Genomic DNA, 57,464 nt, shown 5'->3' on the forward strand with positions numbered 1-57,464 from the left:
TTGCATCTTCTCGCCTTCCTCCAGCATCGGACGCGCATCCTTGACCATCTGCGCATCGAGGGTGTCCGGCACCTCGTTGCGCTTGGCGATCGAGCAAAAGCGCGTATGCGGCCCTGGATCGACCTGCGTGAGGATCGGATTGAGATCGAGATCGTCGAGATCTTCCCGGCCTCGGCTCACCTGCTTCAGAAGATCGGTGCGACCGACGGCTTCCTCGATCGAGCGGAGGCCGAGGGAGGCAAGGACCTCCCGCGTCTCCTCGGCGATGAAGCTCATCAGGTTGACGACTTTCTCCGCGTTGCCGGTGAATTTCTGCCGGAGATCATCACGCTGCGTGCACACGCCGACCGGACAGGTGTTGGAGTGGCATTGGCGAACCATGATGCAACCCATCGCGACGAGCGAAAGGGTGCCGATCCCGTATTCCTCGGCGCCGAGCAGCGCGGCGATGACGATGTCACGACCGGTCTTCAGGCCGCCATCGGTTCGCAGGACCACGCGGTGGCGCAACCGGTTGAGGGTGAGGACCTGATTGGCTTCGGTCAGGCCCAGTTCCCAAGACGTGCCTGCAAACTTGATCGACGTTTGCGGCGAGGCTCCGGTGCCGCCGACATGCCCGGAGATAAGGATCGTGTCCGCCTTCGCCTTGGCGACGCCGGCCGCGATCGTGCCGATACCGCTCTCCGACACCAGTTTGACGCAGACCCTGGCGTCAGGATTGATCTGCTTCAGGTCATAGATGAGCTGAGCCAGATCCTCGATGGAGTAGATATCGTGATGCGGCGGCGGGCTGATCAGGGTGACGCCCTTTGTCGCGTGTCGCAGGCGTGCGATCTCGACTGTCACCTTGAAGCCGGGCAGTTGTCCGCCCTCGCCCGGTTTTGCACCCTGCGCGACCTTGATCTCGATCTCGCGGGCGGCATTCAGATACTCCGCCGTTACCCCGAATCGACCTGATGCCACCTGCTTGATCGGCGAATTCGCGTTGTCGCCGTTAGGCCGCGGCGTGAAGCGCTCCTTGCCCTCGCCGCCCTCGCCGCTATCGGCCTTGGCGCCGATCCGGTTCATAGCGATAGTCAAAGTCTCATGCGCCTCGGGCGACAATGCGCCGAGCGACATCCCGGGTGTCACGAAGCGCTTGCGGATCTCGGTGATGCTCTCGACTTCGTCCAGCGGCACCGGCGCGCGCTCGCGCCTAAAGTCGAGCAGATCGCGGATCGAAATCGGCTCCTGCGCGTAGACGAGTTCCGCGTACCGTTTATAGGCCTGATAGCTGTCGCCGGCCACGGCCTCTTGCAGCTGGTGGATCAGCCTCGCCTCGTAGGCATGAACCTCGCCGCCACGACGATAGCGGTAGAAGCCGCCAATCGCCAAAGGCGGCTCCACCTCGCCGAAGGCGACTTTGTGATTGGCGAGCATCATGTTGCGAATGCCGGTCAGGCCGATTCCGGAGATGCGCGTCGTCAACCCCGGAAAATATTCGCGACAAAGTGAGCGAGACAGGCCGACGGCCTCGAAATTGCAGCCGCCGCGATAGGAACTCAAAATCGAGATTCCCATTTTCGACATGATCTTCAACAGGCCGGCATTGAAGGCCTCGACGAAGCGCTGCAGGCATTCTTCGAGCGTAAAGCCAGGAAAGAGACCTCTCTTGTGCCGGTCGGCGATCGCTGCCTCAGCGAGGTAAGGATTGAGCGCTGTCGTGCCGACGCCGATCAGAACGGCGGCGTAGTGGACATCCAGGCACTCGCCACTCCGCACCGTTATGGAACTGAAGCTGCGCAGACCGCGTCGCACCAGGTGGCTATGCACGGCACTGGCAGCCAGAATCATCGGCATCGGCGCACGCGCGCCAGAGACCGCCTCATCGCTCAGGACGAGATCGCGGCAACCCGCGCGCACGGCCTCTTCCGCTTCCTGACGGATGCGTTCCAGCGCCTCGCCCAGTGAAGCATTGTCGCTGGCCTGGAAGGTGCAGTCGATCGTCCGGATGTCATCGCCGAAATACTCGACAAGGGCCGTCATCTCCGTGCTCGTCAGCACGGGGCTTTCGAGTTCCAGGATCCGCGTCTGGCTCGGATCCTCGGACGCGATATTGCCGAGATTGCCGATGCGCGTCTTGATGCTCATGACCCGCCATTCCCGCAGCGGATCGATAGGCGGGTTGGTCACCTGGCTGAACTGCTGCCGGAAGAAATGGTGAAGACCGCGATACTTCGATGAGAGAACCGCCAGCGGCGTGTCGTCTCCCATCGAGCCCAGGGGCTCCTTACCTTCCATCACCATGGGATGGAGGATGAGCTCCAAGTCCTCGACCGTCAGCCCATACAGCCTCTGGCGGCGCTTGAGTTCGCCCCGTTCCATCTGCGAGATGGTCGGCGTCCGGTCGGCCGAGAGATCGCTCAGACGCGTGATGTTCTCGATCCATTTGGAGTATGGCTTGAGCCCCGCCAGATAGTCTTTCAGCTCGTGGTCGCTGTAGAACTTGCCCTCGTGCAGGTCGACGGCGATCGACTCGCCAGGTCCGACCCGGCCCTTTTCCGCAATCTCGCTTTCATCCAGGGGGACCATGCCGGTCTCGGAACCGACGACCAGCAGACCGTCCGTGGTACGAGAATAGCGCAAGGGCCGCAGACCATTACGATCCAGGCCGGCGACAACCCAGCGCGAATCCGCGGCACATAGCGCTGCTGGTCCGTCCCACGGTTCCATGACGCAATTGCAGTAGTTGAATAGGTCCCGATGAGCATCGGGCATGGCGATCTTGTTCGACCATGCGGGCGGAACCAGCAGGGTCTTGACCAGCGGCAGCTTCCGCCCGGCCTGGATCAGAACCTCGACGACCGCATCCAGGGCCGAGCTGTCCGAACTGCCCGGCCGGATGACCGGCTTCACGTCCTCGTTATGCTCGCCGAAGGCCTCGGCGAACATGCGTGTCTCGTGGCTCGTCATCCAATTGACGTTGCCCCTGAGCGTGTTGATCTCGCCATTGTGGGCGAGCACGCGGAAAGGCTGGGCCAAGCGCCAGGAAGGCAGGGTGTTGGTGGAGTAGCGCTGATGGAACACGGCAAAGGACGAGACGAAACGCTCGTCCAGGAGGTCAGGATAGAATGCCGAGAGCGACTCCGCGAGGAACAGTCCCTTATAGATGACTGAGCGGCACGAGAGCGAGCAGATGTAGAATTCGGTGATGTTCTCGGCAAGCGCCAGATGCTCGACACGGCGGCGAATGATGTAGAGATCGCGCTCGAACGCTTCCTCGTCTTTGCCGGCGGGGTTGCCGATCAGGATCTGCTCGATTTCCGGCCGCGTCGCCTGGGCCTTTTCGCCAAGGACGCTCGTGTCGACGGGAACCTGGCGCCAGCCGCGGATCGAATAGCCAAAATGCAGCAGCTCGCTCTCCACGAGCGCCCGGCAGGTCTCCTGCTGAGAGAAACTGTTGCGAGGAAGGAACACCATCCCAACGGCGATCCGGTCGCCAGCACCAAGCGGGCCCTTGATCTGGTCACGGAAAAAATCCTGCGCGATCTGGATATGGATGCCCGCCCCGTCGCCCGTCTTACCGTCGGCGTCCACGGCACCCCTGTGCCAGACCGCCTTGAGGGCTTGAATGCCCTTTAAGACGACCTCGCGCCTGGGCTTGCCATCAATCGCCACCACGCAGCCGACACCGCAGGCATCGCGCTCCAGCTCCAGGTCATCCATCCCAGTGGCGTGGAGATGTGCCAGGTTGCGGCCGTAGGCTTCGACGAATTCCCGACCACTCTCGCTCTTCGTCATCGTCATCTCCTCAGGAAGCAAGAGCCATCGGCACATCATCGACCGCTTCAACGCGGCCCTCGAGATAACGATGGATCGCCGCGGCTGCGTCACGACCATCCCGCACGCCCCACACCACCAGCGAGGCGCCGCGGACGATATCGCCGCCGGCAAATACCCCGGGCAGGCTCGTCATCATGGTGGTCCAATCGATCGTCAGGGTGCCCCAGCGCGTGACTTTGAGCGCATCCTCGCCGAACATTGCCGGAAGATCCTCGGGATCGAAGCCCAGCGCCTTGATGACGAGGTCGGCCGCATGACGTTCGTTCGAACCAGGCACAACCTCCGGCATCTGCCGTCCCGTGGAATCGGGCGCGCCCAGGCGCATGCGGTGCGCGCGCACGGCCTCGACCCGGCCTTCGCCTAGAAAAGCTTCTGGTGCGGAGAGCCAGACGAACTCGACGCCTTCCTCCTCGGCGTTCTTCACCTCCCGCATCGAGCCCGGCATATTGGCTTTGTCGCGCCTGTAAAGGCACTTAACGGACTTGGCTCCCTGGCGGATCGAGGTCCGCACGCAATCCATGGCCGTGTCGCCACCGCCGATGACGACGACATGCTTGCCCGCCGCGTTCAGCGTGCCATCCACGAAGGATGGGACGTCGTCGCCCATACCCATGCGATTGGATGCCGTCAGGAAATCGAGCGCCGCGACGACGCCCTTGAGGGCAGCCCCCGGCACCTGGATATCTCGGGCGCGGTAAACGCCCGTGGCAATGAAGACAGCGTCATACCGTTGGCGTAGTTCGGCAAAGCTCGGGCCGTTCTCCCCGATGCCGGCATTCAAATGAAAACGGATGCCCGATTGTCTGAAGTACTCGTTCCGCCGCTCGACGATGTCCTTCTCGAGCTTGAAGCCCGGGATGCCATACATCAAAAGGCCGCCCGCGCGATCGTAACGATCATAGACGTCCACTGCGTAGCCAAGCTTGCGCAGTTGTTCCGCAGCCGCCAGTCCAGCAGGCCCCGCACCGATCACCGCCACAGACGCACTACGCTCCCGGACTGGCTTCACGGGCTTGACCCAGCCGCGCTCAAACGCAGTATCCGTGATGTATTTCTCGACCGATCCGATCGTAACCGTGCCGTGCCCGGCCTGCTCGATGACACAGTTCCCTTCGCACAGCCTGTCCTGGGGACAGATGCGGCCACAGATCTCGGGCAGGTTATTCGTTGCCGAACTCAACTCGTAGGCTTCTTCAAGCCGGTCTTCGGCCGTCAGCTTGAGCCAGTCGGGAATGTTGTTGTGGACGGGGCAGTGCACTTGGCAGAATGGCACACCGCATTGCTCGCACCGGGATGCCTGCTGTCCCGCCCGCTCGGACGAGAACTGCCCGTAAATCTCTTTGAAATCGTCCCTGCGTTCGGCCACGGTTCGCTTGTCGGGCATTCGTTGCTCGATAGAGACGAATTGCATCATCTTCGACGCCATGAACCCTCCACGCAGACACGTAGCGAGGCCCCTGCTGAACAAGGGCCTTCTTCAGCGCTACAAACTGGAAGGTTTATAGAACCCGGCGAAAAGCGACGTCCACCTTCGAATTGCCCGAACGTTCAGCATTGGGACTAAAAAATGAACCGAGGAGAAAAGAAAAAGGATTCCCGGCGAGTTAGTCGTAATATCGTCCCGTTTTGATACTAGATTGCCGAGTGACGGAAATGCTTGGCTCTTGGCGCTAGATATGCCGGGACGATGGCTTCCAGGGGCGTCGGCGCTAGCCCTAGATCGCTCAAGCCAGCCGCACCATCGGCCACGACATTATCCAGGCGCAACAGCAAGAGTTGATCGCGGGTGAATGGTGGCTCCGGAAGTAACTCGAAGAGGCGCGCCTCGATCTCGGCAATGCTCCAAGGCAGATTGAGGAGCAACCGACGCCTGCCCAAAAGCCTGAGCAGATATTCGAGAAGCTCCTTGAACGTGTAGATGTTCGGGCCACCCAACTCATAGACTTGGCCGTCGACAGCATGGCCGTCGAGTGCCTTGACGATCGCGTCGGCAACATCGCCGACATAGACGGGCTGGAAACGCATCGTCCCCCCGCCGATGAGAGGCAGAGCCGGGGCAAACCGCGTCATTCTGGCGAATTTATTAAGAAACTGGTCCTCAGGTCCAAACAGAATGGACGGGCGGAGGATGACGACCTCGGGACCCGACTGCAACGCACTGGCTTCGCCCTCGGCCTTGGTCCGCGCATAGCGCGAACGTGACGCCGCGTCCGCGCCGATCGCTGACATCTGCACGAAGCGCGTGGCCCCGCCGGCACGCGCCGCCGCCCCGATCACACCGGGAAGCCTTGCCTGGAGGCGTTCGAAATCACCGTGCAGGATGCCGATGAGGTTGACCACAAAATCCGCGCCCTCCACGGCGCGCGCGATCGAAGCCTCGCTCAAGGAGGTCGGCATCGCGACGATCTGACCGACCTCACCCAACGGACGCAATTGGTAAGTCGTGCCCACATCGCGCGCGGGAACCCGGATCGTAGCCCCGCGCGCGGCCAAGCGACGGATTAGATGTCGTCCGATGAACCCCGACCCACCAAAAACTGTGACGACCTTACCGCGCATCACGCATCTCCCGCGATCATTTCGAACCCCGCCGTCACGAGACCGCGTGGCGCGGGCTAATCTAGAGCGTTGCGAGCGACAAAGGAACTGGCGACGCCCCGTTGACGCCGCGTCGCGAAGACCCTACACACCGGACGCCGTTGGCCCAGGTGGCGGAATTGGTAGACGCACCAGCTTCAGGTGCTGGCGCTCGCAAGGGCGTGGAGGTTCGAGTCCTCTCCTGGGCACCAATACTGACGGCGAGGTCTGATTTCCCTCCATGCTGCTACCTGGCTGGAGGCCGACCTTAAAAGCCATCATGCGGGACGAAGAATGGTCTACAGGCTGCATGAAGGCGACATCCCCGGCGATCTGTCGCTGGGCCAGGTCATCGCCGTCGACACCGAGACGATGGGCCTATCCACCAGCCGGGACCGACTTTGCCTCGTCCAATTGAGCGACGGCAACGGCCAAGCCCACTTGGTCCGCTTCCCGGCCGGCGGGGGCTACGAAGCACCGAACCTCAAGGCACTGCTGGCGGACCCGGGACGGCTAAAGCTTTTTCATTTTGCCCGCTTTGACCTTGCCGCCATCAAAGCTTATCTCGGCATCGACGCTGCGCCCGTCTATTGCACCAAGATCGCTTCGCGCCTCGTTCGGACCTATACCGACCGACACGGACTGAAGGAACTTTGCCGCGAGCTCCTGGGTGTCGACGTGTCCAAACAAGAACAAAGCTCTGACTGGGGCTCCGCGGATCTCTCCGACTCGCAACTCCGGTATGCCGCTGCAGATGTCCTCTATCTTCATCGCCTGCGCGAGCGCCTCGATATAATGTTGGCGCGTGAAGGCCGCGCTGATTTGGCGCAGCGCTGCTTCGAATTCCTTCCCACGCGAGCTGCCCTCGACCTTTCAGGTTGGGCGGAAACAGACATTTTCGCCCATTCGTAGAAATTTCGCGCCGGCGCGATGCTTCTACGCACAGCGGCCGACCGCAAATTACGTGCCAATCCCAAGCGTCGATTGACGATTGTACGGTCCCCACTCATACTCTTGCTATCGGACGCGCAGAGGGGCGCGGGCTGCCCTTGCAATGGTCGCTAAGAGGGGCCAGCACGCAGAGGAAATCAGGGATCGAGGATGACGGCTGATCGGATCGCCGATCTGCAGAGCGCGCACGCGAAGCAGACGCAGCGGGAGCTGGACTGGCTCGAAAGCGGACAACGCGTTATCGAAGCGGAAGCCCAGGCGTTGCTCCTAATGGGCCGCTCGCTTGGGCGCGACTTCACGGCTGCCGTCGACCTTCTCCAGGGCATCAAGGGGCGCGTGGTTGTCACCGGCATGGGCAAAAGTGGCCATGTCGGCCGGAAGATCGCGGCGACGCTTGCATCGACGGGCACGCCCGCCATGTTCGTTCACCCCGCCGAGGCCAGTCATGGCGATCTCGGCATGATCACGAATGCTGATGCAATTCTGGCACTCTCTAATTCTGGCGAAACAGCTGAACTCCGCAATTTGCTGCTTTACGCCAAACGTTTCGAGATACCGTTGGTTGCGATCGTCGGACGGCGTCAGAGCACGCTAGCTGAGGCGGCGTGGGTGACCTTGCCGCTACCACAGGTCAATGAAGCCTGCCCGCTGGGACTGGCTCCGACGACCTCGACCACGGCGACGCTTGCCCTCGGCGACGCTCTGGCGGTCGCGCTCCTGGAGAATCGCGGGTTCACAGCGCGCGACTTCGCGATCTTTCACCCTGGGGGTAAGCTTGGAAGCCAACTCGTCCGTGTGGAGGAGTTGATGCATCGCGGCGACGAAGTTCCGTTGGTAAGCCCCGACACGCTCATGCGCGAAGCGTTCTTCGTCATGACGGATAAGCGCATGGGTTGCGTCGGCGTGAGCGATGACGAGGGACGCCTTGTCGGAATCGTCACCGATGGCGATGTCCGGCGGCAGATGTCGAACGACATCCTGGATCAGCAGGTCGGCGCCTTGATGACCCGTGCGCCTGCTACTATCGATGCTCGGGCGCTTGCCGTCGAGGCGATGGCGATGATGAACAACGGCCCTCGCCCCAAGACCGTGCTTTTTGTGACCGACGGCAGGACAAAGAGCGACAGACCGGTCGGCATACTCCATCTCCACGACTGTTTGCGGGCAGGCATAGCTTAAGCATGAAAAGAGCCCTTTTCTCGCCACCTTGGCTGCCGATGCGAATTTCATGTGTAGAAGCAATTCCAACAAAGAAGGCGAGATCGATGCACTGGTCGAACAACGTTGCGAAGTTGACCTGCGGCACCGCTTTCATCGCCGTTGCAAGCTTGGGACTTGCCCCACTGGCGAAGGCGCAACTCGCCCAAGGCACGCAGTCGAAGGCGCCGATTGAGATCACCTCGGACCAGTTGACGGTCGATCAGGACAAGCAGATCGCGACCTTCACCGGCAACGTCGATGGCGTTCAGGGCGATGCCACGTTGAAAGCGGATGTCATGCGCGTCTATTACGTGCAGCAATCCGCTAACGGACAGGGCACCCAAGACAAGACCAACAATGGTGCTGCCACTTCCGGTTCGGCATCGGGGAATCAGAACATTCGCCGGATCGAAGCCGATGGTAATGTCATCATCTCTCAACCCGACCAGAACGCGACCGGCGACCACGGTGTCTACGAGGTACCGGAAGCCAAGGTCACGCTTATCGGCAACGTGGTGATTACCAATAAAGGCAATGTCGTCCGCGGCGGCAGGGCGGTCATGGACATGAATACGAACATCTCGACCGTCTATCCCGCCGAGACCGGCAAGACGCCTACCAGGACCCAGCGCGTTCGCGCTGTCTTCCAGAATGACAGCGCGAACGGAGCATCCTCCAACAAGCAGGGTAGCCAATGACGGCGACCGTCGTGGGCAACGATCAGGCCATCGACCGGCGCTGGCGCGCGTCACCCGGCGCCAAGGGGGAGCCTGCGGCACCCGGCGGCGTCGATCTCCCCTGCCTGAGGGTGGAGCATGTCAGCAAGCGTTATGGCGGGCGGATTGTCCTGCACGATGTCAGTGTCATGCTCCAGCGCGGCGAAGCCATCGGGCTTCTGGGTCCCAACGGTGCTGGCAAGACGACGACATTTTATATTGCCATGGGGCTGATCGCCGCTGATCGCGGCCGCGTCATGCTCGAAGGCGTCGATGTGACCCGGACCCCGATGCACCGGCGCGCACGCCTCGGGCTAGGCTACCTGCCTCAAGAAGCCTCCATCTTCCGCGGCATGAGCGTCGGCGACAATGTGCTAGCTGTCCTCGAATTGCACGAGCCGAACAGAACAGCCCGGTTTGACCGGCTGCGCGCGCTCCTCGATGAATTCGGGCTTAGCCATCTCATCCACGCACCTGCCCTGTCGCTCTCAGGCGGCGAACGGCGCCGGGTCGAGATTGCCAGGGCACTTGCCTCAAACCCACGCTACATTCTGCTCGATGAGCCGCTAGCCGGCATCGACCCCATCAACGTCGCCGAAATCCGCGATCTCGTGGCCCACCTCAAGGAGCGTGGCATCGGCGTCCTGATCACCGACCATAACGTACGCGATACGCTCGAGATCATTGATCGCGCCTACATCCTTCATGACGGCCGCGTGCTGAAGGAAGGCTCACCCTCTGACATCGTTGCAGATCCCATGGTTCGCCAAGTGTATCTCGGCGATCGCTTCACGCTTTAGAACGAGCATCCCACCCGATGGCGTTAGGGCTCCGTTTCGACGTTCGGCAAAGCCAAGGTTTGGTTCTGACGCCTCAACTCCAACAGGCGATCAAACTCCTTCAGCTTTCCAACATCGAGCTCTCCAACGTCGTCGATCGCGAATTGTCGGAAAATCCCTTTCTCGCGCGTCATGAGAGTGCACCGGAGCAACGTGCCACCCCGCCGGAGAGGGAGCCAAACCTTGACGGCATGGCTACCCTCAAGCCTGGACGCGACGGGGCTGATGACGGCTGGTCACAGCCGGCGACGGCCAGTGCTAGCGACTCACGCCTACGCCTTTCACGAAACGGTGGCCGCGGCTTTGAGGAGGGCGAGCCGGCATTCGATGCGCGACTGAGCAAGGCCAAGACGTTAGCTGATCACGTACGCGAGCAGATCAGTGGATTCCCCGCACCGGAAACCAGTCGGAAGATCGCCCATCTTCTCGTCGATTATCTCGACGAGGATGGCTATCTGCGCGATGCGGATCGAGATATCGCTGATCAGCTGCAGCTCAAAGAAGAGGGCATCAAGGCAGCACGTCTGATCATCCAAGGCTGCGATCCCCCCGGCATCGGTGCGATCGATCTTGCTGATTGCCTGGCAATCCAATTGCGCGACAGAAATCGCTTTGACCCCGCGATGGCTACGCTCGTCAACAACCTGCCGCTCGTCGCGCGGGCGGATTTCACGGCATTGCAGCGACTCTGTCAGGTTGATGCCGAAGATGTCCGCGACATGATCCTAGAACTCAAGCTTCTCGATCCCCGACCTGGCTCGTCGTTCGCGCCGCGCGCCGAGCCAATCGACGCCATTCCCGATATCGTTGTGATGCAAGGCCGACTTGGCCAATGGCGAATCGAGCTCAATGAATCGACGTTGCCCCGGGTCCTTGTAGATCGCCGGTACTATGCCGATCTATCGAACGTCACGACGTCGCGACGTGATCGTGAGTTCATGAGCGAGCGGTATCAGGCGGCAACCTGGCTCGCCAAGGCGCTCGATCAGCGAGCCAAGACATTGTTGAAGGTAGCAAGTGCGATATTTGAACGCCAATCAGCGTTCCTGGAGAGCGGAGCTCACCATCTAAGACCACTGGTGCTAAGAGACATCGCCGAGGCGACTGGGCTTCATGAGAGCACTGTCAGTCGGGCGACTGCCGACAAGTTTGCCTCAACACCAAGAGGTACATTCCCGCTACGCTACTTCTTTACAACGGCGATTGCCGGCACGAGTGGCGCGGAGATGCACAGCGCCGAGGCGATCAGGCAGCGCATCAAGCGGATGATCGAAGCCGAAGATCCGATCAACGTGCTCTCGGACGACCAAATCGTCGAATCTCTCAAGCAGGTCGGGGTGGCGATCGCGCGCAGGACGGTCGCGAAATATCGCGAATCTCTAGGCATCGCCTCCTCAGTACAACGCAGACGCAGCAAGGCCTTACAGGCATGATTTTTTCTAGATATGTTCTCATTGTCGTGACTGTCGGAACGACCATTTTGGCACTCCTCGACAGGGCGCGGAGCCAACGATGACACGACTGGAAGAACTGGTTACGTGCGACCGGATCGTCTGTGGCCTTGAGGCAAACAATAAGAGTGGATTGTTGCATGAAGTTGCGCATATCGCAGCCGAAAGAACCGGAATAGCGGCCGCCCGGATTGAGGACGCTTTGCTTGAACGAGAACGCCTTGGAACGACGGGGCTAGGCGGTGGGATCGCAATCCCTCATGCGCGCATTCCCGAACTGCCCGAGTTGACCGGTTTCTTCGTTCGTCTCAACCGGCCTATCGATTTCGACGCTGTAGACGCAGAGCCGGTCGACCTCATCTTCGTGCTGCTTGCTCCTGAAGAAGCAAGGGTCGATCATCTTAAAGCTCTGGCGCGTATCGCCCGCATTCTGCGGGACGGGCAGCTTTGCAACACGCTCAGATGCAGCGAGGACCGCGAGGCAGTGCATGGCCTGCTGACGAAAAAAGCGGACCCCATCAGCTCCACCCAACCGCGCGGCTGACATATGGCAGGCCCTTGAGCGCGACCGACGATGCCCAACCGCCTTCCACGTCAGTGATCAATGCCGCCGTCGCGGTCCAATGGCTGGGTAGCGGCATTCTTCTGTTGGGGCCGTCAGGGAGCGGCAAGTCCGATCTGGCTCTGCGAATAGTCGAGGGTGGCGGGAGGCTGATCGCAGATGACCTCGTTCGTCTCACTAAATGCGACGGACAGCTTCACGCCACGGCTGTGGCACTGCCCGGCCACATCGAGTTGCGCGGGCTAGGCATCTTCAAAGTGGCTCATCAGGCGAGCCATCCTCTTCATCTCTCGGTTCAGCTGCAGAGCAGGAAACAAGGAAGCAGCGTCGAACGACTGCCGAATCTAGACCACCTCAAGCTCCTGGGGGTGCCTTTGCCAACGATCATGCTTGACCCTTTTGAGGTTTCTGCGCTGGCCAGGTTGAAGGTCGTGTTGCGAGCGAGGCGAGTCGATAATGGGCATTGAGGCCGAACACGAGGCCCCGGCGCTAAATCGAGTCGTGATTGTCACAGGCATGTCGGGCGCCGGGCTGAGCAGCAGTCTCAAATGCCTGGAGGATCATGGCTTCGACGTCATCGACAATTTGCCGATTCCTCTCTTCAAGGCCCTCATCAACGCCAAGGAGCCATTTTCCTCTCCTCTGGCGATCGGCATTGCCAGTCGGACACGCGGCCTCGTGCCAACGCAATTTTGTGCCGATCTCGCGACGTTGCGTCGGGATCAGCGGTTGGAGCTGACGATGCTCTTCCTGGATTGCCAGGACGAGGTGTTAAGGCGCCGCTTCACCGAGACGCGCCGCCGCCATCCGCTCACCGGCGACGAACCAGTAATGGATAGCATCGCACGGGAACGGTCCCTTCTGGCGCCCCTCAAGGTAGCGGCCGATCTCCGCTTCGACACCACATCGACGCTCGTCAGTGAACTGCGTACTTGGCTCGGCAGCCATCTTAGCCTCGCAGATCGCCCTCCCTTGACCATCACGCTCGTCTCCTTCGCCTACCGCCATGGACTGCCACAAGAGGCCGACCTTGTTCTGGATGCGCGGTTTCTCCGCAATCCTTATTATGTGCAGGAGTTGCGCGATCAGACGGGATTGATGGATACCGTGCAGGCCTACGTCCGCGCCGATCCGGATTTCGGGGGCTTCTGGAGCAATCTTCAGGCCCTGTTGCTGCCCTTGCTGCCGCGGTTCAAGGCGGAAGGAAAAAGTTATCTTACCATCGCCATTGGCTGTACAGGGGGCCAGCATCGGTCCGTCTTCATTGCCCAGTTGCTGGGGCTTTGGCTGACTGAAGAGGGATGGCCAGCAAACATAATCCATAGAGAACTCAATCGCACAGCCTTCCGTCACCAGCCAGGCATGGCTGTCGACGCCCAGGGGACTCCTCGATGATCGGACTAGTACTTGTCACTCACGGCCAGCTCGCCGATGCGTTCGTCGCTGCGCTTGAGCATGTGGTAGGCCCACAAAGCCAGATCCAAACCGTCTGCATCGGCGCAGACGACGATGTCGAACAGCGACGGCAGGATATCGTCGAAGCGGTACGTGCCGTCGATCTAGGCGATGGCGTCATCATCCTGACGGATATGTTCGGCGGCACGCCCTCCAATCTTGCTATCTCGACGATGGAGCGCGCCGGCGTGGAAGTCATTGCGGGCGCCAACCTTCCAATGCTGATCAAACTGGCGACTATTCGCAACACCGAGCCACTGGATACCGCCGTCTTGGCCGCCCAGGAGGCTGGCCGAAAATATATCAATATCGCGAGCAAACTTCTCCTGGTAGAGCGCTGATTGCGATCAAAAATCTCGGGCCAGACTAGATGGGTGAATCGACGATCTATAAGGACGTCACGATCGTCAATCGGCGCGGGCTGCATGCCCGCGCCGCCGCCAAATTCGTCAAGGCTGCCGACCGATTCACTTCTAGTATCGCCGTTCAGGTAACCGACGATATCCGCGCCTCGGGCACGTCGATCCTGGGCCTCATGATGCTCGCAGCGTCGACGGGAACAGTTATCAAGATTTCAGCGACGGGCGCAGATGCCGAGCAGGCAGTAGACACGCTGGCCGGGCTTGTGGAACGCGGTTTCGACGAGGAATAAAAAAGAGGGGGAGATGTCGCAACCGCGACCCAATCTTGCCCATAGCATATAAAACATGCTTTATATGCGCCGGCCCGTTTTGGTGCCGTAGAGGGGCGCTATCCGCAGCCTCGAGTCTATCCAGTTTTGAGATGATGAGCCCATGAGCGAGTTCAAGGACTATCACGTCGCCGACGCCTCGCTGGCCCCCTGGGGCCGCCGCGAGATCGCGATCGCCGAGACAGAAATGCCCGGGCTCATGGCCTTGCGGGCCGAGTATGGCGCCAGCAAGCCTCTGCAAGGTGCCCGTATCGCGGGCTCGCTGCATATGACGATCCAGACGGCGGTCCTAATCGAGACGCTCGTCCATCTCGGCGCCGAGGTCAGATGGGCATCGTGCAATATTTTCAGCACTCAGGATCATGCGGCGGCGGCGATCGCCGCTGCGGGCATTCCCGTGTTCGCCTTCAAAGGCGAGAGCCTGCCTGAATATTGGGACTTTGCGCGCCGAATCCTGGAATGGGGCGATGGTGGCGTGCCCAACATGATCCTGGATGACGGCGGCGACGCCACCTTGTTCGTGCATCTGGGTTTGCGTGCCGAACAAGGTGACACGGCCTTCTTGAATGACGCCTCGAACGAAGAGGAAGAGGTGCTCTTTAGCCTCATCAAGAGAACTCTCACTGAGAAGCCCGGCTGGTTTGCCGAACTGGCTCGGTCGATCAAAGGAGTTTCCGAGGAAACCACGACGGGCGTGCACCGTCTCTACGAGATGCAGAAAAAGGGGCAGCTCCTCTTTCCCGCCATCAACGTGAACGACAGCGTCACCAAATCGAAGTTCGATAATCTCTATGGCTGTCGCGAGAGCCTGGTCGACGGCATTCGTCGGGCGACCGACGTCATGATGGCAGGCAAGGTGGCGACCGTCTGCGGTTTCGGCGACGTGGGCAAGGGCTCTGCGGCATCGCTCCGCAACGCTGGTGCCCGGGTGCTGGTCACCGAAATCGACCCCATCTGCGCGCTCCAGGCGGCAATGGAAGGGTATGAAGTGGTGACGATGGATGACGCGGCGCCGCGCGCCGACATCTTCGTAACCGCCACCGGCAATGTCGACGTCATCACGGTCGATCATATGCGGGCGATGAAGGATCGGGCGATCGTCTGCAATATCGGCCATTTCGACAGCGAAATTCAGATCGCCGGCTTGCGCAACCTTGCGTGGCATGAAGTCAAGCCGCAGGTCGACGAAGTCGAGTTTCCTGATGGCCACCGGATCATCCTTCTGGCCCAGGGTCGTCTAGTCAATCTCGGCTGCGCTACCGGCCATCCGAGCTTCGTGATGTCGGCGTCCTTCACCAACCAGACGCTGGCGCAGATCGAGCTCTGGTCGAATCAGAGCAGCTATGAGAAGAAGGTCTATGTCCTGCCGAAGCGGCTGGATGAAAAGGTCGCGGCGCTGCACCTGGAAAAGATCGGCGTGAAGCTGACGAAGCTTACCGACAAGCAGGCAGCCTATCTCGGTCTCGACAATGCCGGCCCCTTCAAGCCCGAGGCCTATCGTTACTAGAAGGGATCGATGCAGCGGTCCTACGACATCGCGGAGTTGAGCGGCACATTAGGGCTCGCTGCCAACCTCGCCTCACGCTTACGCAATGGCGACGTCGTCCTTCTCGAGGGCGACCTCGGCATGGGGAAATCGACCTTCGCACGCGCTCTCATTCAGGCGCGAGCGGGATCGGCTATTGACGTACCGAGTCCGACATTCACGCTCGTTCAGCCTTATGATCTTGGCGATCTTTCGATTCTCCATGCTGACCTTTATCGTCTCAATGATCCGGACGAATCCAGGGAATTGGGACTGGAGGACGCGCTCGATCGGGCGGCGCTGCTGGTTGAATGGCCCGAGCGGCTGCCCGACCTCTATCATCTCGATCATCTCCGCGTGTCATTTGGCGGCGATCTTGTGAACAATTCCGATCGACGGCTCATCAACGTCGCCGGAACGCCAAGCTGGCACGCACGCATCACTGATCTCGCGCCGTGACGATTGAGCGCTTTCTCGCCCAGCACGGCTGGGAACAGGCCCGGCGCGAGGTCGTCGCTGGCGATGCGGGAGGCCGGCGCTATTTTCGCCTCGCGGTCGCCGATCGTCGAATCATCCTTATGGACGGCAGCGATGATGGGCCGATCGACCGCTTCGTCGCGATTAGCATTTGGCTGCGTGGTATCGGCCTGCATGCGCCGGCCGTTCTAGAAGCGTGCCCCAAGGAGCGCTTGGCGCTACTCGAAGATCTCGGCGACGCTACGGTCTCAAAGCAAAGCTGGCGGGAAGATGAAGAGATCGAGATTTATCGTCTTGCCGCAGAAGCCATCGCGCGGATGCAACAAGCTGAAGCACCCGCGGGTCTGCCAGTCATGTCAAATGAGCGCTTGACCGACATCGTCCAACTCTTCCTCGATATCCAACTCCCCGCGCTGGATCAGGCGGGGCGATTGGCGTTTCTGGACCTCTGGAAGGATCTTCTCCCTCATGCGACATTGGGGCAGCCGGCCTTTCTCCATCGTGACTATCACAGCCCCAATCTCGTCTGGATGCCCAAGGCTCATGGTTTTGATCGACTAGGCATATTGGATTTTCAGGATGCCTTCATTGGCCCTCCCGCCTACGATCTCGTCTCCCTGATCGACGATCCACGGCGGGACGTGCACCCTGCAGCCGCTAAAGCTGCGCACGATCAATATTTAAGTTCCCGACCGGAGTTCCGGCGCGATGACCTTGAACGCGCCATTGCGGTCCTCGGCGCGCAACGGGCACTTCGCATCTTGGCGGTCTTCACCCGCCTGAGCCTTCAAGGCAAACCAAATTATCTTGCGATGCGGCCTCGCGTGATCGGCTATTTGCGGCAGCGCCTTACCCATCCCATTCTCAGCCAGCTGCGTAGCTGGCTGAATGCACAGACGGACCTTCTCGTTTAACCGGCGCAGACTGGAATATAAGGCATGACATCGCCTAGTCTTCGTCCATGTCAAACGTCTATACGATACCGGCGCACCAGAATTTCATTCCTACTCTCATCGAAGGGTTGCAGGATCGGTTGGGTGATGATCTCGCGCGAGCGCTGATCCTACTTCCCAGCCGTCGTGCCTGCATCGCCGTTCGCGATGCTTTTCTCGCAGGCGCCGAGGGCCGGGCGATGCTTCTCCCGCGCCTTCAACCGGTCGGCGAAGCCGCGATCGAGGATGTGGCGCTGGATCCGGCGGCGGCCTGGACTCTTGCCACGCCAATTGCGCCCATCGCCCGCCTGACAACATTGACACGCCTGGTAGCAGCACAAGGGTTGACCTTTGAGCAGGCCGTCCGACTGGCGGCCGAACTTGCCAAGCTTCTGGACGAACTCGCGACGGAGGACGTGCCGATCGAAAGGCTGCGCGATGTGGTCCCCGCACATCTCGCAGCGCATTGGCAGGAATCGCTTCGTTTCCTGGACATCATCGGCGTAGCTTGGCCGGCCCTTCTCGCGGCTCGCCAGATGGTCGATCCTGCCAGCTATCGCAACCAGTTATTGAGCGCGATCACCGAGCGCCTTCGGGATCACCCGCCGCGCCATCCGGTCGTGGCCGCGGGCATGAACGGAAGCATTCCAGCCGTGGCGCGTCTGCTGAAAGTTATAGCCGCGACGGAGCGCGGCAGTGCTGTGCTCCCCGGCCTCGATCTCGAGATCGACTCTTCCGACTGGCTGGCATTAGGTCCTGGCCATCCGCAATTCGCGCTTCGAAAATTGCTAGGTATCATGGAGGTACCAAGGGAAGATGTTACTCCTTGGCTCGCGCCGGACAAAGCGCCGCCCGAGGCCCGTATCGAGCGCCTCAACCTGTTGCGTCAGGCTCTTCGCCCGGCGGAGTCCAGCGAGGCTTGGGCCGGATCGCGCCTGAACGGCCCAAAGGCCCTCGAGGGCATGACCCTTTCCGTTAGCGGCGATCTTAACGGCGAGGCCATGGAACTAGCGATTCGCATTCGCGAAGCCCTTGAGATACCAGATCGGAAGGTGGCACTGGTCACCTCGAACCGCCATCTGGCTCGCCGTGTCGCCGCCGAGCTCTCACGCTGGGGCATCATCGCCGACGACAGCGCCGGCGTACCGCTTGATCAATCTCCGCCAGGGACCTTCATGCTGTTGGCGGCGCACATGGTAGCCGAATCCGCGGCCCCCATTCGGCTGCTTTCGCTACTGAAGCATCCTCTTGCCGTCGCGGGTCAACCAAAAGGGGAACTTCGCCGAATTGTCCGCGCGATGGAGCGCTCTATCCTTCGTGGTCAACGCCCTGCGTCCGGCCTCGAAGGATTGATCGATTTTGCCAAAGCCCACGAGCCTTCGGAGGCATCAAGCGACACTCTTCAGGCGATCATAACGGTACTCGAAAGCCTTGCGACGCACGCGAAGCCGCTACAGGCGTTGATGAAAAGCGAACAGGCAGCCTTTGTCGATTTGCTCAAAGCGCATCTTGCTCTTAGCGAGTGGCTGTGTGCGGACGAAACCGGCGATCCGACCGAGCTTTGGAGCCACGAGGCCGGACGGACCCTGAACCTTTTCGTTGCCGAACTGTTCGAAGCCGCCCCCGATCTCGGCATTATCGCAACGAGTGCCTATCCAGCCATCCTAGCAGTTCTCATGGGTCAGGAAACCGTTCGTTCGCAACGCCCTGGCCATCCGAGGGTAGCGATCCTGGGTCAGCTCGAGAGCCGCTTGAATTCTGCGGACCTCGTGCTCATCGGCGGCTTGAACGAGGGCGTTTGGCCAAGGTCTGCCGATAGCGGTCCCTGGCTCAATCGGGATATGCGCCAGCAGCTTGGCTTACCCCCGGCAGAGCAGGCAATAGGCATAGCTGCGCATGATTTCGTCATGAACGCGATGGCGCCTGAGATCGTTCTCAGCCGCGCAAATAAGGACCAGGCTGGGGCCCCCACCCAACCCTCGCGCTGGCTCAGCCGGTTAACGGCCGTACTGCGTGCCAACGGTCGCCTTGAGGAGATCACGTCCGATAAAAAATATGCCTATTGGACGTCGAGTATCGACGCGCCCAAGGGAATAGCCTGGCCCGCCCCCATCCGCCGCCCCAGCCCTCGTCCGCCGGTCAAGGCGCGGCCGAGGGTCTACTGGGCTACTCATCTCCAAGAACTCGTCCGCGATCCTTACCAGCACTATGCTCGTCGCATTCTTAATCTTCGCGAGCTCGACCCGATCGACGCGGAGCCCGGGCCTCTGGAACGGGGTCAGGTTATTCATGCAGCGATCGATCGGTTCTTGCGCGAATATCCAACCGGGCAACTCCCAGACGACGCACAAGAGCGTCTGCTGGCCATCGGCCGGACGACTTTTGCAACCCTTGCCGCAGAGCCGCGAATCGCTGTCTTGTGGTGGCCCCGGTTCAAGGCCATCGCTGAATGGTTTGTAACCCAGGAACGCGAGCGGCGGGGAGTGGTCGCCCGCGTCCTGACCGAGATCGAAGGCGAAATCGTCATCCCAAGTGCGAATGGCGAACTGCCCGGAATAAGGATCAAGGCGCGGGCCGATCGCATCGAACTCGGGAAAAGCGGCGCCATTTCCATTGGCGATTACAAGACCGGGGTCCTCCCGAGTAACACGGACATCCGCACCGGCCGGGCTCCACAGCTTCCGGTTGAAGCCGCTATTGCGCGCTCCGGCGGATATCCGGGCATTGAGGGAGAGGATCTGGCGGAGCTGACCCTGTGGGGACTCCGAGGCGGCGAGCCCGCGGGCGAGATCGTCAATCCCACGATGAGCAGCCGAAAGGCGATCATGACTGCCGACGAACTGGCCGGCCGCGCCAGAAACTGGCTGGAGCGCCTGACCGCCTATATCGAAGATCCCCTTACCAGCTATGCGCCGACGCCGCGTCCGGAGATCGCACGCCGAGGCGATGGGTACGAGCATCTGGCCCGGCTCGGCGAATGGTATGGTACGGACGTCCCATCGGATGCCGACGGAGAAGATCCATGACGGGCTCCTCGTCGCGCATACGGCCCACACCTGAGCAGATGCGATCTGCCGATCCGAAGCATTCTGTCTGGGTCACGGCCAATGCCGGGACGGGCAAGACGCGCGTGCTATCGGATCGCATCCTGCGTCTTCTACTAGCCGGCGCACGCCCGGAATCCATCTTGGCAATTACCTTCACGAAAGCGGCGGCAGCGGAAATGATCGCGCGTGTCGAAGCGGTCCTTTCGCGCTGGGCGACGATGCCGGACGAACGCGAACTCACGCTCGAACTTGCCGATCTGAGCGACGAAGAGGTGCATCTTCAGCGCGTCCGGCAAGCCCGCCGACTCTTTGCGCAGGTGCTGGACCTGCCAAAGGGCCTGCCGATCATGACGATCCATGCTCTATCCACCGCGCTTTTGCGGCGCTTTCCCATTGAAGCCGGCGTCGCGCCGCATTTCGAGACGATCGACGATCGTACAGCCAGCGAAATGATGATCGAGGCGCGGGAGGAAATATTGACGCTGGCACAAAACGACGATGGCCCGCTGGCCCGCGCCCTCGACGTCTTGGCGACAAGCCTGAGCGAGACCAGTCTCACCTCGGCCATTCAGGAAATGCTCGACCAGCGGGTCCGTCTTGAGCGTGCGCTCGAGCGCCACTCCGATCTCGACGATCTCATCGCAAGCATCTATCGGCGTCTCGACGCCGACCCAACGCTTCAACCCGCGGACATTCTTCTGCGTGCCTGTCGCGACGGCGAATATGACGCGGAAGGATTGGCGCAACTGGTGGCTGCCCTGCGAACTGGCAGCAAGACGCAACTCTCGGCTGCGGTCGAGATAGCCACGTGGCTGTCGATGGCAGCGCCGGATCGACTCCGGTCTTTCGAGGCAAACTATAAACCGCTTTTCCTAAAGGCGGACAATGGCCCCAGGGGAGACGTGCTGACCAAGAAATTGCGGGAACGTTTCCCGGCGGAGGCAAATGTCTACGATCGGGAACAGGCCCGGGTCAGCCAGGTCTTTGCACGGGTCCGTGGCCTGTTCATCGCCCGCCGCACAGAAGCCATGCTTCGGGTCGGTTTTGCCGCAATTCAGTCCTATGAGCGCCAGAAGTCCCAGCGAGCAGCACTCGATTTCGAGGATCTCATCGAGCGGGCGCGAAAGCTCTTGGCCAGTCCCGACCGCACGGAATGGGTGCTCTTCAAACTAGATGAGCGCATCGCCCATCTCCTGGTCGACGAAGCCCAGGATACCAGCCCGGCGCAATGGGATCTCGTCGAGCGACTGACCGAGGATTTCTTCTCCGGCGAAGGCGCCCACACACTCCCGCGAACTCTATTTGTCGTCGGCGACGAAAAACAGTCGATCTACAGTTTTCAGGGTGCCGATCTCGTCAATTTTCGCAGCGTCAGGGATCGCATTGCTGAGCGAGCGGCCAATGCCGGCAAGCCCATGCATGTCGAACGGATCGAACGCTCGTTCCGATCCTCCCGGGCCGTTCTCGAACTCGTCGACGCGGTTTATGCCAATCCCGAGGTCAGGCAGGGCGTCACAGATGCCGCCGTCGAGATCCGTCATCAGACGCAACGGGTGAACGATGCAGGTCAGGTCGAGCTCTGGCCGCTTGTCGAGCCGGACGATCAAAATCATGGTCACGAGACAGAGGATGCATGGCCCCTGCCGGGTGGCCAAACCCTATCGCATGAAGCCAATCGCCGCCTTGCCGAGGCTATCGTCGATCGCGTGCAAGGATGGCTCGAGACAAAGGAGCGGCTTGCCCACGCAGGCCGGCCGATCAGGCCGGGCGACATCCTGATTCTCCTTCAACAGCGTGGCACGGTCCAAGACCTACTGGTGCGCGCATTCAAGCGTCGCAACGTCCCGGTAGCCGGTGCGGATCGGCTCAACATCATTACGCACATTGCTGTTGCCGACCTGCTGGCGCTGGGCAATGCGATGCTGCTGCCAGAGGACGATTTGACCCTCGGCTGCCTACTGAAAAGCCCGCTCGTCGGATCTGAAAGTGATTTACCCGCTGATTGGGGGCTGAGCGAAGAAGAGTTGTTTGCGCTCGCTCATGGCAGGGAACAGCAAAGCCTGCTCGAACGGCTCCGGCAGTTTGCCGAAGGACATGGCGGCCGCTACGGTCAAGTTTATGGTCGCATTCGTGAATGGTTGCGCCGCGCCGATTTCATGCCGCCTTACGAGTTCTTTGTACGCGTGCTGGGCGAGGATGGCGGCCGGCGTCGGCTGCTGGCGCGGCTTGGATCCGATGCCCTCGAGCCCATTGAGGCCTTTCTCAGCCAGGCGCTAGCCTATGAAGAGGGCCATCCGGCCTCTCTCCAGGGATTTGTCTATTGGCTGCGACAGGATGAGCGGCAGATCAAGCGCGACCCCGAACAAAGCCAGGATGCGGTCCGCGTGATGACGGTCCATGGGTCAAAGGGCCTCGAGGCACCTATCGTGATCCTGGCAGATGCGGGCCCTCGGCAAAATATCAGTCGATCGCGATTGCTTTGGGATCCGCGAAGCGGCCTGCCCTTCTGGCGTCCGAACAAAGAGGAGCGCGAGGATGTCACGGGCAATGCGATTGCTGAGCAAGATGTCCGGTCGGGGGATGAACGGCGGCGTCTTCTCTATGTGGCGCTCACCCGGGCCAGGGACCGACTTTATGTCACTGGGTGGCAGCCGCGCAAAAAAAGCAACGACAGCGACTGGCACAGCATCGTCGAGACCGCGATGCGAAGCATGCCGGGCGTCGAAAGCCTCCCCTTGGACTGGGTCGGACAGGCGGACGCACGCGCCTTGCGAATCTCCCGCGGCGTGCCGGCGACATATGCGGCAGCGAGCGAAGCGAATACGATCGTCGATCGCGAAACCTCCATACCGCCCTGGTTATACCAGCCGGCAAGGGAGGAGACGACGAAGAGCCGACCGCTGGCGCCGTCCCATCAGAGCGACGATGAGCCCACCACTTCGAGCCTAGGTGACCACGCCTCGCACACAATCGCATTGCGGCGAGGCGTGCTCGTCCACACGCTCTTGGGGTCGTTGCCGTCTCTTCCGGCGTCAGAACGCTCAGCGGCGACCGAAATCTGGCTTCGCCGCCGGGCAGCCGAGATGCCAGCAGAGGAGCGCGCCGGCATTGCCAAGACGGTCATGCGCATTCTCAAATCAGCCGACCTCGAGCCCATTTTCGCCAACGATGCATTCGTCGAACAGCCGATAGTCGGCGTAGTGGGAGAAGTTGCGGTCAGCGGCCAGATCGACCGGATGGCGATACGAGACCGGGAGATCATTCTTGTCGACTTCAAGACCGGTACGGCACCGAGCGGCGATCGCGCCCCCCCGCTACGCTACCTGAAGCAGATGCAGAGCTATAAGGCTCTCCTGGCACAGCTCTACCCGGACAAGCAAATACGCTGCGCCCTTGTCTGGACCGACACGGGCGTCGTTTCCTGGCTGTCGGATGTGGACCTATCGTCCGCCCCCTTGCGTCCGTTCGACCGCTTCCCCAACTTGACTACAGAGGAAGCTAATATTTAGCTTCCGTTCGGTGACAGCTTGCGCTCGCTAAGCCCTTCGAAGGACATTCAAGGCATGGCCATTATTCAGACGACCGACACGGCGTTCGAAAAGGACGTTTTGAAGGCCGATAAACCGGTAATCGTCGATTTCTGGGCCGAGTGGTGCGGCCCGTGTAAGATGATTGCGCCGCATCTTGAGGACCTCGACAAGGAACTGAGCGACAAAGTTCAGATCGTCAAAGTGAATATCGATGATAATCCGCTGACCCCCACCAAATTCGGCGTGCGCGGTATCCCGACCCTGATGATGTTTAAAAACGGCGAATTGGCCGCCACGAAGGTTGGCGCGCTGCCTAAGCGACAGTTGGTCGATTGGGTAGAAGAAAGTCTGGGATAGCCCGTGACAGATCCCATACGGAGGCCGGGGTCCGATCAGCAGCCTCGGAACCGCCTCGTTGAATTGCTGTTTTCGATATAGCTCGTAGTTGAAACTGTCCGGATTGACCGGGCGCGGTGCGGGCATCGATAACCAAGGTGACCAACGATGCTGACGCTGCTGATTATCCTGATCATCCTACTGCTCTTAAGCGGCGGTTACGGACGCATCGGCGGATTCGGACCGTCGCGAGCGGGTGGATTTGGAGGCATGGATATCGTCTCTCTCCTCCTGCTCATTGTTGTGGTCATCGTTCTATTGCGATTTGTCGGTGTCTGGGGCGTCTGAGAACACCAGCATTGTCGTCAGAACAACAAAAAGGCCTCGTCCTGAATGTCGGGATGAGGCCTCTCAAGCCAATCCGGCAGCGTTGCGCAGCGTAGACGTCGCACGCATTACCGGCCGCGTCCATCGATGCTTGGTCGCTGCACACCAGTCTTCGGGCTTTTCGCGTATCCAGGCGGCAAAGTGCTCGTTTACTTTTGCCATGACGTCGAAAGCAGCTGCGCGAAAGTCGCGCTGGCCTTCTTCAATGAAGATGGGTGGGTAGGCAGTCAGGCGGAACCGCACGCCTGGCAGGCGTTCAAGCCGGGCGGGTATTACGCCCGTTCCGGCTTTGAGCGCCATCCGCGCGGGGATCGTGGTGGTGGGCGCCGGGATGCCCGCAAAAGGGACCAGTTCGCCCGAATCGATCCGGTGGTCGACAAAGAGGCCGACGCTTCGACCAGCGCGCAATTCCTCCACCGTACGTCGTGCCGTTTGCTCGATAGGGATGAAGCCGCAGGGGATGGTATTGCGCCATTTTGCGACGAGCGCTTCCAACCCCTTGTTATGCTGCTCCTGATAAACCACGCTCAGCGGAAAATTACCTACGATCCCGCCCAGTGCGGGCATATTCCAGTTTCCCTGATGCATCGCGGCGAAGACGAAGCCCCTGGGCCCACGCCGCAGCAAATCGCCATCGAATCTGAGATCCAATTCGAGGCGTCGGTCTCTTACCATCTGCGGAAGATGCGGGTATTCGGCAACCACCCGGCCGATTTGTCCCCAGATCGCCACTGCTGTCTGTTGGATCCAGGCATCGTCACGGTCGGGAAAGATCATCCGCAGGTTATTAAGAACGTTGCGATGCTTGCGTGTGCGAGGACCAGCCCATTTGCCTACGGCAAAACCCAGATCCGACGCGCGCTCAATGGGAAGCGCCCTCGCGACCGCCATAACGGCGCCAACCGAGCTTGTCTCGATACGCCGAAGCGCGCGGTCGACCACCGGATATTTTCCGGCGAGTGGCGCCAGATGACGATTGAAATAGATGCGTGCCATCGTGTCCTATACGCGCAATATGCTAAAAAAATTTGCCTAATTCAATTTAAGGTTGTTAGCACCCATCTCCCTTTCTAATATAAACCGACCGATTGAACTCTGCATCTCATAGCGATGACCCGCTCATGAAAAAGCAACCACCTCCAGGTTACTGCTTGCAGATGCTTACCCCTGCAGCCTAGCCACGGGCTAAGATTTGGCCGCGCAACATGCATCTTTCAATCGTGCTCTTAGTCCGATCGCACGCGGGATCGGAAAGGGCATTGATGTCGTACTCCCGCGACGCTGCCTAGCGTGCAACGAATTCATCAATGCCGCGAATGGCTTGTGCCCAGGATGCTGGTCGCGGATGCGTTTTCTTCACTCCGTTTCGACGGGCGACGAAGATGAAGCCCTACCAGTCAACAGCCTTAACGGCTCGCGATCTGCGCTTATCTATGACGAGGCCAGCCGGCACCTTATCCTCGGTTTCAAACATGGCGGCCGCATCGAGGGCGTGGAATTATTCGCGCGCTGGATGGTAGAGGCCGGCCGGGAGATTCTGGCTGAAGCGGATATTATTCTCCCAGTCCCGCTGCACCGATGGCGCCTGCTGAGGCGAGGCTTCAATCAGTGCTCGCTCCTTGCTCGTCGGATTTCACATTTCACCGGCGTCCCGACCGAAGACAACATCCTTCGTCGAACTCGTCAGACGCGGTCTCAACAAGGATTGAACGCCCGCGCACGCCATTCAAACATAACACCGGCTACCTTCGCGATATCACCCAAACGGGCACATCTGGTGCAAAATGCCCGCATCGTGCTGATCGATGACGTGCTGACGACAGGCACAACCTTGGCAGCTTGCGCACAGGTACTGAAACAACACGGCGCATGCTCTGTGACGGCCTTGACGCTTGCACGAACGGGATACGGTGCCGATATGGGTTGAGGTTGTTGTGCTGCTCAAGATGGAGGTTCCCGCCATTGCCCGCCGCCGAGATCGTCATCTACACTCAGCCCCTCTGCGGCTACTGTTCCCGCGCCAAACATCTCCTTGACGCCAAAGGCCTCGTTTACGAGGAGATCGACCTTTTTGCCGAACCGGCAAAAAGGCGCGAAATGCTGGCGAAATCGGGAGGGCGTCGTACCGTACCGCAGATCTTCATTGGCACCACCCATGTCGGTGGCTGCGATGACTTGGTCGCACTGGACCGGGCCGGTAAGTTGGACGCCTTGTTGGCGACGATAAGGTCGCCGGCAGAGCAATCATGATCCGATTTTCGCTCGCTTGTGAACGCGAACATGAGTTTGAGGGGTGGTTCAAAAGCAACGCCGGCTTTGATCAGCAAGTGGCTGTCGGCGGTATAGAATGCCCTTTTTGTGGATCATCGCAGATCCGTAAGGCTCTGATGGCTCCAGCGATCGCCAAGCGCACACGACGAGACGATCAGGATGCGCCCCCGACTTCGAGCGGTGCAGCGACGAGCCTGCCCTCACCTACCAGTGCGCCACCTGCAGCGCAGCTTGCAGCCGCAGTTCATCTGGTGCGCGCCTTACACAAGCACATCGAAGCAAATTTGGAGAATGTGGGTGAACGCTTCGCCGAAGAAGCCCGTCGCATTCATTATGGCGAAGCCGAGGAACGCGGGATTTACGGTCAGGCGTCCCACTCGGATGTCGAAGCGCTTGTCGACGAGGGAATTGCCGTCAAACTGATCCCACCTTTGCCGGAGTTCGACAGCTAGAAGGGCAGAGGGTGCGGAGATCAGGCAAGAGGCCTGATCGAGCTGACCATGTAGTTTACCCGAACGTCAGGCGTACGGTAGAAGCATGACTTGCCTAGATCGTAATTGATGCCGGCGATATCGAGCGGAATGAGACCTGCACGCCGCAAAAGACCCGTGGTCTCAGCGGGAGTCAAAAAGCGTCGCCAATCATGGGTTCCTCGGGGTAGCCATTTAAGAATATACTCAGCAGCGACAATGACTTGTCCAAACGAACGTACCGTGCGTGCGGGGGTACTCAGAAGGACGAGGCCTCCTGGACGGACGAGATGGGCCAACGAACTCACGAAGGCCTGAGGGTCGGCAACGTGCTCGATTACCTCTGAGGCGATCACCGCGTCGAACCTAAGGTCTTCTTCGATCAGCTGGTCCGTCGTGGCCACGCGATAGTCAATTTCCAGGCCGCTCGCCGCGGCGTGTCTATTGGCGACATCGATCAGTGCTGCTTCTAGATCGACACCCGTCATTCGCGCGCCCAGTCGGGCTAGCGGCTCCGCCAGCAGCCCGCCGCCGCAGCCGACATCCAACACAGCTAATCCGGACAGCGCAGCAGCGCTATCGACGCCGCCGCCCAGCCGCTTTACCATCTCGTCACGAAAAAAACCGATGCGGACGGGATTCATCATGTGCAACGGCCGCATCGGACCACGCAGGTCCCACCAGCCTTCGGCCAACCGCTCGAACTTCGCCCGCTCGCTGGCTGAAGTCCCCGTCGACGACGGCCCTTCTCCATCATCACGATCGGTCGCAGGTTGCGCGCTTTTGCCCGCAACAGGATGCCCGCGACGCTTGTTCTCGTTCGTCCCCATGATTAAGAAGGCCCCGCTTTTCGAAGGTCGAGCATATTTCCGTTCGCCTAAAAGAAGATATGCTTAGATGTATTTTTGCGAGTCCAACATCCCGTGACACTGGTCGTTCAAAAATATGGCGGCACTTCGGTAGGCGATCTCGATCGCATCCGCAATGTCGCCAAACGCGTCAAGGCGGCTCGCGAGAGCGGCCTAAAGATCGCTGTTGTCCTCTCTGCGATGGCGGGGACGACAAACAAGCTCGTGGACTGGGTGATGAGCCTGGATGCGGCGAGCTTTGACGAAGCGGAATACGATCAGGTCGTCGCAACCGGCGAGCAGATCACGATCGGGCTGTTGGCAATAGCCCTTCAAACACTGGGCGTGCCGGCGCAATCGTTCCTGGGCTGGCAGGCAGGCTTTAGGACCAGCGCCGACCACAGCAAAGCCCGGATCCTCGAGGTCGACGCCACCGCGGTTAAGCAGTGCCTCGACGAGGGCAAGGTCGCGATCGTCGCGGGTTTTCAAGGTATCTCGCCCCAAGGGCGGATAACCACCCTAGGCCGGGGCGGCTCCGACACGTCGGGCGTGGCCCTGGCCGCCGCACTGGGGGCTGCCCGCTGCGACATCTTCACCGATGTCGATGGAGTCTACACGACGGACCCTCGCATCGTAGCCAAGGCTCGCAAGCTCGATCGCATCACCTATGAAGAGATGCTAGAAATGGCATCTGTGGGCGCCAAGGTGCTGCAGACGCGCTCCGTGGCCTTGGCCATGCAACATGGCGTTAGGATTCAAGTCTTGTCTTCTTTCGATGACAAGCCAGGGACCCTAGTTGTCGACGAGGACGAGATCTTGGAAACGCAAATCGTTAGCGGTATTGCCTATAGTCGCGAGGAGGCAAGATTGACCGTAGTTGCGGTCAACGATCGGCCGGGCGTCGCCGCCAGCATCTTCGAACCCTTGGCAGAGGCCAACATCAACGTCGATATGATCGTCCAGTCGGTCAGTCGGGACGGCAAAAGCGCGGCGCTGACGTTCACCGTTACCCGCTCCGATCTGCCAAGGGCGCTCAACCTTCTCGAGTTGGCCAAAGAGGATATTGGATTCGACCGGATCGTGGCCGACAGCAACGTGGCCAAGATATCCGTTATTGGCGTCGGCATGAGAACCCACGCCGGAACGGCACGAACGATGTTCCGTACACTAGCGGAAAAAGGTATCAACATTCAGGCTATATCCACCTCCGAGATCAAGGTGAGCGTTCTCGTCGCAGAAGATTATACAGAGCTCGCGGTACGCGCCCTTCATTCCGCCTACGGCCTTGATGCCGCCTAATAAGCGAGGGGCGTGTATTCCCAGCAACATGGTCGACCATATCATCTGTTTCGGTTGAACGTTTTGAGAACCGAGCGTGTCGATCCCCGTTTGGGCTGAGTCCTATCCCGGTGACGGGCCGACCCAACGAGCGCCGGAAGAAGTCGATGACGGACCAGCATTTTCATCCATTGACGGACCATCGCTGGTCAACCGGCGTCGCATTCCTGGGATCGAGACTAGCCATCATGGCCGGGGCTATGACCTGGGTTTCCGAGCACCAGTTGGTCAGTGCCATTTCGAACGCGGGCGCCTTTGGCGTCCTAGCCTGCGGCGCCATGAACCCATCGCAGCTGGAAGGTGAGATTCGCGCGACGCAACAGAAGACGAGCCAACCCTTCGGTGTGAATCTCATCGTGATGCACCCGGCCTTGAGCGACCTCGTGAATGTCTGCATTATGATGAAGACGACTCATGTCGTTTTGGCCGGAGGCCTACCGTCACGTGAGATCATCGCAAAGCTCAAGCAGGCCGGCATCAAGATTCTCTGCTTCGCGCCGAGCGCCGCGATTGGCCGCAAGCTGGTCCGCGACGGTGCTGACGCGCTGATCATTGAAGGTCACGAGGCAGGTGGGCATGTCGGGCCGGTCGCGACCTCGGTGCTGGCTCAAGAGATCTTACCCGCCATCAGGGATGTGCCGGTCTTCGTGGCGGGAGGCATCGGCCACGGGGAGGCGATCGCGGCTTATCTCAATATGGGCGCTGCCGGCGTTCAGATGGGCACCGCATTCGTCTGCGCCGAAGAGTCCAAAGCGCACCCCGCTTTCAAGCGGGCATTCGTGCGTGCGGCGGCACGCGATGCGGTGGTCTCCGTCCAGGTCGACCCGAATTTTCGCGTCATTCCCGTCCGCGCCCTGGCTAATGCGGGAACGGAGCGCTTCACGCGAACGCAAGTTGATATCAGCGGGAAATTTCGCGCAGGCGAGCTCACGTTCGAGGAGGCCTCGCTCGCGATTGAGCATTACTGGGCAGGTGCCTTGCGGCGCGCGGTTGTGGAAGGCGATGTCGAAAACGGATCTCTGATGGCGGGCCAGAGTGTTGGATTAGTCAGAAAAATCCAGCCGGCCACCTCGATCCTCGAGGAACTTCTGATCCAGACCGAATTGGCTCTGGCCCGCGATCTTGACTATCGTTCCCAGAACACTCCAGGGCCGTCGGATCCGCCTAAGTGACAGGCCCCTACGTCAACCGGACGACGTCTGACCAGGGCGCGGAGCCTCGCCGTGGTGCAGAATTCGGCAGCGCACGCCGCCTGCTGCGCCGGCTCATCGAGGTCGTAGCCGAGCAGATCAGCCCCCAGCAGCGGCTGGATCGCATCGTCAAGATGATCGCTGCCAATCTCGTTGCGGAAGTCTGTTCGGTCTACGCTCAACGCGCCGGCGATGTGATCGAGCTTTTCGCGACGGAAGGCTTGGCCGGCGAAGCCGTGCATCATGTGCGCATGCGCGTCGGGGAAGGCCTGGTCGGTCGTATCGCTGCCACTGGCGTCGTGATCAACACGGCGGATGCCCAAGGCCATCCGAACTTTCGCTATTTCCCCGAGACCCGGGAAGAGAACTACGCCTCGTTCCTCGGTGTTCCAATCCTAAGATCGGGGCGCGTCGTCGGCGTCCTGACCGTCCAGAACTCCGCTCGTCGCATCTACAGCGAGGAAGAGGTCGAGGCGCTCCAGATCATCGCCTCGGTGCTAGCGGAGATGTTCGCCTCCGGCGGCCTCGTCGATCCTGCGCAATACGGGGATGTGCCGGGGCTGTCTCATGAACCGCAGCGCCTCGAAGGACGACGACTGGTAGACGGCGTTGCCGTTGGGCACGCTTTCCTGCACGAGGCGCGCGTTGAGATTGAGCGCCTCCTGTCCGATGATCCGGCCTATGAGCGCGACCGGGTCGATGCCGCCATGGAGGAACTCAAGGCTTCGCTCGACGCAATGCTCGCTCGCAGTGACCTTGCGGCCGGCGAGCATCGCGAGGTCCTAGAAACCTACCGGATGGTTGCGCAAGATACTGGCTGGCGCCGGCGTATTCGCGAGGCCGTCGACACCGGTCTTTCCGCGGAGGCCGCCGTCCGGCGCGTCCAGGAAGAAACCCGGCTGCGCATCGGCCATGCCAGCGACCCCTATCTTCGCGAGCGGCTTTTGGATCTGGATGATCTGGCCAATCGCTTGCTCCGGCATCTGACCGGGGCAGCGTTACAGGGGCCTGCCGATCTACCGGACGACGCAATCATCGTCGCGCGCAACCTGTCGGCCGCCGAACTCGTTGAGTATGATCGAACCCGGCTGCGCGGCATCATTTTGGAAGAAGGCTCGCTCACGGCGCACGTCACAATCGTCGCCCGTGCCTTCAACATACCGGTCGTCGGACGGGTCGACAGCGCGATGTCGCTGATTGAATCTGGCGACATTGTCGCTCTCGATGGTTCGCACGGCACGCTCTTTCTTCGACCAACGGACGACGTTCTCCACGCATTCACGCGCACCGTGCAACTGCAGGCAGAGCAACGGCAAGCGTATCAGGCACTGCGTGTGCAGCCGGCGATCACCCTCGATGGCATAAAGATAAGGCTCTCGATCAATGCTGCCTTCCTCGCCGATCTCGTAGGCTTCGAGGAGTCGGGTGCCGACGGTATTGGCTTGTTTCGTACCGAACTTGCCTTCATGACGCGCAGCACCCTGCCCACGGTCGCGGATCAGGCCGCCCATTATCGCGACGTGCTGGACCGGACGCAGGGAAAGCCTGTCATCTTTCGCACGCTCGATATTGGCAGCGATAAGCAGGTGTCCTATTGGCGCATGCCAGCGGAAGACAATCCGGCCCTAGGTTGGCGCGCGATGCGCATGATGCTGGATCGCCCGGCCATTCTGGCTGCCCAACTTCGGGCCATGGCCCGGGCTGCCGCAGAGCGTGAACTCTATATTATGTTCCCGATGGTGGCCGATGTCGACGAGCTCATCGCTGCGCGGCGCATTCTCGATCGGGAAGTAAACCAAGCCCGCCTCGCGGGCCAAGGCCCCCGACAGGTCACGGTTGGCGTGATGCTGGAAGTTCCCGCCTTGATGTTCCAACTCGATGATCTTCTTCCCCTAATCGACTTCGTCTCGGTTGGCACCAACGACCTGGCCCAGTTCCTCTTTGCCTGCGATCGGGGCAATCCCGCGGTGGCCGAACGCTACGACTTGCTCTCACCTGCGCTATTGAACCTGATTGAGCATTTGGCTCAGCGATGTCAGGCCTATGGCGTGAGCCTTGGTGTCTGCGGCGAGATGGCCAGCCGGCCGATTGAAGCAATGGCGCTGGTGGCTCTCGGTGTCCACCACCTCTCCGTCGTCGCATCGGAGATCGGACCGATCAAGGCGATGATACGCTCGCTGGATGCCTCAAGATTGAGAGAATTCTTGCATACGGCGCGTAACTGGGCCGGGCGGCGAACCGGCGGCTCCCATCTGCGCGCAAGCATGATCGATTGGGCCGTCGACCACGGCATAGCCCTACCCGATATCGGCACTTGGGCTACGACACTGGATCCCCAATAGCAGCGAATGCCACACCCATCTTTTTTTCGCGCCTGCCTAGGTAACGCTAACCCGAAACACATAATTCTCGACTAGGATCGAGAACGTTACGATTGAGTTTGGAGCATGCCGAGCTGCCTGCTACCATTTTTCAACGCGCGGTTGCTAGGCTACGAAAATCGTCACGACGCTATCTTAACACAGGCTATGATGAAGCATGAGCCAGCGAATCCCTGAACAGCGCAGCATGATGGACGACAAGTCCCTGCAGTTGATCGTTTCGTTGGGAGAGGCCTTGCGCGAGGCGCGCCAGAACCGAGGCGAGGATCTCTATGACGTCGCCAGTTATCTGCGCATCAAGCCTTCTTATCTCTACGCACTCGAGGAAGGCGACATTTCGCTGACGCCGGGGCGGGCTTACGCCCTGGGCTTCATACGCAGCTATGCGGATTATCTTGGATTCGATGGCGGCGATGTCGTCCGCCAGGTGAAGCAGGCTGTCGACAGGAGCGAGGTCTCTCCGCCCCTGCGCTATCGAACACCGATCAGTGGAGAGACTGCTCGTCCCAGTGGTTTTCTTCTCGGCCTTTCGATCGTCCTTATCGGCTTGATTTACGGCACTTGGCACATCTATTTCCGTGGCGAGCCGATGCTGGACCGCGTCACGTCGGTGCCTGGGGAATTGGGGCGGATGACAGCGGAGTTGCTGAATACGTCGGCACCGACCGAGCAACCGAAATCCTCCTTAGCGCCTGCGGCCGCCGTGACTTCAATGGCTCGTTCGCCCGAGGAAAGCATAACGCCGTCACAGAGCATCCAAATTGCCAAGGCCCCGGGTGCCACCCTTCCGGCCGAACAGCCGCAGAGCGATCGACTGCCTGCATCGGCGGATGCCCTCGGCAACAGGACGACTGCTTCGGTCCAGCCAAGCTCGCCCTCGCATGGCGATACCTCTTCGCCGGTGACAACCGCCGACCTGCTGCAGGCGCTCAAGGCGTCCGGCCCGCTCCCCAACCAGACGAATACGACCGGTACCGGAGAGGCCTCCTCCCTGCCGGACCACTCGCCAGCGAGCGATCCGATGGAGGCCGCTGCGGCCGACGCGCCAAGGGTGATCCTCGTTGCCCGCGAAAACAGCTGGATACAGATCAAAAGTGCGGATCGAGATTTCGTCCGCACGACGACATTAACGCCCGGGCAACGGATCGAATTGCCGAATCGTACCGATCTCGCGCTTTGGACCGGGAATGCAGGTGGGTTGGAAGTCGTCGTAGACGGCCAGAATCTCGGTGTTTTAGGTCAAAGCGGTCGCGTCGTTCGTGACGTGGCGCTCTCGCCGTCACAGCTGAAGAGCCGGCAAAGCTCAATACAGCACTAGGAGGACGCGCTGGCCCCGCGAGATCCATGCGATCGCCGCGCGATGGTTGCGCGCTGCCTGCCATAGGGGCATACGACTCCCGAAACTCACGAGCCAAACCTAGGGCGGCCTAACGGTCGCGGAATTCGGGATCGGCAGGATGGTTGAGCTAGCTACGATCGAGCGGCGTCTGACGCATCGTGTAATGGTCGGCGACGTTGCGATCGGCGGCGGCGCACCCGTCGTCGTTCAATCGATGACGAACACAGATACCGCTAATGTCAATTCAACGACCGATCAGATCATCGAACTCGCACGCGCTGGCTCGGAGATCGTTCGAGTAACCGTCAACAACGAGGCGTCGGCCCGTGCCGTCCCGCTCATACGCGAGCGTCTCGATCTGCTTGGTTGGAAAACGCCTCTGGTGGGCGATTTCCATTATAATGGACATCGGCTGCTAGCGGAGGTGTCAGAGCTCGGTCCGGCGCTGGCCAAGCTACGCATCAATCCCGGGAATGTCGGCTTCGGTGACAAGCGCGACCGTCAGTTCGAGGCGATGATCGAAGCAGCACTGCTCTGCGGCCGGCCTGTACGGATCGGGGTGAATTGGGGGTCTCTGGACCAGGAAATGGCTTCCAGGCTGATGGATCTCAACGCCCAAAGCCCGTCGCCGCGTCCCGCCGAGTTCGTCCTTCGCGAAGCACTCGTACGATCTGCCCTGGAAAACGCCGCGCAGGCGGAATGCATTGGCCTGCCTGCAGATCGCATTGTAATTTCCGCCAAAGTCAGCCGCGTCCAGGATATGATCGCTGTCTATCGGGCCTTGGCGCAGCGCTCGAATTACGCCCTTCATCTCGGCTTGACGGAGGCCGGAATGGGGATCAAAGGCGTGGCCGCGACCACTGCCGCACTGGGCTTTCTTCTCCAAGATGGCATCGGCGATACCATCCGCGCTTCCTTGACTCCCGTCCCCAATGAGAGCCGTACCAACGAAGTCCTGCTATGCCAGCAAATTTTGCAGTCGCTTGGCATTCGCGCCTTCCTGCCCCAGGTCACGGCCTGCCCTGGCTGCGGGCGCACAACGAGCACCTTCTTTCAGGAACTGGCTGACAAGATCCAGACGTTCCTGCGCGACAAGATGCCGAACTGGAAAGAACAATATCCCGGTGTCGAAAAGCTCAATGTTGCGGTCATGGGGTGCATCGTCAACGGCCCCGGAGAGAGCCGTCACGCCGACATCGGCATCAGCCTGCCCGGAACGGGTGAGAATCCTACGGCTCCTGTCTTCATCGATGGCGAAAAAGCAATGACCCTTCGCGGTTCCAGGATCGCAGAGGAGTTCGAGGCGATCATCGAGGACTATATCGCGCGACGATTTGGTACCGGCACGATCGAAGATCGCCATGCATCGCTGCTGAATGCAGACTAGGGGCAGCGCTTACGCGCCGAAACGCCTTCCCCTCTTCCTCCTCCGCCTTTTCCTTTGATCGATACGGTGATGACTCAACTACGTCCTGTCCGCGGCACGCATGATCTTCTCGGCGAAGAGCTTCGACGGCACCGAAAGGTGGCGAAAGAGGCGCAGTCGACTGCAGCGCTCTACGGGTTTGAAGAGATCGCCACGCCTATTTTCGAATTCGTCGACGTCTTTAAAAGGACGCTAGGAGACGTCTCCGACGTTGTCACCAAGGAAATGTACGCCTTTACGGACCGAGGCGGTGAATCGCTCGTACTCCGTCCGGAAAATACCGCGGCCGTCGTCAGGGCAATGCTGACCAATGGGCTGACACAGACCCTTCCCCAAAAGCTCTTTTATTATGGGCCTATGTTTCGCTACGAACGGCCACAGAAGGGACGTCAGCGACAGTTTCACCAGATCGGCGTCGAACTGATCGGCGCCCCCGAGCCGGAAGCCGACATTGAATGCATTGCCCTAGGTCACCATATCCTGACCAGGCTGGGGCTTGGTGACGTAGTCAGTCTTGAGCTCAATACTTTGGGCAATCCTGAAAGCCGCAAAGCCTACAGGACGGCTCTGGTCAGCTATTTGAGCGGCTTCAAAGACAAGCTGTCGAGTGAAAGCCTGGAGCGTCTGGAACGGAACCCGCTGCGAATCCTCGACAGCAAGGACCCGGAAGACCGTCAGATCGTTGACGGTGCGCCTATCGTGCTCGATTATTTGAATCCTGAGAGCCGCAGCTTCTTTGAGAAGGTCAAAGAAGGCCTGCATCAGCTTGGATTGCCCTACACGCTCAACCCGCGCCTCGTGCGCGGCCTCGACTATTACAATCACACCGCCTTCGAATTCGTTACCTCGGCCTTGGGCTCCCAGGGTACCGTCATGGGTGGTGGGCGGTATGATGGCTTGATGCGCGTCATGGGCGGCCCAGATATCCCGGGTGTGGGATGGGCTGCAGGCGTCGAACGCCTGGCGATGCTTCTGGCCGATGTAGCCGCCGCGACGCGCCCTGTCGCACTGATCCCAATCGGCGAACGAGCCGAAGGCGCAGCGTCCGTCGTTGCAGCGGAGCTGCGCCATGCGGGCATTGCCGTAGAACTTGCCTATAAGGGAAAGCCCGCAGCACGACTGAAGAAGGCTGACAAGGCCAACGCGGGCATAGCTATCTTTCTTGGAGACGATGAGCTGGACAAGAACGTTGCCAGACTCAAGAACCTGGACGATGGCGTCGAAGAAGAAATGGCTCTGAGTCAGTTAGTCGAGCAGTTGCTTGCAAGAGGGCTCGGTTCTTTGGATCGCTCGTCCCCATGAGCCGATCCGATGGCTCTCGCCACACACGCAACTTTGACGACAAGCTGGACGCCATACTGGCCCGCCGCGACGAATTGCAATCACTTCTCTCGGCAGCACAATCCTCGGATTTCAGCTCGCTCGCACGTGAATATAGCGAGCTGGAACCTGTGGCCGAAGCCATCGGCTTGTGGCGTGCCTCGCACCGAGAACTCAAGGACCTCGAGGAATTAAGCCAGGAGGCGACCGGAGATCCTGAGATGCGCGAATTGGCAATGCAGGAGCGAGCCGACATCGCGCTGCGCCTGGAGGAGCAAGAGCGCGCCTTGAAGCTGCTACTGCTGCCCAAGGACATTGCCGATGCCAAGAGCGCGATCCTTGAAATCCGCGCAGGCACGGGCGGTGACGAGGCAGCCTTGTTCGCCGCGGATCTGCTGCGCATGTATCAGCGCTATGCCGACCTGCATGGCTGGCGCATGGAATTATTGTCCGCGAGCGAGAACGATCTCGGTGGGTTTAAGGAGGTCACCGCGGAAATTGCCGGCTCCGGCGTTTTCGCGCTGCTCAAATTCGAGGCCGGAGTCCATCGTGTTCAGCGCGTGCCGGTAACCGAAGCCGGAGGTCGAATCCACACCTCCGCTGCGACCGTCGCGGTCCTGCCCGAAGCGGAGGACGTCGATGTCGACATTGACGATGGCGATCTCCGCATCGATGTCTATCGTGCCAGCGGTGCCGGTGGACAGCATGTCAACAAGACGGAAAGTGCGGTTCGCATCACGCATTTGCCAACGCAGACAGTCGTCGCGATCCAGGATGAAAAGAGCCAGCACAAGAACAAGGCGAAGGCCTTGAAAATCCTCCGCGCCAAACTTTTCGACATGGAGCGGGCCCGCCTGTCGGCAGAGCGGTCGGCCGACAGGCGCGATCAAGTCGGTTCGGGCGATCGCTCCGAGCGAATAAGGACCTACAATTTTCCGCAAGGCAGGGTGACCGACCACCGCATCAATATGACCCTTTATAAGCTCGATGACGTGCTATCCGGCGCAGCGCTCGATGAATTCATCAATGCCCTGATAGCCGAGGATCAAGCCGCCCGGCTGACGGAGATAAGCTGAGATCTCGATCATGTCGGGAGATTCGTCCGTCGCGACGCTATTAGATATGGGCGTCGCCGCCCTCAAGGCGGCAGGTGTCGAGAACCCGCGTGCGGAGGCACGTCTGCTCCTCGCCTACGCGACAGGGTTGGATAAGGCGGCGCAGATCCGCGACCCGCAGACAAAAGTGACTACGCCCCAGCAGCATCGCTACGATGGCTTGGTAAGTCGTCGCGCCGCGCGCGAACCGATGGCCTACATCCTGGGACATCGAGAATTTTATGGCCTCGAATTCGACGTCAACCCGGCTGTCCTGATACCACGTCCCGAAACCGAATTGATCGTCGAGCGGGGATCGCAGCTTCTCGCCGGTGCGCACCAAGCTCGCATCCTTGACATTGCAACGGGCTCGGGCTGCCTCCTCGTGGCACTCCTAACGTCACTTCCGGGATCATCCGGCCAAGGAAGCGACGTCAGCGCCCCGGCCCTTGAGATCGCGAAAGCCAATGCGAGGAAACACGGCGTCGACGCGGCAACGGAGTTTTTTCTTGCAGACTGGGCGAAAGGCATTGAGGGACCTTTCGATCTCATCGTTAGCAATCCGCCATACATTCCTCACGCGGAGATAGCGCACCTGCAGCCTGAGGTAGCGCTGTTCGAGCCTTTGATGGCACTAGACGGTGGGACGGACGGCATCGAACCCTACAAGGCCATGACGCCCGATCTTATGCGCTTGAGCGGACCCACTACCCGCATTCTTCTTGAGATTGGCCAAGGACAGGAAAATGTCCTTGACGCCTGGTTCGCCCAACACGGGTTTGTGGTTGGCATGCATAGAGACCATGCTGGGATTGTCAGGGTCCTGGAACTCTGTTGGCCTGTCACCTTCGACAGGTCGCTCCATCCCTGATATGCCCTACCAGAATGCTGAGATGGTCCGGCGTCGCGAGGAGTATGGCAAATGCAGCGCAAACTCGATCATCACGCTGCGCTTATCTACACGATGGTGATGGTGTCCGCTGCCGACCGCATCTCGGATGCGGAGCTCGATATCATGACCTATCTGGTCGAGCACCTGCCGATCTTTCAGGACTTCGATCGCAGCCGGATAGACGACCTGGGCCGGGAATGCGCTGAACTTCTGGACCAAGAGGATGGGCTTGATCTGGCACTCGAGTTGATCGCCGATGCGCTGCCCGCCCCGCTCCGGGAAACCGCCTACGCTCTGGCCTGTGACGTGGTCGCGGCCGATGGTGCAGCCATGCAGCTCGAACTGCGCATGCTGGAGATGCTCAGACATCGCCTCAACCTCGACCGCCTAGTCGCATCCGCGATCGAGCGCGCAGCATCGGCGCGCCACAGGATAGCATAAGGGTGGCCCCCGGCATCCGGCTGGTCGCCTGGGCAAAACGGCCGCTCCTGGGTGCTCGCCAGTCCGGGTTGCTTGATCGCCAAGCCGAGGCTGAAGGCATAAGCGGCCTCGAGCTCATGGCCTCCGCAGGTGCTGCGGTAGCTCGCCGAATTACGCTTCACGACAAACCGGCAGAACCGGTTCTCGTCCTATGCGGGCCTGGCAATAATGGCGGGGATGGATGGATCATTGCGACCGAGCTGGCGGCGTTGGGCTGGCCAGTGCGCGTGGCGAGCCTCATTCCGCCAGCGAATCTCAAGGGCGACGCTGCGGCCGCCAGAGCCCGATGGACGGGTCCCGTCGAGGCGATCACGCCTGAAACGCCGAAGAATGCATCCATCATTGTCGACGCATTGTTCGGCGTCGGATTGAATCGGGCCCTCGACCCGGCAGCAGCCAGCGTGGTCGACGGCGTCAACCAACTTCGAGCGAACCGTCCTAAAACGTTGGTCTATGCCGTCGACATACCAAGCGGTGTAGACGCTGACACCGGCGACATTCGTGGAACGGCGATCAAGGCAACTCACACGGTCAGCTTCGTCACCGCAAAGCCAGGGCACCTGCTGTATCCTGGTCGATCGAATCGCGGCCATCTCGACGTGGTCGATATAGGAATAGACGCTCAATTGATCGACAGGCTGACGCCAAGGCTGTTCGCCAACAGCCCGGCGCTTTGGGGATCCAGCCTTCCCGAACGGGGACCGGATTCCCACAAATATAAGTTCGGGCATGCGCTCATCGTGGGCGGCCCGGCAAAGAGTACCGGGGCTTCAAGATTGGCTGCGATCGCGGCATTGCGGATTGGCGCTGGCCTGGTAAGCGTCGTCACGGCCAGTTCCGCGCTCCCGATCTATGCAAGCACGCTCACGAGCGTCATGACGAAAATCGCAGATAGTAAAGAAGAAATCGAAGAATTGCTGAATGATGAGCGGATCACGGTCATACTGATCGGTCCAGGGGCCGGCATCACCAAGGCGACAGAGGATACACTGGAACTCATTCTGCGACGGCCAGGAAAGGCAGTCCTCGATGCAGATGCTCTCAGCGTGCTGGCCAACGCATCCCATCTGCGCGCATTGCTGCACGCTAACGTCGTTCTCACACCGCATGAAGGCGAATTCAAACGCCTCTTTCCATCGATCCGGGGTACACGCATAGAGCGGGCTGAAAGTGCCGCGCGGGAGAGCGGCGCAACGATTGTTCTCAAGGGCGCCGACACTATCGTGGCGACGCCCGACGGCCGTAGTGCGATCATGGGGGAGGCTCCCCCATCGCTTGCGACCGCCGGAACGGGTGACGTGCTCGCCGGCTTGATAACCGGCATCTTTGCGCAGAACGTAACAGCGTTCGAGGCGGCCTGCGCCGGAGTCTGGCTGCATGCCGAGGGAGCCGCCATGCATACCAGTGGGCTCATTGCGGAGGATCTACCTCGCTCGGCCGCCCTTGCTCGCGGACGGTTGCACGTCAGTCCTAGTCGGCACGCAGCCGTGATGTTACCGATCCATCAGCCTTGCGCCTAACCGCGCTGCCCTCCGAGCTGGACTATGGCCCGCCCCAGAGAACGGCTCAACGGTTTAGAGCGGACGGGGTTGACGGCATAAATAAGCTGGAAGTCTCGCAGAGACGTCAGCGGCGGCGTGCGATGGAGCGAGCGGGGCGACGTGATCGCAGATCGAAAGAAGGAACGCGGCCACATCGTCATCCCGCCTGAAGTTGCCAGCACCCGCAAGTATGGCGACCGCGCTTCAAAAAGAGCGCCGATTTTGTCGGTTAACTCATTGGGCCGACGAGTAACGTGATCGAACCGCCAGACATACCCGGCCTTCTAGACCTTTGTCAGGAAGCACTGATCGTCCTGAAACGACAGGAAAGCGATCGCCTGCTCCCTGAGATCGTTATGGTCAACCGCAAGCTCAACGAGCTTCTGGGCTATTCCCGTACAGAGTTGATAGGCCGCAGCGTGCGAGCACTGCGCGGCCGCGGCTTAGGCCGGGAGGCATTCATCGCCTTCACCCGTGCCCTTGCCCGAGAGAAAAGCGAAGACTTCCTGTTACCGCTCAGAGCAGCAGACGATCATGACCTCCTGGCACGGATACGCATCGTCCAGATCCCCGCCAGACGCGATCTCGTATCGCTGTGGATTCAGAGTGGCAACTCCACTGATGCTCGTCACGACCTAGTCTCCACGATACTCGCGGCGCTGCCGAGACTTCAAAGCCTTTCGGATGATCATTTCTATGTCATGGAAATTACCGATGATCTTCACTTCAAGATGCTTTGGCTCGATGGGCGCGCAGAAGCCAATCTCGGCTATTCGATCAAAGATTTGGAAGAACTCGACGGTCTTACCGGTATCGTCGTGGAGGATGACCGGGCGCTTTTGCGCGAACATCATCAACGGTTGATCGCCGGCGAATCACTTGAGACAAGCTATCGGGTGCGGCTGCCCAACCGATCCATTCGACGAGTGCTGGATCGGGCGCAGGCCTTAAAATCGTCCCATTCCGCGCTGGCTTTCCATGTCGTCGGCTCGCTCAGGCCCACGCACGACCTACGGGAAGGCATAACGAGCAACTCAAACTTGATCCGCCTGGGGGCAGCGCTCGCTGGACAGTTACATGCCCTCGTCTGTCTCGTCTCAGAGAGAGGCGACATCGTCTGGGCTAGCAACGAGCCCGCAACGCCATTAGCCGATTCCATCCGGCGGGCGATGGGTAGAGACGTGACCCGCTACGTCTCCGGTCGCCATCTTGATGATTGGCTGAACCTCGTGGACCAAGCCTTTGTCGAGATTGCTCCGGTCAACGGGGGATTGCATTGGCCGCTCGACAATGAAGCAATACCACTCTTTGTCCACGCAGCGCGTGTCGACGAGGAATTCGCCCTCCTGGTCGTCCGGCCGAGCGAAGATGTCATTAATGGACGTCCAAGCGCCGCTGGCCTTCGAGGCAAGGCAAGCAACGAATTTCTCGCCATCGAACTTTTGAGCCAGCCTGCGTTCACGATAAGTGGCAGCGGCATCATAGCCGAGATCAACAAAGCCGCTCTTCAGCTATCGCACAGGAATTTCGGCGACAGATTGGCAACGGGTGCAGGCCTTCAGACCCTCGTCGATACATCCTTCGCTCCATCGGTCACGCAGGCGCTGCTGCGCGCCAACCAGACGGGCGAAATCGTGACCATCGAGGCGGGATTGGGCGACCCGTATCAGTCAATCTTCATCAAATTCCATTTTCAGCTCATCCACGATCCCAGTTCGACGAGACCTTCCAAGCTCCTGGCTGTTATGGATATCGTCGATCAAGTTGAGCCGTCGCCCCTTGAAGCCAGTCGGCTAGAGGCACACCTCTCGGCCGTCTTGGACCTAGCAAATGACGGACTTCTTCTGGTCGACGAATTCGGCCGGGTCCTGCGTGCCGATGCCAAGGCTAACAGCATGTTTGGTCGAGAGACTGGCTCCCTCGAGGGCTGCGAACTCGACGATTTGCTAAAACGGGTCGACGGAACCAACGGCGCTCTCGAAGCGCTCGTCGACCGGTTGTCCGCGGATCCCTCGCGGAGCGAGATCATGTTGGCGGGAGCTTGCTCCGATCGAGGTCCGGGCGCGATCAGTCGCTTATCAGGGCGCGCGGGACTACGTGCTGGCGCTGCGCGACGTGCAGCTTCAGAAAGAAAACGAAGAGGCATTGCACTTCTTTGCTTTCTACGATGTCCTAACAGGACTTCCCAATCGTCGTCTTTTTCTTGAGAAGCTATTGCAAAGCCTCGAGCATGCACGCGTTATTAACGGCATGGTGGCCGTTCTTCTTCTCGATCTCGATCGCTTCAGATTAATCAACGAGTCCTTGGGCTTCGCAACCGGCGACCAGGTCCTGAGTGCCGTAGCTGGACGGCTGGTGGCTCAATTGGGCGAGCAGGAAACCACGGCACGGCTCTCAAGCGACGAATTCATCATTCTCGTTCCGAATGTCGGATCGGTCGAAGCCGCCGGCAAAATGGCCAGGCATCTGCTCGAGACCATCCGGAGTGGCCTTGTCCTGGCCGATCATGAACTCTCCCTGTAGGCCAGCATCGGCCTCGCGCTCTACCCGAGTGACGGGACCAACGCTGAAATGTTGATGCAGAACGCGACGACGGCTTGTGCCAGAGCGGCGGAACAGGGAGGTAATCGATTTCAATTCTATGCCGACGAGATGAACAGCACTGCGCTCCAGCGCCTGATGCTGGAGTCCCGATTACGGCGAGCCCTCGAGCAAGGAGAGTTCGTTGTATATTACCAGCCGATCGTGAGTGTCGCTGACGGACAGATCCTGGGTGTCGAAGCTCTTCTGCGATGGTTTCATCCCGAGATCGGGATGGTATCTCCAAGCGAATTCATCCCCCTCGCAGAGGAGACGGGGCTGATCGTCCCGATCGGAAATTGGGTGCTCGGCGTCTCGTGCCGACAAGTTCGGCGATGGCAAGAACAATTCGACCGTCCCAATTTGCGTCTGTCGGTGAACTTGTCCGCGCGTCAGTTCGAACTCGATGATCTGCCCGCCACCATTGCCAACGTCTTGCGAGAGACCAATCTTGCGCCGGAACTGCTTGAGTTGGAATTGACCGAGAGCGTGGTCATGGGTGACGCAGAAGAAGCAGAACAAAGGATGGAGGACTTGACCGCCATCGGCGTAAGGCTGGCGATCGACGATTTTGGCACTGGCTATTTGTCCCTCGGCTATCTTCGCCGCTTTCCGATCCAAGCCCTTAAAATCGATCGCTCGTTCACGACGGAGATTGAGCGCGACCATGGAAGCCTGACGATCGTCAAGGCCATCATCGGATTGGGCGAGAATCTTGGTATGCGGATCGTTGCGGAGGGCGTGGAATCTCAAGCACAGCTTAGCCTCCTGCAGGCATTAAGATGTACTGAAGTCCAAGGCTACTACCTTTGCCGTCCTCTCCCTGCCGAGGAAATCATGAACGCGTTACAAGCCACTAGCCTCCCGCTTATCAAAGGATAATCCGGACGTTTTGCTGAGGAAACCGATCTCGAATCCGCGTGAATAATTGATCCCGAAGAAGACGATAGGCTGCCATACGCTGTTCGCGACTTCCTTCCACTTCGGAGGGATCCATCATGTGCCAGAATTCCAGCTCGCAGGAGCTATCACGCGTCAACTCAACCGCACTATGCTGAGCTTCGGGCGACAGCGATATCACGAGGTCGAAATAACCATCTTCGAGTTGGCTGAAGAGCTTTGGCCTATGACGGGAGAGGTCAATGCCGACTTCGTCGAGCACCTGAACGGCCATTGCGTCGAGTTCGCCCGGGCGAACACCCACACTGTCGACGAAGATTTGCCGCCCATGAAGGAACTTGAGAATAGCCTCCGCCATCGGCGATCGAATTGAATTGAACGTGCAGGCGAAGAGGACACTGGAGGGTAGATCCGACATCGGCAAAAGCTAGCTGCGTACATGCAGGACGCAGATCAACGTGAACAATCGTCGGGCTGTTCCAGCGTCCATGCTGACCTTAGTCTCCAGTACGTCTGCTAGAAGCTTGGCTCCTTCGTCGTGCAAGCCTCGACGCGCCATATCCAACGCTTCGATCCGTGTTGCCGTCGCGCCCTTAATGGCGGAAAAATAGCTTTCACAAATAAGAAAATAGTCTTTGATGACCCCTCGCAGCGATCTTACCGGTATCAGTATCTCCTGTTCACCAAGATAGGCCTTCACCTCCAAGACGAGCGTTGAATCGCGAAGTCCCATCATCAACTCATAGGGACCTGCCGGACCGTCCTTCAATGCGAAGCTATTGCCTTCGATAAGATCGAAGATCGCTACATTTCGCTCATGTTCGATTTCCGGGCTCCACCGGATGACGCTTCGTTCGTCGATCACAACTTTGACGATACGCGACGTCGGCTTGCTCAAAGCGTTATACTCCGCTTGGGGCGGATCTTATCCGGACAGCGCGCTCATGGCCCTGGAGCCCTTCGGCATGCGCCATCGTCGCGGCCTCGACGGCCAATGCCGAGAAGGACTGGCTGTCACATTTGAGAAAGGTCGTCCGCTTCATGAAATCGATGGTCGAAAGGCCAGAGGCAAATCGGGCGGTTCGGCCTGTAGGCAATACGTGATTGGGTCCACCCACGTAGTCGCCGATGACTTCGGGCGTCCAGCAACCGATGAACACCGAACCTGCATGCCGCACCCGGTCCAAGAGGCGTTCAGGCGCTTCAACTGCCAATTGAAGATGCTCAGGTGCCAGACGGTTGGACAGATGGATTGCCTCGTCAAGCGACACGACCTTGATGATCGCACCGAGCTTTTCCCAGCTTTCTCGCGCGATCTCCTTACGCGGCAATTCGGCCAGTTGCCTTTCGACTTCGACTGCGACCCGCTCTGCATACTCGGCATTCGGCGTTAGAAGTATCGACTGAGCTCGTGTGTCATGCTCCGCCTGGGCCAAGATGTCGGCGGCGATCCAAGAAGGATCGCAGCTGCCGTCGGCAATTACGACGACTTCGGAAGGACCGGCTATCATATCAATACCAACCCGACCAAAGACTTGGCGCTTAGCCTCCGCTACGAATGCGTTGCCCGGGCCGACGATCTTATCCACGGGACGAATCATCGAAGTGCCATAAGCAAGCGCCGCAATCGCCTGGGCGCCTCCAATCCGGTAAACTTCGTCGATTCCCGCCAGATGAGCGGCCGCCAGGACCCATTGGTTAAGATTACCTTTGGGTGCGGGAGCGACCATCACCAAGCGTGAGCAGCCCGCCACCTTGGCGGGTATCGCGTTCATGAGTACGGAACTTGGGTAGGCCGCCGTACCACCAGGGACGTAGAGGCCAACCGCGTCGATCGCTGTCCAGGCCAGTCCCAGCCCAATCCCCTGCGCATCGACCCAATGTTTCGGCTCGGGACGCTGGCGTTCATGGAAGGCGCGGATCCGGGAAGCAGCTAACTCGAGAGCTTGGCGTGCCTCAGCGGACAGGTCCTTGAACGCCAGAGCCATCTCATCGGCACTAACCCGCAGATCGTCAATCGATGCTTCGAGGCCGTCAAATCGGCGTGTAAGGTCCTCGACTGCGCGATCACCTTCCATTTTGACACGCTCGATGATCGCGGTCACGGCATCGCGCACATCCGCTTGCTCGTCCCGACGCGCATTCACATAGTCGACGAAGGAACGCTCGAATCCGGCACGGGCGGTATCAAGCCTGAGCGTCATAACTCTCGGTCCACCCAGGAAGAATTGATGCTTCGTGATCACATGGCGTTATCGCGCAAGGCCTGGGCTCACCGAAGTCGTCGAGTACGGCAGCGATTTTCGACGTTCGCAGCGAAATCTGCGCCTCGCCTTCAAAGACAAGCTTGATCTCCACAGCGTAGCTCTTGCCGGGCTCGGTGGCGATCGTGAGCAGCGAGAGCGATGCGTCCGGATTCTCTGGATCGAGTCCTTTATATTTGACCTCGAAGATTTCCTGGAACGTCAGCACGCTCATGATCTCAGTCAGTCCCTCGCATGTCTTGGGATCTGACTGGCGCTCACGTCGGTAGCGGGTGAACGCCGCCAAAAAACGCTTTTCGTCTTTTATATAGGCCATTTCCCGGAGCGACACGCGGGCATCCTGGAGAACGGCGGAAATAACTCCTAGATCCTCCGCATCGGTTGCCTTCAGGCGAAGCTTGTCACTCATTTCAGCTCTTTCATTAAGGACCGGCGCCGATGCGATAGAGCGCTCGCTACGGGATACGCTCGACGCATGCCCCAACTGCCTGCAATTTCTGCTCGAGATGCTCGTAGCCGCGATCGAGATGGTAGATGCGATTGATCTCGGTCTCCCCTTCGGCAGCCAAAGCCGCCAGAACCAGGGAGACCGAGGCGCGCAGATCAGTGGCCATCACCGGCGCACCTCTAAGCGTCGTTCCGCGCGCGCCCTGCCCTCGCACCAGCGCCGATCCGCCGTGAATGGTGATCTGAGCCCCCATCCGCGCCAGTTCCGGTACATGCATGAAACGGTTTTCAAAGATCGTCTCGGTGATCATCGACGCACCCTCTGCATTGCACATGAGGGCCATGAACTGCGCTTGCAAGTCCGTCGGGAATCCAGGATAGGGCCGCGTCATCACGTCAGTACCGCGAAGCCCCTCCGATGCCACGCTGACGGCAAAGCCGTCGGCGGTGTCCGTAAACTGCAAGCCGGCCTCCTCTAGTTTCTCCCGAGCACCACCCAGCAGCCCTAAATCGCCGCCAGTGATGTGCAGCCGGCCACCGGTGATGCCAGCTGCCATGACATAAGTGCCAGCCTCGATGCGGTCGGGCATGATCGAATGCACGGCTCCGTGCAGTTGCGCTACGCCTTCGATGGTAATGGTGCTCGTTCCAGCTCCTTCGATCGCGGCACCCATGCTCGAGAGCAAAAGGGCAAGATCAACGATCTCCGGTTCGCGCGCGGCACCTATGATCGTGGTCGTGCCCTTAGCAGTCGCCGCAGCCATAAGCAGATTTTCCGTGGCGCCTACCGAGGGCTGAGTAAGCTCGATACGCGCACCTTTAAGGCCACCCGCCGGCGCCCGGGCTGTCACATAGCCTTGCGACAGCTCGATGATCGCTCCCAGACGCTCCATGCCGCTCAGGTGCAGGTCGATCGGCCTCGTGCCGATGGCACAGCCTCCGGGCATGGAGACGATAGCCTCGCCACCGCGCGCCAGTAGGGGCCCGAGGACAAGGACCGATGCACGCATCTTTCGAACAAGGTCGTAGGGCGCGGTGGTGCTAAGCAATTCCTGACAATGAAAGGCTACGCGCCCCGGCTCGCCAGGAAGGTATGTCGATGCGACGCCGAGCCTTTGGACCAAACGCATCATTGAGACGACGTCGGCCAATTCCGGAACATTGCGTAGTTCCAGCGTGTCTCCCGTCAAAAGCGTGGCCGCGATCAACGGCAGCGCGGCATTTTTGGCACCACTGATCGCCAGCGTCCCCTCGAGCTTGCGGCCGCCAGTTATCAAAAGCCGATCCATGATGTGATCTTTCACGCCTGCGTCTGGTAAAGGCGCTCGTCGCGCCTGCTGTTCTACGCTTTCAAAGCCGAGGCAACGTCACGCCTCGCTGGCCCATATATTTCCCTTGCCGATCGGCATAGGATATTTCAGGTGCTTCCTGCCCCTGCAAAAACAGGAACTGGCACAGACCCTCATTGGCGTAGACCCGCGCGGGAAGCGGCGTGGTATTCGAAATCTCGAGAGTCACATGGCCTTCCCATTCGGGCTCCAGTGGCGTGACGTTCACGATCATGCCGCAGCGCGCGTAAGTGCTCTTGCCAAGGCAGATCACCAGGACGTCGCGTGGAATCCGGAAATACTCGACGGTACGCGCCAGTGCGAAGCTATTGGGCGGGATAACGCATGAATCACCGTCGCGCTCAACGAAGCTTGTCGCGGTGAAATTTTTGGGATCGACGACTGCACTGTCGACATTAGTAAAGATGCGAAACTCCGGCGCCACGCGGGCGTCGTAGCCATATGACGAAAGACCGTAGGATATCACTCCCTCGCGTGTCTGCCGATCGACGAACGGCTCGATCATACCTTTGGTCAACGCAAGTTCGCGGATCCGGTGATCCGGCAGGAGCGACATGCAGTAGATACCCCATCTCGAATGCGAAAACGCGCGTGGCGCCAACGCCCGTGAAACCTAGACCCCTTCATAGGCCATGGCGTTTTATCGCTCAATAAGGCCTGGTATCGATCAGCCTTCATCCTTGACCATAAAGGACGACCTTTCCTTAGCCTCAGCGAGCTTTGACGCTCGGGCCTTTCGGCGACGAAGGTTGGCGCGTAACTGGATTGCCAGCCGAGCCTTGCGCTCGTTGGCCGCGTCGTCGGTGACGCTGCTGATCGCCTCGGTCTCCTGTTTATGCTTCACATCCGGCATATGCGGCCCGCCTTGCATGTCCTGGAACCTTATGGCATCTAGCACGCCGTCAAGCTGGGGTTCCACCGGGACCTAGATGCTGCCGTAGCTCAGTCGGTAGAGCGCGTCCTTGGTAAGGACGAGGTCGTTGGTTCGATTCCAATCGGCAGCACCAGAAATCAACGCTCGCAGTCGAGCGTTGCCGAAATCCTAAGCGCAGTAGGTTCATGGCACGCCATCGGTCGCGGCGCACGCGTGGCAATGCCCTGGCCGGCACCTTGCCGGCGTAGCCTTGGCGAAGATCGTCTCCGCCCATCACTAAAGAGCGCCGAAGAGATCACATTCTCGACGGCCGTGACGATGCCTGGATGATGGTCAGGGAGGCGCCTAGTCCAACCGCCCACGGATCTTTTTAGTCTGAGATCGACATCATCGGTAGATTTACACCGAGCTGGGCACACGGCAGCCGATACCGGTCCAGGTCTGTTTCAGGCGTGGGTCGGCCAATGCGTCGAGACAATGTATGCCGCGTGGATGATACCGGGCAGATAGCCCAGGAGCGTCAGCATCACGTTCAAGCTGAACTCCTGGCCGGCACCCACAGTCCAATAGACCGCTATCGGTGGACAAAGCAAAATCGTCAAAAGCATCCCGCCACTCAAAAGCCTGTCCCCCGACCCGGTCCAATCTCGACCCACTCCGTCATCAATGGGTTTCAACGCACGAACTCTCCGGTTCGGCCGCTCTTTAACGCACCATAAGACAAATTGATCGGCATCATGCAACGGGGATACGCCAAGCTAACGTCGAAACGCCTCGATGTTGGAATGCGCAACTATGCCTCCTTATCGATGTCGAGATGCGCGATCTGCCTGACACTCCCGTTTAGGTGAGCGGCGATAAGATGTCCCGAGGCGACGGCACCTATACAAAGCGCGACAGAAGCCACAATGTTCAAAGCGGCTCTCGCGATGGCGCCAGACCGCAAAAGGTCCAGCGTTTGCAGGCTGAAGGATGAAAAGGTCGTATACCCACCGCAAACTCCAACCATCACGAATAACCGCGTATTCTCCGAGACGGGAAATCTGCCTTGTGCGAGGGTCAGCGTGCCGAACAAACCAATAATAAAAGAACCCGTTATGTTGATGACGATGGTGCCCCAGGGCAGATCGCGACTGATGGGCAACGTCAGGACGGATATGGCATAGCGGGCCAATGTGCCCAACGCGCCTCCCGCCATGATTATCAAGCAGACATTGAATGGCATTTGTGTGTCCGGCTTTGTACGCGGCCGGAGTGCCTAGACCCCTACCGCTAAATTAGCGCGTCAGGAATTATCCGAATTAACGGTGGTTTCGGGAACTCCGTTCCCATCGACTGGCAGAGACCGATCGACGTTGCTTTTCAAAGGCCACGCACCGGCACGTACCGAACCACCTTGGACGGCGCGATGTTAATCAGCTCATTCTGCGTGAACGCCTGCCGGCTTTGAGCGCAATCTTGACGAAGATGGATCAGCCCGGGCCGCACCGCCAAATCTCCTTCGATCGCGGCCCCATGGATAGGATCGCGCAATGGCTCCAACGCCAATGGAACAAGCGCCATGGATGGCGTCAAAGGCGAAGCGGCACCGGCCACAGCGCTGCTCAAGCGCTGGAGAGGGCGCTGCATATCGCGCACGAAAGACGCGACAGCGCCAGGCCGTCAACAAATAGGCAAATTATGGCTGGGGGACCTGGATTCGAACCAAGACTGCTCGGTTCAGAGCCGAGAGTTCTACCGTTAAACTATCCCCCAAAGGGAGACCCGCATTGGGGCGTTCCGCGGAGCGCCTTATCGTTGCTCAAAGGGATGTTTGTCAAGTCGTCCCACCACCAGCCGATCAAGCAGAGCCAAGCACCCCGAACGGTCTAAAGAGAAGTTGCTATCCACCCAGGCTGCCTCGACCTGCCGTTTGATATTTCCAAGCGCCGGCCCGGGATCGATGCCCCTTGAGATGAAGTCGTTGCCCGTGATCGGCAGAACCGGCCGAGATGAAGCGCTCGCTGCTGCTAGAATTTTGACTAACGCCGTTGGGTCGCCGTCACGCCTCACCCAGATCAACGTTAGGAAGTCCGCGGCCTCACGTAGCGGCATATTTCTGACATACGACCATCGACGGAGGCTGTCGAAGTCGTCGAGTTCGTCAGGGAGCTCTTCGGTGAGAAGCAGGAGAAGTTGGCTGCGCTCTCGCCGCGATAACTTCAACGACGCGCCCAAGCTTTCGGCCTCAGGACGACTAAATCGCCTCGATAGTGACAAAAGCACGGCAAGGGACAGTATCGGCCCCGGCGCGATGCCGAATTCATGCAGCCGTCTGAGACTGGCAAGGTCAGGCTGGTAAGGGACGATCAACCTCCAGATACCGGATTGTTCCATCAGCTTGATACTGAGGACGGCGCGCTGCTCGACCAAAATCCGACTGAGCTCGCTCCAGATACGTTCAGCGGCCAGAGACTTCAAACCATCTCGATGACGCACGCATGCCGCCAGCGCGGCGAGATCAGGCGGCTCTTGTCCCAAGCGGGCTAGAAAGCGGAAAAAGCGCAAGATGCGTAGATAATCTTCGCGGATGCGAAGATCGGGTTCGCCGATGAATCTGACTCGCCCGGCCTTTAGATCCGACACGCCATCGAAGGGGTCGAAGACCGTTCCGTCCAGGCTGCAGCTCAGTGCGTTGAAGGTAAAATCCCTGCGCGCCGCATCGACCACAAAATCATCGGTGAATTCCACAACAGCATGACGTCCATCTGTTTGGACGTCACGGCGCAAGGTGGTTACTTCAAATCGCCCCCCATCGACCAGAGCCGTTATCGTACCATGGCGCAAGCCCGTCGGAATGACCTTGATGCCGGCATCCTGAAGCAGCACCATCGCCTCCTCCGGTCTCGCCTGCGTCGCGACGTCGAGATCGTGATTGTCTGCCTGATCGTCCAAAATCGCATCTCGCACGGCACCACCGACGAATCGGGACTGCCGTCCGGTCCGGCCCAGTGCGTCGAAAAGTCGACGCGCCGCCGGATCCCTTAACCAAGGCGAACGCAGACGCGGGAGTTCAGTCATTTTCCCTCTGCACAGCGCCCGGGACGACCTGCCCTTTTTTGTCCAGATGAGGCGGAACGTAGGTTCCGCCTGGCGGTTCGCCGCTCGCCATGAATGCGAGCACGCTCGCCACGATGAGGATCACCATCGCTACGAGGAACAGCGTTGGCCAGAGCGATCCGCTGCGCGTTGCGAGATCTAAACCAAGAGTCAATCGCCTGACGATATAGGTCAATATTCTAAAAATTAATAGAAGTAAGAGAATGACGAATATTCGCGTCATGATGGCGGATCGACTATACGCGACACAAAATCAATTAGAATTGCAGCGGTAGCCCCCCAAATTCGCCGGTTTTCAAAGTCCAGCAGCATAGAGATCCTTGCGCCGTTCTGGCCTGAGAGACGTTCGCACCGATGGTTTCTCCGGTCGAGCAACCACGCCAGCGGCAGCTCGAACAGGTCCGCGACCTCGCAGGGATTGGGCGAGAATTCGGGATGGGCATGAGTCCAGCCGACTACCGGAAAAATCCGATAGCCACTCGTCGTGTCATAGGCAGGAAGACGCCCGATCACCTCGACTAAGTCCGGCTCCAGCGCGATTTCCTCACGGGCTTCCCGAAGGGCGCCAGCTTCATCGTCCGGATCACCTTGCTCAAGACGGCCACCGGGCAAGCTGATCTGGCCCGGATGACCTCTTAAATCTTTCGTTCTCTCGGTCAGCAAAATGGTCGGGCCGGATGGACGATCGATCAAAAGGATCAACACTGCTGCCGGCTTCAATTCGCTCGCTCCGACGGCCCAGCCGAGCGGATCACCGTTGCGACGGCTCGGGAACGCTCCCAGGCTCTTCTTAAGCCGGACGGGGTCAAACATGGTATTGGATCCGGTCGACCGAGCTTTCATCCTAACGCATCGAGAGTGAAAAAGCGGCCATCGCTCCAGATACCCCACACGTCGTTCTCGATCTCGGCATACTTGGCAAGCTCGAGGTAGACCGCCTGCGTGAGACGTGCCTCCAGACCACGTTCGGTCAGCAAATAGGGCGCATCGCCGCCTTTGGGCATTCGACGGATGGTCAGTGGATGCAGCGCCGACAGGCCATACCAAACACCCATGTTGGTCTGGAACTCAAAGCGCCTCATCCCAAAGGTTGAAGACCCAAGTCGAAGGCCGACAGCCAGGAAAGCCGAGTCCTCGACCTCCACCAGGCCCTGCTCGAATGGTGTGATGAGCCAGTGCCGCCCTCGCTCATCGCGATAGAGGCTTCGGGCGAATAATGCCGCGAGCTCCGGCCGACCAATAAGGGAATCCCGATAGTACCAGTTGCCACGCCGATCGATCGACAGCGACAAGGTGCCGCAATCCGCCCGCTCGCCCTTCAGGACCTCGAGCGTGCGTAGCGGATCGAATTCCGTTCGACGATCGCCCCCCGGGGCCGCTTTCTTCCCCTCATCGCGCGATGCTGGCATGGTCTGATGAAAAGCCCTTCATCGATCGGATGACCAGCCCTCCCATTTGACTGGCAACGATCACTTGCCGCAGGTCGAACCCTATGTCACCTCTGGCAACTAGGGAAGTGCGTGACAGTGCGAAGGCTACGCTGCCAGGAGCTGGGGAAGGAGCCCATGACCGACCTTACTAACGATGAGACGATGGTGACAGCCGCCGAGACGGCGATGAGCAAGCTCGCCGCAGTAAGAGAAGAGCTTGGCAAGGTCATATTCGGCCAGCGTCAGGTCGTCGATGAGACCCTCATCTCGGTTCTAGCAGGCGGCCACGCTCTCCTGGTTGGTGTACCAGGCCTAGCGAAGACCAGGCTCGCGCAGTCTTTGGGGACGGTGTTGGGATTAAGTGAGAAGCGGGTGCAATTCACCCCGGATCTCATGCCATCGGACATTCTGGGTTCCGAGATCCTCGACGAGGATGAGCAAGGACGCCGCTCGTTCCGCTTCGTCCGTGGGCCCATTTTCTGTCAACTCCTTATGGCCGATGAGATCAACCGCGCCAGCCCTCGCACCCAAGCAGCGCTCCTCCAGGCGATGCAGGAGCGGTTCGTGACCATTGCTGGGCAGACTCATCCCCTACCCACACCGTTCCACGTGCTGGCAACGCAAAATCCCATCGAGCAGGAGGGCACGTATCCGCTACCCGAGGCTCAGCTGGATCGCTTTCTACTTCAGGTTAATATCGATTACCCCGATGAGGAGGCCGAGCGTCGCATGATGATCGCGACGACGAGCGGCCAGGAAACTTCGCCCGTAACTGCCCTCGACGCTGAATCGTTGATCGCTATCCAGGCCCTGGTGCGGCGCATGCCCGTTGGCCAGAAGCTGGTCGACACAATTCTTGCATTGGTTCGCGCGGGTCGTCCTCAGCTCAAGATCGTGAGCGACCTAGAGAACTTGATCGCCTGGGGTCCAGGCCCACGGGCCAGTCAGGCGCTCATGCTTGCCGTGCGCGTGCGCGCTTTGATCGATGGCCGCCTTGCGCCTTCGATAGAAGACGTTAAGGCGCTGGCAGCACCTGTCCTTCGCCACCGAATGGCCACGACCTTCGGCGCACGGGCCGAAGGTATTTCGATCGATATGATCATCGAGCGGCTTTGCCGTCACGTGATAGGCTAACCAATGTTTGATCCGTTCAAGATGGAAATGCGAATTTGACGACCTCGGGAGCGCCCTTCGGCCCCGAGCTCGAACGTCTTCGTGCTCGAGCAGAACATCTAAGCAATCGGCTGCCGGCGCTTCTTGTCGAGGCCGAGCGCGTGGCGGCGACTGTAGCACAAGGCGTCCACGGCCGCCGCCGTACCGGCACCGGTGAGGCGTTCTGGCAGTTTCGTGCCTATCAGGCAGGCGACGAACCCAAGTCGATCGACTGGCGTCAGTCCGCGAAGGGCGCGCACATCTTCGTACGGCAACAGGAGTGGGAAGCGGCGGAGAGCGTCTGGCTGTGGGTCGATTCATCGCCGTCGATGCACTTTCGATCCACCGATGTGTGGCCGCGCAAACATGAGCGTGCGCTGATCCTCATTCTCGCACTTGCGACGCTGCTCGTTCGGGGCGGGGAACGCATCGTCGCTTTGGGCAGCGGCGGGCGCCCCCGGAGCGGGCGACTTGGTCTTGTCCACTTCGCTCAGTCGTTGCTCGAGGCATTCAGTCGGAACGATGTCAGGCTGCCGCCGCCCGATCGGCTCCCCCGTTTTGCGCGAATTGTCCTGATCTCGGATTTCCTCGAACCGCTTCACGAGATAAGGGATAGTCTGGCCGCCTTCACCGCGAATGGCGCCACAGGCGCGGTCCTGCAGGTCACCGACCCTGCAGAGGAAGAATTGCCTTACGCGGGCCGCGTACTGTTCCAAGGACTGGAACGCGAAGGAACCGCGCTGGTCCGCAACGTCGATAGAACGCGCAGCTCTTATCAAAAGGCATTCTTTGCACAACGCCAGGGGCTGCAAGAGCTGGCCTCACGTCAAGGATGGCGATTTGCAGCACATCGGACCGACCGGTCCGCTGAAAGCGGCCTCCTCGCACTCTACCAGATGCTAGCTCCAAAAGCGGTTCGCTGACCATGCTGAGCCTCGGGGTCATTGCCTTCGCTCATGTCTGGGTCCTACTGGCTCTCCTGGCATTGCCGGTCATCTGGCTTCTCCTCAGGGCCACGCCCCCCAGCCCAAAGCAACAAAGCTTTCCAGCTCTTCGTCTGCTCCTAAGGCTCGACAACGAGGAGGAAACGCCGGCCCGAACGCCCTGGTGGCTCCTCTTACTGCGCCTTGCAGTGGCCCTCTTGATCGTGCTGGCCATTGCCAATCCAATCATCAATCCGACGGCCGAATTGAACGGCAACGGCCCTCTGCTCCTTGTCGTCGATGATGGATTTGTAACGGCGGCCGATTGGCCCGCGCGCAAGGAACAGATCAAGCGGTTCGCCACACAGGCGCAGCGGGAAGGTCGTGAGGTAATGGTCCTTCGCACCGCGCCGGACCCTCAAGGTAATGTTCGTCTTGAGAGCCTGCCGGTCGACCGGCTGCTGGAGGAGATCGACGGGTGGATGCCGCAACCTTGGGCGGTAGATCGCGCGGCGGCCGTGACCGCGCTCGCTGACTTGAAGGCACCAGTGACCAGCGTCTGGATCGGCGACGCGATCGCCACGAGTCGGGCTAGCGAAAAGGATGCCGCCAATCTAGCGCATCGGATCAGCGCGCTTGGCCCTGCCAGGTTTCTTGGCGATAGCGCTGCCATGCCACCACTTTTGTATCCGCCAGATTCTTCATCGAGCGACTTGAAAGTCGTCGCAAAGCGACCACTCCCTGGGCCAGCCGACGAGCGGCAAATTCGCGCGATCGGCCCGGATGGCGAAGTCCTGGCGCACGCAGCGTTGCATTTCGCCGAGGGGGACAAGCTGGGCTCAGCGATCTTCGATCTGCCGGTCGACCTAAAGAACAGGATCGCGCAACTGGAACTCCAGCCGCGGCTCAATGCAGGCGGCGTCGTCCTTTTGGACGAGCGGTGGCGACGAAGGACCGTTGGCATTGTCGGCAACGCAAACGACACAGCCGACCAGCCGCTGCTCTCCGAAGACTATTTTCTTGAACGCGCCTTTAAGCCCTTTGCGGCGGTTCGCACGGCCAGTATCGAGGAGCTCACGTCGGCGCCGCTTTCTTTGATTGTCCTGCCCGACACGGGTCAGCTTGCCGACGAGCCGCTGCAAAAGCTATCGAAATTCGTTGACGATGGCGGTGTGGTCCTGAGGTTCGCCGGCCCACGCTTCGCGGCTGGCCACGACAATTTCGTCCCGGTTGCCTTAAGGGGAGGAGACAGGCAGCTTGGGGGTGCCCTCTCCTGGTCGCAGCCGCTCGCCATAACCCAGTTCAATCCGCAAGGCCCGTTCGCAGGGCTCATCCCGAATCCGGAAGCGACGGTCAAC

At 59.9% G+C, this 57,464-nt stretch carries 54 protein-coding genes, 3 tRNA genes and 1 pseudogene (2 of these 58 cut by a window edge); 39 read left to right on the plus strand and 19 right to left on the minus strand.

Going from position 1 to position 57,464, the window contains the following annotated elements:
- The 3 genes from gltB to CFB17_RS07510 all read right to left on the minus strand — a co-directional run.
- On the minus strand, positions 1–3,786 hold the 5' portion of the coding sequence (gene gltB / locus CFB17_RS07500; protein ID WP_088560954.1) for a glutamate synthase large subunit. It extends 759 nt beyond the left edge of the window; 3,786 of the gene's 4,545 nt are visible here — the first part of the coding sequence; the start codon lies at positions 3,784–3,786; its stop codon lies beyond the left edge, outside the window.
- A 4-nt stretch (positions 3,787–3,790) separates the two neighbouring features.
- Positions 3,791–5,248, minus strand: coding sequence for an NAD(P)-dependent oxidoreductase (locus CFB17_RS07505; protein WP_088560785.1), 1,458 nt, complete (start codon positions 5,246–5,248; stop codon positions 3,791–3,793).
- Positions 5,249–5,454: 206 nt separating this feature from the next.
- On the minus strand, positions 5,455–6,381 hold the full coding sequence (locus CFB17_RS07510) for a complex I NDUFA9 subunit family protein (RefSeq protein WP_088560786.1): 927 nt from the start codon (positions 6,379–6,381) through the stop codon (positions 5,455–5,457).
- 143 nt (positions 6,382–6,524) lie between these two features.
- Between CFB17_RS07510 and CFB17_RS07515 the strand changes: the two genes are divergently transcribed.
- From CFB17_RS07515 to CFB17_RS07600, 18 genes are all read left to right on the plus strand, one after another.
- Positions 6,525–6,611, plus strand: a tRNA-Leu gene (locus CFB17_RS07515).
- Positions 6,612–6,693: 82 nt separating this feature from the next.
- A complete protein-coding gene (locus CFB17_RS07520; RefSeq protein ID WP_088560787.1) occupies positions 6,694–7,311 on the plus strand; it encodes a ribonuclease D in 618 nt (205 codons plus the stop codon).
- Positions 7,312–7,500: 189 nt separating this feature from the next.
- Positions 7,501–8,529: a KpsF/GutQ family sugar-phosphate isomerase gene (locus CFB17_RS07525; RefSeq protein WP_088560788.1), complete on the plus strand. Its 1,029-nt coding sequence runs from the start codon at positions 7,501–7,503 to the stop codon at positions 8,527–8,529.
- 86 nt (positions 8,530–8,615) lie between these two features.
- The gene (locus tag CFB17_RS07530) at positions 8,616–9,248 is read left to right on the plus strand and encodes an LptA/OstA family protein (protein WP_165769484.1); all 633 of its coding nucleotides are present in this window, start codon (positions 8,616–8,618) and stop codon (positions 9,246–9,248) included.
- Entirely contained in the window at positions 9,245–10,066 is an 822-nt protein-coding gene (lptB, locus tag CFB17_RS07535) for an LPS export ABC transporter ATP-binding protein (protein WP_088560790.1), read from the plus strand. Before CFB17_RS07530 ends, lptB begins: the two co-directional genes overlap by 4 nt.
- A 17-nt stretch (positions 10,067–10,083) precedes the next feature.
- Positions 10,084–11,538 (plus strand): RNA polymerase factor sigma-54, encoded by a 1,455-nt coding sequence (gene rpoN, locus CFB17_RS07540; protein ID WP_088560791.1) that lies wholly within the window; start codon positions 10,084–10,086, stop codon positions 11,536–11,538.
- 79 nt (positions 11,539–11,617) lie between these two features.
- Positions 11,618–12,100 (plus strand): PTS sugar transporter subunit IIA, encoded by a 483-nt coding sequence (locus tag CFB17_RS07545; protein WP_088560956.1) that lies wholly within the window; start codon positions 11,618–11,620, stop codon positions 12,098–12,100.
- A 14-nt stretch (positions 12,101–12,114) separates the two neighbouring features.
- Positions 12,115–12,585: an HPr kinase/phosphorylase gene (locus tag CFB17_RS07550; RefSeq protein ID WP_165769485.1), complete on the plus strand. Its 471-nt coding sequence runs from the start codon at positions 12,115–12,117 to the stop codon at positions 12,583–12,585.
- On the plus strand, positions 12,575–13,513 hold the full coding sequence (gene rapZ / locus CFB17_RS07555) for an RNase adapter RapZ (RefSeq protein ID WP_088560793.1): 939 nt from the start codon (positions 12,575–12,577) through the stop codon (positions 13,511–13,513). Before CFB17_RS07550 ends, rapZ begins: the two co-directional genes overlap by 11 nt.
- Positions 13,510–13,914, plus strand: coding sequence for a PTS sugar transporter subunit IIA (locus tag CFB17_RS07560; RefSeq protein WP_088560794.1), 405 nt, complete (start codon positions 13,510–13,512; stop codon positions 13,912–13,914). Before rapZ ends, CFB17_RS07560 begins: the two co-directional genes overlap by 4 nt.
- Before the next feature lie 29 nt (positions 13,915–13,943).
- Complete coding sequence (locus CFB17_RS07565) at positions 13,944–14,225, plus strand: HPr family phosphocarrier protein (protein ID WP_088560795.1); 282 nt, start codon at positions 13,944–13,946, stop codon at positions 14,223–14,225.
- Between the two features lie 142 nt (positions 14,226–14,367).
- Positions 14,368–15,771: an adenosylhomocysteinase gene (ahcY, locus tag CFB17_RS07570; RefSeq protein ID WP_088560796.1), complete on the plus strand. Its 1,404-nt coding sequence runs from the start codon at positions 14,368–14,370 to the stop codon at positions 15,769–15,771.
- Positions 15,772–15,780: 9 nt separating this feature from the next.
- Complete coding sequence (gene tsaE / locus CFB17_RS07575) at positions 15,781–16,248, plus strand: tRNA (adenosine(37)-N6)-threonylcarbamoyltransferase complex ATPase subunit type 1 TsaE (protein ID WP_088560797.1); 468 nt, start codon at positions 15,781–15,783, stop codon at positions 16,246–16,248.
- Complete coding sequence (locus tag CFB17_RS07580) at positions 16,245–17,180, plus strand: aminoglycoside phosphotransferase family protein (RefSeq protein ID WP_088560798.1); 936 nt, start codon at positions 16,245–16,247, stop codon at positions 17,178–17,180. Before tsaE ends, CFB17_RS07580 begins: the two co-directional genes overlap by 4 nt.
- A gap of 47 nt (positions 17,181–17,227) precedes the next feature.
- Positions 17,228–20,224 carry a double-strand break repair protein AddB gene (addB, locus tag CFB17_RS07585; RefSeq protein ID WP_088560799.1) on the plus strand — a complete coding sequence of 999 codons (2,997 nt, stop codon included), beginning with the start codon at positions 17,228–17,230 and terminating at the stop codon, positions 20,222–20,224.
- Complete coding sequence (addA, locus tag CFB17_RS07590; RefSeq protein ID WP_165769486.1) at positions 20,221–23,754, plus strand: double-strand break repair helicase AddA; 3,534 nt, start codon at positions 20,221–20,223, stop codon at positions 23,752–23,754. Before addB ends, addA begins: the two co-directional genes overlap by 4 nt.
- A 54-nt stretch (positions 23,755–23,808) precedes the next feature.
- The gene (trxA, locus tag CFB17_RS07595) at positions 23,809–24,132 is read left to right on the plus strand and encodes a thioredoxin TrxA (RefSeq protein ID WP_088560801.1); all 324 of its coding nucleotides are present in this window, start codon (positions 23,809–23,811) and stop codon (positions 24,130–24,132) included.
- A 147-nt stretch (positions 24,133–24,279) separates the two neighbouring features.
- Complete coding sequence (locus tag CFB17_RS07600; RefSeq protein ID WP_088560802.1) at positions 24,280–24,459, plus strand: DUF3309 domain-containing protein; 180 nt, start codon at positions 24,280–24,282, stop codon at positions 24,457–24,459.
- Between the two features lie 63 nt (positions 24,460–24,522).
- Here CFB17_RS07600 and CFB17_RS07605 read toward each other — a convergent pair whose 3' ends face one another.
- Positions 24,523–25,494 carry a lysophospholipid acyltransferase family protein gene (locus CFB17_RS07605; protein WP_088560803.1) on the minus strand — a complete coding sequence of 324 codons (972 nt, stop codon included), beginning with the start codon at positions 25,492–25,494 and terminating at the stop codon, positions 24,523–24,525.
- 196 nt (positions 25,495–25,690) lie between these two features.
- On the opposite strand from CFB17_RS07605, the pseudogene CFB17_RS20040 reads away from it, so the two are divergent.
- From CFB17_RS20040 to CFB17_RS07620, 4 genes and pseudogenes are all read left to right on the plus strand, one after another.
- Positions 25,691–25,843, plus strand: a pseudogene (locus CFB17_RS20040) (double zinc ribbon domain-containing protein); the annotation flags it as partial.
- On the plus strand, positions 25,844–26,425 hold the full coding sequence (locus CFB17_RS07610) for a ComF family protein (protein WP_088560804.1): 582 nt from the start codon (positions 25,844–25,846) through the stop codon (positions 26,423–26,425).
- A 35-nt stretch (positions 26,426–26,460) separates the two neighbouring features.
- Positions 26,461–26,748, plus strand: a complete 288-nt coding sequence (gene grxC / locus CFB17_RS07615) for a glutaredoxin 3 (RefSeq protein WP_243389788.1) — start codon at positions 26,461–26,463, stop codon at positions 26,746–26,748.
- The gene (locus CFB17_RS07620) at positions 26,745–27,221 is read left to right on the plus strand and encodes a DUF1178 family protein (RefSeq protein WP_088560806.1); all 477 of its coding nucleotides are present in this window, start codon (positions 26,745–26,747) and stop codon (positions 27,219–27,221) included. The genes grxC and CFB17_RS07620 overlap by 4 nt, the downstream gene beginning before the upstream one ends.
- Positions 27,222–27,241: 20 nt before the next feature.
- Here the strand turns inward: CFB17_RS07620 and ubiG are convergent, their stop codons facing one another.
- Positions 27,242–28,069 (minus strand): bifunctional 2-polyprenyl-6-hydroxyphenol methylase/3-demethylubiquinol 3-O-methyltransferase UbiG, encoded by an 828-nt coding sequence (ubiG, locus tag CFB17_RS07625; RefSeq protein ID WP_088560807.1) that lies wholly within the window; start codon positions 28,067–28,069, stop codon positions 27,242–27,244.
- A gap of 93 nt (positions 28,070–28,162) precedes the next feature.
- Between ubiG and CFB17_RS07630 the strand changes: the two genes are divergently transcribed.
- The 13 genes from CFB17_RS07630 (at position 28,163) to CFB17_RS07690 (ending at position 44,550) form a co-directional block, all read left to right on the plus strand.
- Positions 28,163–29,386 carry an aspartate kinase gene (locus CFB17_RS07630; RefSeq protein ID WP_088560808.1) on the plus strand — a complete coding sequence of 408 codons (1,224 nt, stop codon included), beginning with the start codon at positions 28,163–28,165 and terminating at the stop codon, positions 29,384–29,386.
- 146 nt (positions 29,387–29,532) lie between these two features.
- Positions 29,533–30,597, plus strand: coding sequence for an NAD(P)H-dependent flavin oxidoreductase (locus tag CFB17_RS07635; RefSeq protein ID WP_088560809.1), 1,065 nt, complete (start codon positions 29,533–29,535; stop codon positions 30,595–30,597).
- On the plus strand, positions 30,594–32,957 hold the full coding sequence (gene ptsP, locus CFB17_RS07640; RefSeq protein WP_088560810.1) for a phosphoenolpyruvate--protein phosphotransferase: 2,364 nt from the start codon (positions 30,594–30,596) through the stop codon (positions 32,955–32,957). Before CFB17_RS07635 ends, ptsP begins: the two co-directional genes overlap by 4 nt.
- Before the next feature lie 196 nt (positions 32,958–33,153).
- Entirely contained in the window at positions 33,154–34,314 is a 1,161-nt protein-coding gene (locus tag CFB17_RS07645; protein WP_088560811.1) for a helix-turn-helix domain-containing protein, read from the plus strand.
- Between the two features lie 139 nt (positions 34,315–34,453).
- Positions 34,454–35,722, plus strand: coding sequence for a flavodoxin-dependent (E)-4-hydroxy-3-methylbut-2-enyl-diphosphate synthase (ispG, locus tag CFB17_RS07650; RefSeq protein ID WP_088560812.1), 1,269 nt, complete (start codon positions 34,454–34,456; stop codon positions 35,720–35,722).
- A gap of 69 nt (positions 35,723–35,791) precedes the next feature.
- Positions 35,792–37,063, plus strand: a complete 1,272-nt coding sequence (gene hisS, locus CFB17_RS07655; RefSeq protein ID WP_088560813.1) for a histidine--tRNA ligase — start codon at positions 35,792–35,794, stop codon at positions 37,061–37,063.
- Entirely contained in the window at positions 37,060–38,157 is a 1,098-nt protein-coding gene (prfA, locus tag CFB17_RS07660; RefSeq protein WP_088560814.1) for a peptide chain release factor 1, read from the plus strand. The genes hisS and prfA overlap by 4 nt, the downstream gene beginning before the upstream one ends.
- A gap of 10 nt (positions 38,158–38,167) precedes the next feature.
- On the plus strand, positions 38,168–39,046 hold the full coding sequence (gene prmC, locus CFB17_RS07665) for a peptide chain release factor N(5)-glutamine methyltransferase (RefSeq protein WP_088560815.1): 879 nt from the start codon (positions 38,168–38,170) through the stop codon (positions 39,044–39,046).
- A 51-nt stretch (positions 39,047–39,097) separates the two neighbouring features.
- A complete protein-coding gene (locus CFB17_RS07670) occupies positions 39,098–39,508 on the plus strand; it encodes a tellurite resistance TerB family protein (protein ID WP_088560816.1) in 411 nt (136 codons plus the stop codon).
- Positions 39,509–39,510: 2 nt separating this feature from the next.
- Entirely contained in the window at positions 39,511–41,067 is a 1,557-nt protein-coding gene (locus CFB17_RS07675; protein ID WP_279311718.1) for an NAD(P)H-hydrate dehydratase, read from the plus strand.
- 275 nt (positions 41,068–41,342) lie between these two features.
- Positions 41,343–43,295, plus strand: coding sequence for a PAS domain-containing protein (locus CFB17_RS07680; protein WP_088560817.1), 1,953 nt, complete (start codon positions 41,343–41,345; stop codon positions 43,293–43,295).
- A complete protein-coding gene (locus tag CFB17_RS07685; RefSeq protein ID WP_243389790.1) occupies positions 43,204–43,611 on the plus strand; it encodes a diguanylate cyclase domain-containing protein in 408 nt (135 codons plus the stop codon). The genes CFB17_RS07680 and CFB17_RS07685 overlap by 92 nt, the downstream gene beginning before the upstream one ends.
- Positions 43,612–43,659: 48 nt before the next feature.
- Positions 43,660–44,550 carry a putative bifunctional diguanylate cyclase/phosphodiesterase gene (locus CFB17_RS07690; protein ID WP_088560818.1) on the plus strand — a complete coding sequence of 297 codons (891 nt, stop codon included), beginning with the start codon at positions 43,660–43,662 and terminating at the stop codon, positions 44,548–44,550.
- On the opposite strand, the gene CFB17_RS07695 is transcribed toward CFB17_RS07690, so the two are convergent.
- The 7 genes from CFB17_RS07695 to CFB17_RS07725 form a co-directional block, all read right to left on the minus strand.
- A complete protein-coding gene (locus CFB17_RS07695) occupies positions 44,540–44,986 on the minus strand; it encodes an arsenate reductase ArsC (RefSeq protein ID WP_088560819.1) in 447 nt (148 codons plus the stop codon). The genes CFB17_RS07690 and CFB17_RS07695 overlap by 11 nt on opposite strands.
- Positions 44,987–44,995: 9 nt before the next feature.
- Positions 44,996–45,466, minus strand: coding sequence for a UPF0262 family protein (locus tag CFB17_RS07700; RefSeq protein WP_088560820.1), 471 nt, complete (start codon positions 45,464–45,466; stop codon positions 44,996–44,998).
- A 4-nt stretch (positions 45,467–45,470) separates the two neighbouring features.
- On the minus strand, positions 45,471–46,772 hold the full coding sequence (gene hisD, locus CFB17_RS07705; protein WP_088560821.1) for a histidinol dehydrogenase: 1,302 nt from the start codon (positions 46,770–46,772) through the stop codon (positions 45,471–45,473).
- Positions 46,756–47,241 carry a DUF2948 family protein gene (locus CFB17_RS07710; protein WP_088560822.1) on the minus strand — a complete coding sequence of 162 codons (486 nt, stop codon included), beginning with the start codon at positions 47,239–47,241 and terminating at the stop codon, positions 46,756–46,758. The genes hisD and CFB17_RS07710 overlap by 17 nt, the downstream gene beginning before the upstream one ends.
- 46 nt (positions 47,242–47,287) lie before the next feature.
- A complete protein-coding gene (murA, locus tag CFB17_RS07715) occupies positions 47,288–48,568 on the minus strand; it encodes a UDP-N-acetylglucosamine 1-carboxyvinyltransferase (protein WP_088560823.1) in 1,281 nt (426 codons plus the stop codon).
- 61 nt (positions 48,569–48,629) lie between these two features.
- Positions 48,630–49,184 (minus strand): dCTP deaminase, encoded by a 555-nt coding sequence (gene dcd / locus CFB17_RS07720; RefSeq protein WP_088560824.1) that lies wholly within the window; start codon positions 49,182–49,184, stop codon positions 48,630–48,632.
- 111 nt (positions 49,185–49,295) lie between these two features.
- A complete protein-coding gene (locus CFB17_RS07725) occupies positions 49,296–49,499 on the minus strand; it encodes a hypothetical protein (RefSeq protein WP_207761973.1) in 204 nt (67 codons plus the stop codon).
- Positions 49,500–49,559: 60 nt separating this feature from the next.
- Here CFB17_RS07725 and CFB17_RS07730 point away from each other — a divergent pair.
- Positions 49,560–49,635 (plus strand) — tRNA-Thr (locus CFB17_RS07730).
- A 313-nt stretch (positions 49,636–49,948) separates the two neighbouring features.
- On the opposite strand, the gene CFB17_RS07735 is transcribed toward CFB17_RS07730, so the two are convergent.
- From CFB17_RS07735 to CFB17_RS07770, 7 genes are all read right to left on the minus strand, one after another.
- Positions 49,949–50,110, minus strand: coding sequence for a YqaE/Pmp3 family membrane protein (locus CFB17_RS07735; protein WP_088560826.1), 162 nt, complete (start codon positions 50,108–50,110; stop codon positions 49,949–49,951).
- Positions 50,111–50,295: 185 nt separating this feature from the next.
- The gene (gene crcB, locus CFB17_RS07740; RefSeq protein WP_088560827.1) at positions 50,296–50,727 is read right to left on the minus strand and encodes a fluoride efflux transporter CrcB; all 432 of its coding nucleotides are present in this window, start codon (positions 50,725–50,727) and stop codon (positions 50,296–50,298) included.
- A 456-nt stretch (positions 50,728–51,183) separates the two neighbouring features.
- Positions 51,184–51,257, minus strand: a tRNA-Gln gene (locus CFB17_RS07750).
- Positions 51,258–51,293: 36 nt separating this feature from the next.
- The gene (locus CFB17_RS07755) at positions 51,294–52,562 is read right to left on the minus strand and encodes a CCA tRNA nucleotidyltransferase (RefSeq protein ID WP_088560829.1); all 1,269 of its coding nucleotides are present in this window, start codon (positions 52,560–52,562) and stop codon (positions 51,294–51,296) included.
- Positions 52,555–52,824, minus strand: coding sequence for a DUF6111 family protein (locus CFB17_RS07760; RefSeq protein ID WP_088560830.1), 270 nt, complete (start codon positions 52,822–52,824; stop codon positions 52,555–52,557). Before CFB17_RS07760 ends, CFB17_RS07755 begins: the two co-directional genes overlap by 8 nt.
- On the minus strand, positions 52,821–53,414 hold the full coding sequence (locus tag CFB17_RS07765) for a CoA pyrophosphatase (RefSeq protein ID WP_165769489.1): 594 nt from the start codon (positions 53,412–53,414) through the stop codon (positions 52,821–52,823). The genes CFB17_RS07760 and CFB17_RS07765 overlap by 4 nt, the downstream gene beginning before the upstream one ends.
- Positions 53,415–53,440: 26 nt before the next feature.
- The gene (locus CFB17_RS07770) at positions 53,441–54,010 is read right to left on the minus strand and encodes a DUF1285 domain-containing protein (protein WP_088560832.1); all 570 of its coding nucleotides are present in this window, start codon (positions 54,008–54,010) and stop codon (positions 53,441–53,443) included.
- A gap of 156 nt (positions 54,011–54,166) precedes the next feature.
- Between CFB17_RS07770 and CFB17_RS07775 the strand changes: the two genes are divergently transcribed.
- The 3 genes in view from CFB17_RS07775 to CFB17_RS07785 are tightly spaced (at most 35 nt apart) and all read left to right on the plus strand, a layout consistent with a single transcriptional unit that may run on beyond the window.
- Entirely contained in the window at positions 54,167–55,165 is a 999-nt protein-coding gene (locus CFB17_RS07775) for an AAA family ATPase (RefSeq protein ID WP_088560833.1), read from the plus strand.
- Between the two features lie 35 nt (positions 55,166–55,200).
- The gene (locus CFB17_RS07780) at positions 55,201–56,106 is read left to right on the plus strand and encodes a DUF58 domain-containing protein (RefSeq protein WP_088560834.1); all 906 of its coding nucleotides are present in this window, start codon (positions 55,201–55,203) and stop codon (positions 56,104–56,106) included.
- Positions 56,107–56,108: 2 nt separating this feature from the next.
- Positions 56,109–57,464: the beginning of a DUF4159 domain-containing protein gene (locus tag CFB17_RS07785; RefSeq protein ID WP_088560835.1), read on the plus strand. 1,401 nt of this gene lie beyond the right edge of the window; only the first 1,356 of its 2,757 coding nucleotides appear in the window; its start codon is at positions 56,109–56,111; its stop codon lies beyond the right edge, outside the window.

This window comes from Arboricoccus pini, assembly GCF_900187945.1.
In the GTDB taxonomy this organism is placed as follows: domain Bacteria; phylum Pseudomonadota; class Alphaproteobacteria; order Geminicoccales; family Geminicoccaceae; genus Arboricoccus; species Arboricoccus pini.

Coding starts and splice junctions, on each gene's coding strand:
- hisD (WP_088560821.1), bottom strand. CDS start 46,772: ATGACGCTCAGGCTTGATACCGCCCGTGCCGGATTCGAGCGTTCCTTC.
- CFB17_RS07610 (WP_088560804.1), top strand. CDS start 25,844: ATGCGTTTTCTTCACTCCGTTTCGACGGGCGACGAAGATGAAGCCCTA.
- murA (WP_088560823.1), bottom strand. CDS start 48,568: ATGGATCGGCTTTTGATAACTGGCGGCCGCAAGCTCGAGGGGACGCTG.
- CFB17_RS07770 (WP_088560832.1), bottom strand. CDS start 54,010: ATGCCAGCATCGCGCGATGAGGGGAAGAAAGCGGCCCCGGGGGGCGAT.
- lptB (WP_088560790.1), top strand. CDS start 9,245: ATGACGGCGACCGTCGTGGGCAACGATCAGGCCATCGACCGGCGCTGG.
- CFB17_RS07520 (WP_088560787.1), top strand. CDS start 6,694: ATGGTCTACAGGCTGCATGAAGGCGACATCCCCGGCGATCTGTCGCTG.
- CFB17_RS07725 (WP_207761973.1), bottom strand. CDS start 49,499: ATGCAAGGCGGGCCGCATATGCCGGATGTGAAGCATAAACAGGAGACC.
- CFB17_RS07765 (WP_165769489.1), bottom strand. CDS start 53,414: ATGTTTGACCCCGTCCGGCTTAAGAAGAGCCTGGGAGCGTTCCCGAGC.
- CFB17_RS07635 (WP_088560809.1), top strand. CDS start 29,533: ATGACGGACCAGCATTTTCATCCATTGACGGACCATCGCTGGTCAACC.
- CFB17_RS07525 (WP_088560788.1), top strand. CDS start 7,501: ATGACGGCTGATCGGATCGCCGATCTGCAGAGCGCGCACGCGAAGCAG.
- crcB (WP_088560827.1), bottom strand. CDS start 50,727: ATGCCATTCAATGTCTGCTTGATAATCATGGCGGGAGGCGCGTTGGGC.
- CFB17_RS07505 (WP_088560785.1), bottom strand. CDS start 5,248: ATGGCGTCGAAGATGATGCAATTCGTCTCTATCGAGCAACGAATGCCC.
- CFB17_RS07560 (WP_088560794.1), top strand. CDS start 13,510: ATGATCGGACTAGTACTTGTCACTCACGGCCAGCTCGCCGATGCGTTC.
- ubiG (WP_088560807.1), bottom strand. CDS start 28,069: ATGGGGACGAACGAGAACAAGCGTCGCGGGCATCCTGTTGCGGGCAAA.
- CFB17_RS07510 (WP_088560786.1), bottom strand. CDS start 6,381: ATGCGCGGTAAGGTCGTCACAGTTTTTGGTGGGTCGGGGTTCATCGGA.
- CFB17_RS07735 (WP_088560826.1), bottom strand. CDS start 50,110: ATGCTTTTGACGATTTTGCTTTGTCCACCGATAGCGGTCTATTGGACT.
- rpoN (WP_088560791.1), top strand. CDS start 10,084: ATGGCGTTAGGGCTCCGTTTCGACGTTCGGCAAAGCCAAGGTTTGGTT.
- CFB17_RS07530 (WP_165769484.1), top strand. CDS start 8,616: ATGCACTGGTCGAACAACGTTGCGAAGTTGACCTGCGGCACCGCTTTC.
- CFB17_RS07565 (WP_088560795.1), top strand. CDS start 13,944: ATGGGTGAATCGACGATCTATAAGGACGTCACGATCGTCAATCGGCGC.
- tsaE (WP_088560797.1), top strand. CDS start 15,781: ATGCAGCGGTCCTACGACATCGCGGAGTTGAGCGGCACATTAGGGCTC.
- CFB17_RS07690 (WP_088560818.1), top strand. CDS start 43,660: ATGTTGATGCAGAACGCGACGACGGCTTGTGCCAGAGCGGCGGAACAG.
- dcd (WP_088560824.1), bottom strand. CDS start 49,184: ATGTCGCTCCTGCCGGATCACCGGATCCGCGAACTTGCGTTGACCAAA.
- CFB17_RS07670 (WP_088560816.1), top strand. CDS start 39,098: ATGCAGCGCAAACTCGATCATCACGCTGCGCTTATCTACACGATGGTG.
- trxA (WP_088560801.1), top strand. CDS start 23,809: ATGGCCATTATTCAGACGACCGACACGGCGTTCGAAAAGGACGTTTTG.
- CFB17_RS07755 (WP_088560829.1), bottom strand. CDS start 52,562: ATGACTGAACTCCCGCGTCTGCGTTCGCCTTGGTTAAGGGATCCGGCG.
- addB (WP_088560799.1), top strand. CDS start 17,228: ATGTCAAACGTCTATACGATACCGGCGCACCAGAATTTCATTCCTACT.
- CFB17_RS07600 (WP_088560802.1), top strand. CDS start 24,280: ATGCTGACGCTGCTGATTATCCTGATCATCCTACTGCTCTTAAGCGGC.
- CFB17_RS07710 (WP_088560822.1), bottom strand. CDS start 47,241: ATGAGTGACAAGCTTCGCCTGAAGGCAACCGATGCGGAGGATCTAGGA.
- ispG (WP_088560812.1), top strand. CDS start 34,454: ATGGTTGAGCTAGCTACGATCGAGCGGCGTCTGACGCATCGTGTAATG.
- addA (WP_165769486.1), top strand. CDS start 20,221: ATGACGGGCTCCTCGTCGCGCATACGGCCCACACCTGAGCAGATGCGA.
- ahcY (WP_088560796.1), top strand. CDS start 14,368: ATGAGCGAGTTCAAGGACTATCACGTCGCCGACGCCTCGCTGGCCCCC.
- CFB17_RS07645 (WP_088560811.1), top strand. CDS start 33,154: ATGAGCCAGCGAATCCCTGAACAGCGCAGCATGATGGACGACAAGTCC.
- prmC (WP_088560815.1), top strand. CDS start 38,168: ATGTCGGGAGATTCGTCCGTCGCGACGCTATTAGATATGGGCGTCGCC.
- CFB17_RS07620 (WP_088560806.1), top strand. CDS start 26,745: ATGATCCGATTTTCGCTCGCTTGTGAACGCGAACATGAGTTTGAGGGG.
- rapZ (WP_088560793.1), top strand. CDS start 12,575: ATGGGCATTGAGGCCGAACACGAGGCCCCGGCGCTAAATCGAGTCGTG.
- CFB17_RS07605 (WP_088560803.1), bottom strand. CDS start 25,494: ATGGCACGCATCTATTTCAATCGTCATCTGGCGCCACTCGCCGGAAAA.
- prfA (WP_088560814.1), top strand. CDS start 37,060: ATGAGCCGATCCGATGGCTCTCGCCACACACGCAACTTTGACGACAAG.
- CFB17_RS07545 (WP_088560956.1), top strand. CDS start 11,618: ATGACACGACTGGAAGAACTGGTTACGTGCGACCGGATCGTCTGTGGC.
- CFB17_RS07760 (WP_088560830.1), bottom strand. CDS start 52,824: ATGACGCGAATATTCGTCATTCTCTTACTTCTATTAATTTTTAGAATA.
- CFB17_RS07695 (WP_088560819.1), bottom strand. CDS start 44,986: ATGTCGGATCTACCCTCCAGTGTCCTCTTCGCCTGCACGTTCAATTCA.
- CFB17_RS07775 (WP_088560833.1), top strand. CDS start 54,167: ATGACCGACCTTACTAACGATGAGACGATGGTGACAGCCGCCGAGACG.
- hisS (WP_088560813.1), top strand. CDS start 35,792: ATGACTCAACTACGTCCTGTCCGCGGCACGCATGATCTTCTCGGCGAA.